The organism is Brevibacillus sp. SYP-B805 (assembly GCF_011059135.1).
GTDB lineage: Bacteria > Bacillota > Bacilli > Brevibacillales > Brevibacillaceae > Brevibacillus_F.
Genome location: NZ_JAALGD010000022.1, coordinates 1 through 56,327, shown reverse-complemented (window position 1 = coordinate 56,327; position 56,327 = coordinate 1). Strand labels below are relative to the sequence as shown.

Below are 56,327 nucleotides of genomic sequence, written 5' to 3'. Positions count from 1 at the left end.
AAATAAAAAGGTAATTGAGGAATATATCCGTAACCAGTTAGTGGAGGACAAAAATTATGAGCAATTAACGATGAAAGAACTGATCGACCCGTTTACGGGTGAGTCGGTGAAAAAGGGCAGGTAAAGTAGCCCCTTTTCAGGGGCCGGCCCGAGGCAACACGCGGTTGGCAGACTTTCAGCGCGCCTTTGAGGCGCTTGCTTGCAACATGCCCTTATAGGGCTAATGGAAGCCACCGGCTAAGCCGGTGGTTATGACTACGTTTGGCGGGGATCATCCGCCCGTTCTTGCAAGCGCAGCGAAAGTCGGGCATGCTATGGAGAGGTGTGATGGACGAGGAGGCTGAAGGGATGTTTCACCCAACCGTCTTCGATAATGTGAAAGTGGTCCTGGAAGGGGCCGTGTATGACTGCGATTTCGAAGGGGCGATTCTGGTAACCGATCGTTCCGACATCATGGATATGGCGACGTTTCACCGGTTGTTTGACATCGAATTTTGCCTGGCACATGCCGCCGCCCGGGACAAGCCGGTGACCGCCCGGATTCAGCTGCGCACGACGCTTGCCGACATCGCCGCCGAACAATTGGAGCAGCCTTTGACGGAGCGGATCGGGTGCATGATCTGCATTCACTTCCGGATGTTCATTCGGGATGTTGCGCAGGAGGCGGCAGCCATCTCGCGGGCGTTGAACGATATCTGGGGCAACCGTCCGCATATCACCCAATTCGTGGGTGCCCGCCTTGACGAGCATTGGCTGCGGTGGCCGCCGGAGCTGTACGAGACCAGGGTGACGCTCGATTTCCAGCGCAAGATCGATGAAGGCAACATCGAGGACATGCGCCGCCTTGTGGACCACTGCGTAGCCTCCCTGGACGCGCTGGAACAGCTGCAGCGCCTGTAATGCATAGAATGTGCCCGTCCCCTGTAAACAGGCAGGGCAAACATGGTATACTAAACACCAGTTGAATAGTGAACCTTCAGGGCAGGGTGAAATTCCCGACCGGCGGTGATGACCCATGTGTCTGAGCCCGCGACTCGCTGGTACGTACAGCGACTGACTTGGTGAACATTCCAAGGCCGACGGTATAGTCCGGATGGGAGAAGGTGAACGAGCTTTGCGGCTGCTATGGGGGCAGTCCGATCGATGGAAAGGAAGACGTGGATCGGGCAGGTTTTCAAAAAACAGCGGCTGCAAGGCTTATTTCCCTGTGTCCTGAACGCTGTTTCAGGACTTTTCCTTTTTTTGAGGTCCATTATTCACGGTTTTCATCCCAACAGGGAAAGGAGGACGTGTCATGCTGGATGCCCACTATATGTCGCTCGCGATTCAACTGGCCAAAGGGGCGATCGGCCAGACCAGCCCCAATCCGCTGGTCGGTGCAGTGGTGGTCAAGGATGGAGAGATCGTCGGCATGGGAGCCCATCTGAAGGCCGGAGAAGCCCACGCGGAGGTGCATGCGCTGCGGATGGCCGGAGAAAAGGCGCGGCAGGCCACGCTCTACGTCACGCTGGAACCATGCAGCCATCACGGTCGGACGCCGCCCTGCTGCGATGCGATTCTGCAGGCGGGCATCTCGCGCGTGGTCATTGCGACAGTCGATCCCAATCCGCTGGTGGCCGGCCGCGGCATCGCCCGGCTTCGTGAGGCGGGTCTGGAGGTGAGCGTGGGTCTGCTGGAGCAGGAGGCCCGCCGCCTGAATGAAGCGTTTTTTCATTTTATCTCCACGGGAACGCCCTTTGTAACCGTGAAGACCGCCAGCACGCTGGACGGTAAAGTGGCGACGGAGACGGGACACAGCCGCTGGGTGTCGGGGGAAAAGGCCCGGGAAGAGGTGCATCTCATGCGCCACCGCCACGATGCCATCCTGGTGGGGGTAAATACGGTGATAGCCGACGATCCTGCGCTGACGGCCCGTCTGGACGGCACCGCCAGACAGCCGGTGCGGGTGATTCTGGACACCACCCTGCGCATTCCGCTCTCCGCCCAGGTGGTGACGGACGGCAAGGCCCCCACCTGGATCTTTACGACCCGGCGAGCCGCCAGGGAGAAGCGGGAAGCCCTGCAGCAGCATGGGGTGCGTATCATCAGCGACGAAGAGCGGGATCATGTGGATATCCATTGGGTGCTGCGCTGCCTGGGTGAACAGGGGATCACGACGCTGCTTGTGGAAGGCGGGTCGGCGGTAAACGGTGCCTTCCTGAACGCGCGGGCGATTCAGAAGGTGATCAGCTATCTGTCCCTCAAGCTGGTGGGGGGAGCCTCGGCGCCGACCCCGTTTGGCGCAGCCGGCATACCAACCATGGATGAGGCCATCCCGCTGAAAGAGGTGGAAGTGGAGCGGATCAGCGAGCATGATCTGCGCATCAGCGGCTATCCTGACTGGAAAGGGGGCATCTAGCCGATGTTTACGGGATTGGTGGAGGAGGTCGGCATTCTCGCGGGCATCGCGGGTGGCTCCCGGGCATGCACGCTGACGATTCAGGCCGCGAAGGTGCTGAAAGGGGTGCAGCTCGGGGACAGCATCGCGGTGAACGGGGTTTGCCTGACCGTCACCTCGTTTACTGCCCGTCATTTTACCGTTGACGTCATGCCGGAGACGCTGAAAAAGACCAATCTCGGCAAACTGGCGCCGGGACAGGCCGTCAATCTGGAGCGGGCGATGGCGCTGGGCGACCGCTTCGGAGGGCATATCGTCTCCGGACACGTGGATGGAACCGGGGTTGTTCTTTCTCGTAAAAACGATGCCAACGCGGTGCTTTTCCGGATCGAATGCGGGGCATCGCTGCTCCGGTACATGGTGCCGCGCGGGTCGGTCACGGTGGACGGCATCAGCCTGACCATCGTCGATGTGTGGGAGAGCGGGTTTTCCGTATCGATCATTCCGCACACCCTGGCCCATACCAGCTTGCGGGAACGGCAGCCCGGCGACCGGGTGAATCTGGAGTGCGACATCATTGCCAAATACGTGGAGCGCCTGCTTGACGGCTATCCCCGGCCGGAGCGGGAGCAGGGGCGCGCGGATCGCATCGGCATCGATTTTTTGCGGCAGCACGGTTTTGCATGAGTGGAGGGCCCCCACTGACACAGCATGCTCAGGGGTCCCCAAAAAGTACTCGGATTAAGCTTCGAAGGTCAACGTCACTTTTTGGGGTTAAGCACAGCTTAAGTCGGCGGGGTTTCCGACACAGGGAGGTGGACCATGTTTCATACGATAGAAGAAGCCCTGGAAGATCTGCGCCAGGGGAAAGCCATCATCGTGGTGGACGACGAGGATCGGGAAAACGAAGGGGATCTGCTCTGCTTGGCGGAAGCGGCGACACCGGAGATGATCAACTTCATGGTGACGCACGGCCGCGGCCTGGTATGCGTCCCCATCACGGAGGAGAGAGCCGCGGAGCTTCATCTGCAGCCGATGGTGGAGAACAATACGGATAAACAGGGTACGGCGTTTACCGTCTCCATTGACGAGATCGGGACGCATACCGGCATCTCCGCCTTTGAGCGCTCCCGCACCATTCAGGCGATGGTCAATCCGGCGACGAGGGCGGAGCATTTCCGGCGGCCCGGACACATTTTCCCCTTAATCGCCAAAAAGGGGGGAGTCTTGCGGCGGGCCGGACACACGGAAGCTGCGGTCGATCTGGCCCGGCTGGCGGGAGCCTATCCGGCCGGCGTCATTTGCGAAATCCTGAACGAAGACGGCACGATGGCGCGTCTGCCCCAGCTGCAGGAGATCGCCCGGCGCTTCGGGCTGAAGCTGATCTCGATCGAGGCGCTGATCCGGTATCGGACGCGGAATGAATGCTTGATCAAACGGGAAGTGGAAGTCTCCCTTCCGAGCGCATACGGGGAGTTCCGCCTGGTGGCGTACACCAACGAAGTGGACGGGAAGGAGCATGTCGCTCTGGTCAAGGGGGAGATTCGCCCCGACGAACCCACATTGGTGCGCGTTCACTCCGAGTGTCTGACCGGCGATGTGTTCGGGTCGTTTCGCTGCGACTGCGGGCCGCAGCTGCATGCGGCGCTTGGGCAGATCGAGCGGGCGGGCAAAGGCGTGCTGCTCTACATGCGGCAGGAAGGGCGCGGCATCGGCCTGATCAACAAGCTGCGGGCGTACAAGCTGCAGGAGGAAGGGTTTGACACGGTGGAGGCCAACGAGAAGCTGGGCTTTCCCCCCGACTTGCGGGAATACGGCATCGGCGCCCAAATCCTGCGCGATCTGGGCGTGGGAAAAATCAGGCTGCTGACCAACAATCCCCGCAAAATCCGCGGCTTGAACGGGTATGGGCTGGAAGTGGTGGACCGCGTGCCGATCGAGGTGCCGGCCCATCCGCACAATCGGCATTATTTGCAGACCAAACACGACAAACTGGGACATCTGCTCAACTTGGTGAAGGAGTGAATCGGGCATGCGCATTTATGAAGGGCATTTGGTAGGGACAGGCTTGAGAATCGGGATCGTGGCCGGCCGCTTCAACGAGTTTATCGTCAGCAAGCTGGTGGCAGGCGCAGCGGATGCGCTGAAACGGCACGGCGTGCATGAAGAGGATGTAGAGCTGGCATGGGTGCCGGGGGCTTTCGAAATCCCCCTGATCGCCCGCAAAATGGCGGAGTCGGGCAAATATGACGCCGTCATTACCCTGGGGGCGGTCATTCGCGGGTCTACTCCCCATTTTGACTATGTGTGCAGCGAGTGTGCCAAAGGCGTAGCCAGCGCCTCGCTGTCAACCGGCATTCCCGTCATCTTTGGCGTGCTGACCACCGAAAGCATCGAGCAGGCGATTGAGCGCGCAGGCACCAAAGCCGGGAACAAGGGCTGGGAAGCGGCGGTCGCGGCGATCGAAATGGCCAATTTGAGCCGACAATGGTAGGAAGGAAAACCGGAACCCGGCTGCAGAAACGCATGCCGGGTTCCGGCCGTTGTACGCCGGCTTGAACCGGTTTTTTCTTTACAATGCTGATGTCATGTTTTATAACATAGATATCGCATTGCTGTATGGGAGGCGTTCTTTGCATGCTGCTGTTCTTTTCCGGATTTCTTTTATCCCTCTCGCTCTGCCTGGATCTGGGCATCGTCAATGTGGCCTTGCTCCGCTCCGGGTTGCAGCGCGGATTCCTGCCGGCGCTCCTGATCGGGGTGGGTTCCAGCTTTGGCGACCTGTTTTATGCGGTTCTCTCCATGGTGGGCATCTCCTATCTGCTGGAGCATCGGATCGTGCGATGGATCCTGTGGCTCGGCGGGTCGGCCGTCCTTCTCTGGATGAGCTGGCAGATGGTGCGCGAGATGAGAAAGCCGAAGGAAATCGATTGGCAGGGTGACGTCCCCGCACGCTCCTTGTGGAAAGATTTTGTCTGGGGAGCGGGATTGGCCCTGGCTTCGCCATCAGCCATCCTCTGGTTTGCGACCATCGGCGGCAGTGTCATCGCCGCCTCGCAGGGAGAAACGCAGACGTCGCTGGTTCTCTTCTTTGCCGGCTTTTTCTGCGCCGGTCTCGTCTGGTCCGCTGTGATCTCTTATCTGGCCGCGAAAGGGGGAAAGTTGATGGGGCCGGGAATCATTCGCGGTTTCTCGCTGGCTTCCGCCGTCCTGTTCTTTTATTTTGCCTGCAAGGTGTTTTATAACGGCTATCATACGCTCTTGTAAACGAAAATGCTGGTATCGGGAGGAGGCTTCACAGGCGCGCGTCCCGTTTATCGTTGCGATCTCCTCCTGAGACCAGGTGCCAAATTACGTCAAAAAAAGTCAGGATAAGCGATCCTGACTTCATGTTTGTTGCCAAGCGTTATTTTGTCTTTGTTTCCTGAACGGAGGCAGCCTGTACGGCAGCCTTTTTCGCCGGAGCCGGAGCCCCTGTGGCGATTGTCTTTTGCGCCGGCAGCGCCACACGTATGGCACCCACGTAACGTTTGCTCCAGTAATACGGGTCTGTCAGTTTCGTCTTCACGACGCCTCTGCCCGATTCGGAGTGTACGAAGGTGTTGTTGCCGATGTAGATGCCCACATGGGAGATGCTGCGGCCGTTGGTGTTGAAGAACAGAAGGTCGCCAGGCTGCAGGTCTTTGCGGGCGACTTTTTGTCCCACCGTATACTGGCTCGCAGAGTTGTGCGGCAGATCTACACCCAGTTGGTTGAAGACGTAGCGTGTGAATCCGGAGCAGTCAAAACCATTCGGGCTGGTTCCTCCCGATTTGTAAGGTACGCCATACAGCTTCTTCACCGTGGACATCAGGAGGCTTTCCTCGGCGAAGGCGGAATGGCTCCCAACCAGCAGGAGTCCAGCGACAAGCAAAAACTGAACACACTTACGCAACTTCTGCTGCCCCTTTCTTGAGCCTACGAGGTTAGCTGATGGGTTCGGTCGAAAGGTGCCCTAGGCCGTCGAGACAGCCATTCACCCCTGAGGTTGCCCGCACAGGTTGTCGAACAATCCTCCAAAACGTGGTTCCCCCGCTTCCGTTTTACGGAACTCGGCTTCATTCGATATTTTTTTACACGCCAAACTACCAATTCGAGATCGTCCAGCTATTTCCTTTTTGTTGCTGAAATGTTCACAAATTTGTCACAAATACCCTGCATAAACATGAAACGTCTGGCAAAACCACCTCCCTTCGGCAGCCGGCGATGATCTATCCGGTTGCAGGAGTATGCTGCCTCCGCCCGCAGACCGAGAGAAAAACCAACCGCTCGCCCGTTATCCGCTTTTGCAGGGCCGTCTACAATGAGGGTGTACGACGCAGTAGATGAAATGGAGGGATGGTGCATGAGCGAGCGGTCTGGGAAGGTGCTTCTCGGGCTGATCCTGCTGATTGTGGGTGCGATGCTGATCCTGGATATCCTGGGGATCGATACCGGCGACCTGCTTGGGCTGTTGATCCCCGGAGCGATCATGCTGTATGGGGCGAAACGGCTCCTGCAGACGGGATCGGCCGGCAAGAAAGGGTGGGGCGCGTTTGTCTTCGTCTTCGGCCTCCTCATGCTGATCGGCAAGCTGGAGCTGCTGTTCAGCTGTCTGTTGGCCATCATCATCATGGTGGTCGGCTACCGGCTGTTGAGACGCCGGCCGGCCCCTGCTGTCAGGATGCCGGATATCGGCGAGCGGCATTGGGCCCACAGCATGCTGAAGGAGGACGCCTTGGATCGTTGGGAAAAAGAGCTGCAGGCTCGTCGACAACAATTTTAAGTAGTGTAAGGAAACCGATCTGAATGGTATGATTAAAGGAGGAAAAAAAGATGGGTATTTTCAAACGTCTGCGTGATTTGACCGTGGCTTCGGTGAATGATCTGATCGATTCGATGGAAGATCCGATTGTGATGCTGACACAATATATGAGAGATATGGAAGTGGAAATCGGACAAGCGGAAGTGGCGGTTGCCCGTCAGGTTGCCCTGGAGAAACGGTTCCGTCAGCAGTGGGAAGAGGCTGCGGCGATGGCCGCCAAGCGCGATCGCCAGGTGAAACTGGCCCTGAGCGAGGGAGAAGACGAAGTGGCGCGCCGCGCATTGATTGACCAGAAACGCTATGAAGCAAGGGCGCAGGAATACGAGGCCCTGTACAAGCAGGCTGCGGATGCGGCGGCGCAGATGCGCGAGAAGCTGGCAGAGCTGAAAGACGAGTTTTACAAGATGCGGGCCAAAAAATACGCCCTGATGTCCCGCGCGCAGCTGGCCCAGGCGAAAAAGCAGGTGAACCAGGCCATCGTTGGCTTCTGCAGCGAATCGGCCTCCCGGGGTTTCGCCCGCATGGAGGAAAAAGTGATCCGCATGGAAGCGGAAGCGGAGATGAGCGGGGAGTGGCGCCTGGTTCCTCCCGCCCCAAGCGCGGTGAATCACGATGACATCGACGCCGAGCTCGCCCGCATCAAAGCCTCCCTGGTTGGGCAGGGCGCGGAGCATCACAAGAAAGAACAAGGAATGAATGGGGACGCGTTGAATAACTAATGATAGACAGCAGCCTGTGTCATGCGGGCTGCTTTTCCCCTAGGAGGTCACCCTTGATTACGGACATGATCGTCTTTTTGAAACGCTTTCTTTCTGAACCTGGCAGAGTCGGCAGCGTGGCACCGAGCTCGCGCTTCCTATGCAAAGAAATGATGAAACGGGTTCCCTGGCATGCCGCCCGTACGATCGTCGAGCTGGGGCCGGGGACGGGGGCTTTTACAGGCGCGATTCTGCGGAAAAAGCGTCCTGACGCCATCTTTTTTGTGATCGAGCGTGACCTGCAATTTCGCAAGCTGCTGGAATCCCGTTTTCCCGGCTTGATCGTCAAGCGCGAGGCGATGCAACTGAACAGCTATCTGGCCGAGATGAAGCTGGAGCAAGTGGATGCCATCATTTCAGGCCTGCCGTTCGCGATCTTTTCGCCGGAATTGCGGACGGCCATCCTGGATGAGGTCGTCAAGGCGCTGGCGCCGGGAGGAGTGTTTGTGACGTTTCAATACTCCCTGCAGCTTCATGATGAACTGCAGCAGCGGTTCTCGACGGTTGAAATCGGATTTACAGCGCTGAACATCCCCCCCGCTTTTATCTATATGTGCCGCAAATAAGGCTGGCATGCTTGACTCGAAGAGAGGAGACAGACGTGAAATTATCTCGCTTGCACACAATGCTTGGCGGAATTGCCATCATGATAGCCGGAATCGGCATGTTCCTGGATGCGCTCGGGATCATTTCCTTCAATATCTTTTCCCTGTGGCCGCTCATCCTGGTTTATTTCGGATTGAAAAACTGGTCGAACGGTAAACGCCTCTCCGGGGGAATCTTGACGGGGCTCGGAACGCTATTCCTTTTACAAATATGGTTCGACATGGATTTTGAGAACGTGTTCGGGATGCTCATTTCCCTCGTGCTGATCTATGTGGGGTTCCGGCTGCTTCGTTCGCGCGGGCCGCGTTTCCCGTTTCCGCCGCCGAACCAGGACCCGGAGCGGCCGGTGACAGGGGAAGCCGTCGATCCCGCCTTTGCCCGCCATTACGCAAAATGGGCGCACATCGATCCGTTCGAACGGTGGAAGCTGGGGATGAACGCACCGTGGCACCACGGTCACCGGTTCTCCTGCAAAAACAGCCGCAGTGCGCTCATCGGCGATTTTCACCTGACTTCCGGGCGGTTTGAACTCACCCGCATGTTTATCTGGCACGGGATCGGCAATGTCGTCATCGATCTGTCGCGCGCGGTGATCCAGGAAGAGGAGGCGGCGATTATCATCAAGGGATGGGTCGGCGACATCACCGTTTATGTGCCGGTCGATCTCCCCGTCGCCGTGGAAGCGGAGGTAAATGTCGGCGATTTGGCCGTCTTTGGTCATCACCAGGGAGGGCTGAACCGGCACGTCTCGCTGCGCTCCGACTCTTTCGACGAAGCCGCGAAAAAAGTAACGCTCAACATCAGCCTGCTTCTGGGCGATATTGACGTGAAGTACATCTAGGGGGGTGTACTCGCGATGGGACGGCAGAGCAGGCTGACCAGCATCCAGTGGCGGTTTGTCAAGCAGGGCTTGATGCTGACGGCGGGTGTCAATGTCTTTCTTTTCCTCCTGTGGCTGGCGTTCGTCCTGCTGGTGCAGGACAAACCCGCCGTGATCATGTTTTTTTCCACGTATCTCGGGGTCGATCTCCTGGAGATCATGAACTGGAAGATTCTGCTGTTTATTCTGATCGTTTCGGTGTCGGCTTCGTCGTTGATCGGGATGGTGACAGGCTATATCGCCGGCAACCTGTTGAAGAAACGGCTGCATGTGCTGTGGGAAGCCGCCATGAACCTGGAGCGCGGGGTGCTTTCCTACCGCGTGCCCGATCTCGGAGTGGACGAGCTGGGAGAGATCGGCTGGCAGTTTAACCGGTTGGCGGCCAAATGGGAGGAGCAGGTGGCTTCCCTGCAGCGGCTTTCCAATCACAATGCCGAACTGGGCGAACAGCTGCGCCAGTCGGCGGTGACCGAAGAGCGGCAGCGTCTGGCCCGGGAGCTGCACGATGCGGTGAGTCAGCAGCTGTTTGCCATCGCCATGACGACCGCCGCGATCAAGCGGATGATCGGGATCAATCCGCAGCGGGCCGCCCAGCAGATCGAACTGGTGGAAGAGATGGCGGCCGCCGCTCAGGCGGAGATGAGGGCGCTGCTTTTGCATCTTCGGCCGGCAACCCTGCAGGATCGGTCGCTGCGCGAGGCGATGATCGAGCTTCTTGAGGAACTGAGCCAGAAGCAGTCGCTCGGCATATCCTGGGAAATTGAAGAGATTCCCGACCTCCCGACCGGCATCGAGGATCATCTGTTCCGCATCCTGCAGGAAGCCCTTTCCAATACGCTGCGCCATGCGCGGGCCAAGCAAATTGTCGTCAAGCTTTTCACCATGCAGGGACAGGTGCGCCTGCGCGTCGCGGACGATGGCATCGGCTTTGATCCTGAAGATGAAAAAATGATCTCTTACGGACTGAGAACCATGCGGGAGAGGGTTAATGAGCTGGGCGGCGCGATGGAGATTTACTCCTCCATCGGCCAGGGCACCCAAATCGAAGTGCGCATTCCCCTGATGCTGCAGACGGAAACGAAGGAGGGCGTGAATCCATGATCCGAGTCTTGTTGGTCGATGACCATGAAATGGTACGGATGGGGCTGGCTGCCTACTTGTCCACCGAAGAAGATATCGAAGTGGTGGCGGAAGCATCCAGCGGCGAAGAAGGCGTGAAGCTCGCCGGACAGCTTCAGCCCGATGTCATTTTGATGGATCTGGTGATGGAGGGAATCGGCGGGATCGAAGCGACCCGGCGGATCAGGGAGATTTGTCCCAACGCCAAGGTGATCGTCCTGACAAGCTTCATCGATGACGAGAAGGTGTATCCCGTCATCGAGGCGGGGGCGTTCAGCTATCTCCTGAAAACCTCGCGCGCTGCGGAGATTGTCCGGGCCATCCGCTCGGCCATGGCAGGCGAACCGATCCTGGAATCGCGGGTAGCCGGCAAGATCATGGCCCGCTTCCGTCACGGCCAGCAGCCGAGCCCGCACGAACAGCTGACCCCGCGCGAACTGGAAGTGTTGAAGCTGATCGGCCAGGGCAAATCGAATCAGGAAATCGCCGATGAACTGATCATCGGGATCAAGACGGTGAAAACGCACGTCAGCAATATCCTGGCCAAGCTGAATGTGGAAGACCGCACCCAGGCGGCCATCTACGTGCACACGCACAATCTGCAATAGCGGTGGATCGCCCGTCCGCTCCTCATGGACGGGTTTTCATTTTCCGCAGGATCAAAGCCCCGGGTGGCGATTTATGGATAGCGGCGCGAAAGAAGGAGAAAATGACAACACACAGGACATTGCGGGAATGAGGGATATCATGGGCAACAGGTTGCGCTCCAACATCATGGCGGCGGACAAAGGCGTGGATATTATCGGCGATGTGCATGCCTGCCATGAGGAATTTCTGGAAATCCTGACGCTGTTGGGGTACGTATGCGGCGCGGACGGGCTCTACCGCCATCCCGAAGGGCGCCTGCTGCTGTCATTGGGCGACATCACCAGCCGCGGTCCGCAGTCCATCAAGATGCTGGACTTCTTTCTCCGTCATATCGCGGCCGGCCTGGCAGAGATGGTGGACAGCAATCACGGATGGAAAATTGCCCGCTGGCTGGATGGCCGAAAGGTGACGCTGGCGCATGGCGATGAGAAGGTGGAAGAGGAGTTCCGGCGGTATGAGGCGGAGGTTGGCCGAAAAGAGGCGCATGAGCTGCGGGAGAAATGCCGGGAGATGTTGTTCGCCTCTCCGTCGCACATGCTGCTGAAGCTGGAGGGACGCACGGAAGCGGTCGCCGTCCATGCGGGGATTCGGGACGAGTACATCGGCAAGGAAAGCCCCGCCATCCGCAACTTCTGCCGGTATGGCGATGTAGCGGGCATAGGGGCCGATGGCCGGCCGATTCGGAAAGACTGGACGGAGGAAAGAAAGCGTTCACACCCGCTCATTGTGTGGGGGCATGATCCAAGACCGGAGCCGGAGCGCAAAAACGGGGCGATCAATATCGATCAAGGGTGCGTTTTCGGCGGCTGCTTGACGGCATACCGCTTCCCGGAAGACAAGCTGGTCAGCGTACCGGCCAGGAAGAACTACGCCGGCCAGGAGGCTTGACCCCGTTACCGGCGGAAACAGGGTGCCCCGCCATCCGGAAGCCGCCTCACTTCCACTATATGCGGCAAGGCGTCAAAAGGGACGGGCGATGGGGCAAAATCATGCGAAACACCCATGCGAGTGTGGTAAAATGGAGCGGAAGAAAAAGTCATGACAGAAGGATGATGCGAGAATGTGGCAATGGATCATACCAATCTTGACCCTGCTTGCGGGATTGATCGGCGGATTTTTCCTGGGGGCGTACTACCTGCGCAGGCAGCTCAGCAACATGCAGATGGATGACAAGCAATTGCAGGCGATGGCCCGTTCCATGGGCGTGAACCTGAACCAAAAGCAGTTGAAGCAAATGAGCCGCACGATGAAAAACATGAAACTGCCCAACAAGCCGGGACGAAAAGCGTAAGGAGGGATTCTCTTGGGTGCGACCCGCTTGCGCTATACGATGCTGGGCTTCATCATCGGCGTGCTGATCGTCTGGATGAAAGAGCTGCCGATTTCCTCCGGGGTACGCTTCGCCGCTCCGTTTTACGGGGCGGGCATCGGCCTGTTGATCGACAACATGATCCTGCGCATCAGGCAGCGCAGACAGAAGGATGAGTAGAGGCTGTCCTGCAGGCTCACGGAAGGACGGACTGCGCCTTTGCCGACCATCGGGTAAGGAAACATCCCCTTTTCGCGCCTCACCAGGCGGGAAAAGGGGATGTTGTGCGCAAGGAGCCTTTGTCAGGAGGAAAAGATCAGTTCATACACCATTTTGCTGATGAGGGAGATCGACACGATCAGGAAAAGCGGGCGGACATAGCGGACCCCCGTTTTGACAGCCACCCGGGCCCCGAGCGAAGCGCCTGCCAGCATCGCAATCCCCATTGTCAGGCCGGTCAGGAAGATTAGCTTGCCCTCCAGAATAAACACAAGCAGGGCGGCCAGATTGCTGGCAAAATTGAGAATGCGTCCGTTGCCGGCACCGATGACGAAATCGAACCCGAACAGGAGCACCATCAGAAAGACGAAGAACGAACCGGTGCCCGGGCCGAAAAAACCGTCGTAGAAGCCGATCAGGAACGTCAAGGGGATGCCCCATCCCAGCGTAATGGGGGTGATACCCTTGAACCTGGCTTCCCGTCCGAATTTTTTGTTCACCAGCGTATAGACGAAGATGAGCGCCATCATGACGATGACGAGAATTCGCAGCACTTCGGGAGGAATAAAAAGCACCGTCTTGGCGCCAATCAGCGCACCGGCGAAGGAAACCGGAAACAGGATGGTCATGAGCTTCCGGTCGTATTTTCCCAGACTGATGAACGTCATGGAGCTGGTCGCGGAGGACATGGTGCCCGCCATTTTGTTGGTGCCCAGCGCATAATAGGGATCGATCCCCAAGCCGAGCAGCGCGGGCAGGGAGATCAGTCCGCCGCCGCCGACACAGCTGTCGATGAAGGCGGAAATGAAACCAATCACCGTCAGAATGGCGATCGTGGATAGGTCCAGTTCAAACAAACGTGTCACCCGATTTCGTTCTCTTTGATACCACAAGTCTATCACGGAAGAGGCGCAATGCAAGATATGCTTACTCGAAATATATCGAACGATCATAAAACAAGCAATATTAACGATACTTTAGCAACTCATTTGTTGTGATAGTCGTGCGTATCGTTTATAATGAAGGTGGTAAGGGAACCCATACATATAGCGAGGAGGAGATTACACATGGCACATCAACTGCCTGCACTGCCTTATGCGCATAACGCACTGGAACCGCACATCGACGCGCAAACCATGGAAATCCACCATGGCCGTCACCATGCCACCTATGTGAACAACCTGAATGCGGCGCTGGAAGGCCATCCGGAACTGCAGCAAAAAAGCATCGAAGAGCTGATCGGCAACCTGGATGCGGTGCCGGAATCCATCCGTACGGCCGTGCGCAACAACGGCGGCGGTCACGCCAACCACAGCCTGTTCTGGGAAATCCTGAGCCCGAACGGCGGCGGCGCTCCGACCGGCGCACTGGCAGACGCGATCAACGAGGCATTCGGCAGCTTTGACAACTTCAAGGCGGAATTCACGAAAGCAGCCACCGGTCGTTTTGGTTCCGGTTGGGCATGGCTGATCGTAGACGGCGGCAAGCTGGCGATCACCTCCACGCCGAACCAGGACAGCCCGCTGATGGAAGGCAAAACGCCGATCCTCGGCCTCGACGTGTGGGAGCACGCATACTACCTGAAGTATCAAAACAAACGCCCGGACTACATCGCCGCGTTCTGGAACGTAGTGAACTGGGATGAAGTAAGCAAGCGCTTTGAAGCAGCGAAATAAGCGCAGCAAATCGAATGGAAAACGGCATGCCTGAAGCACGCAGGCATGCCGTTTTTAGATGATTGGAAAGTTCTTTATAGCGCTTGAGTCACTAAGAAAAGCTAGGGCCCCCGCCGACACCAGCAAGGGACCCCACACCGCAAAACATTAGCGATCTCCCAGTGGGGGGAGCGTTCGCTCAAGTCGGCGGGGCTATTTTAGCTCAATTGTATCTCCTTTTCGGGGTCCAGCTTTTTCGCCAGCTGTTCCTCGCCGCGGTGAATCCAGCCGGTGAACGAGTCGCGGATCTGCAGCGATTTATCCAGATAGACGACGGCCACGAACATGTAATGGCTTTTGCCCTGGAACCGCGCCCGATAGCGCAGGTCAAACCATCGGACCTCAAAGCCGAAATCGTGCGCTTTCACCTCGACGTGGGCGTAGCTGGTGAAGGAGAGGAAAGCTTTCACTTTCGGATCTTGTTTGGCGATGGCGATCATCTCCGTCTCTGGCTTGATCGCGAAGGTGTCCAGGACGATCGCCTCACCGCCGTGCAGTTCCCCCACGTGCCAGTGCTGCTCCGTTTTCACCAGAAACGTCCACTGGTTCCAGGAGTGGGTGGGAAACACCGTGTAGGTTCCAGGCAGGCGCAGGGACTGCTTCACGCTCTCGATGGCCCGGTTGCGCGCCTTGAAGCGGAGGACGTAATACGCGGCGATGCACAGATAGATCGACAGGAAGAGGGTGCCTGGTTCCGCTCCACCGAGCCACAGCATGAATCCCAGCAGATGCATGACGAAGATGAGCGGGTCAAAGATGAAGATCATATTCCAGGCAATCCACTTGCGCTTGAACGGGGAGAGGCATTGGGTGCCGTAGGAATTGAACAGATCGACGAACACATGGAGAACAACGGCGAGGAAAATCCAGGCAAGGAGATGCCCCCAGGCCGCCTGCGGCATGATCGCCTGAATGAGGCCAAACGCTGCCAGCGTCCATACGATCAGGGCGGGGATGGAGTGAGAGAGACCGCGGTGGTGGCGAATATAGGCGGCACTGCCGAAGATGCGGGTAAACCCGTCCAGATCGGGGGCCTGTGAGCCGATGACTGTGCCCAGCATGACGGCTTCGGCCAGACCGGGCGTTTGGGCGACAACGGGATCAAGATGGGCAAGGCCAGCCAGACCGAACCCCATGGCGAAGTGAGTGGCGGTATCCATGAAGCGTGCTTTCCTCCTTTGAGCCGAACGCTGCCTTTCTCCTTATTATAACGTGATCAGGAGCCGATTTCCTCCTGCATCACGGAAAAATTCGCATGAATCGGCTTGTCCCCCTCCCCGGGTTTCGCTACGATGAAAGAGGTCAACGAGACAAGGAGGCGGTCCCAGTGATTACGGTATTTATCGAATACAAGCTGCTTGACGGCCGACGCACCCAGTATGCCGCGCAGATCGCCGCCATCAAGCGGGAGACGGAAGCGCGCGGCGGCCGCGGTTACCGGTGGTATGAAGGGGTGGAGCAGCCCAACCTCTTCGTCGAGACATTCGATGTGGATACCCTGGAGCAGTACGAAGCCATCAAGGCGTGGCGTCTGGGTGACGCCGCATTTGCGGAAAACATCGCCGGCGGGACGGCAAAGCTGCATATCTGGGCTTTCCGGCCGCTGGCGGCAGGGATACAGGAGTGAATCATGACGACAAGAAAAAGAACCGATGCGGTTCCGAAAGTGCCGGATGAGTTTCACGTCTTTGGGTTTGCCCGCGATCTGTTGGCCTGGTATGACGAGCAGAAGCGGGATCTGCCCTGGCGCATCAACCGCGATCCCTACCGTGTCTGGGTGTCGGAGATCATGCTGCAGCAGACGCGCGTGGAGACGGTGAAACCGTATTTTGAAAATTTCATGCGGAAGTTTCCGACGGTCGAAGCGCTGGCCGATGCGCCGGAAGAAGAGGTGTTGAAAGCGTGGGAGGGGCTTGGCTACTACTCGCGGGCGCGCAATCTGCAGGCGGCGGCCCGCGAAGTGAAGGAGACCTACGGCGGGGTTGTCCCGGACACGCCGGAGGAGATTTCCAAGCTGAAAGGCATCGGCCCCTACACGGCGGGAGCGATCCTGAGCATCGCTTACGAAAAACCGGAGCCGGCCGTTGACGGCAATGTGATGCGTGTTTTCTCGCGGCTCCTTCTGATGCACGACGATATCGCCAAGCCGGCCACCCGGATCAAAATGGAACAGCTGATCCGGCAGGTGATTCCCCAGGGGCGCGCGGGGGATTTCAACCAGGCGTTGATGGAGCTGGGCGCGCTCGTTTGTCTGCCGCGAAACCCGCAATGCCTGACCTGTCCGGTGTTTGACTATTGTCTCGCCCGGCGGGAAGGGGTCCAGGAGGAGCTGCCCGTGAAAGGAAAGGCCAAGCCGCCTCGTCCGGTCAGCTACCTGGTGGCCGTGATCAAGCGGGAGGATGCGTACCTGATCACCAAGCGGCCGGAGCAGGGGCTTCTCGCCGGCATGTGGGAGTTCCCCATGGTGGAGACCGAGCAGGTGGAGTGGGCGGAGGATATCCTGCCGGATGCGCTGCAGCAGCGCTACGGTCTGGACGTAAGCGTGGAGCAGCCGCTGCTGCAGATCAGGCACACCTTCTCCCACCTGCAGTGGCACCTGCATGTCCACCTGTGCGCCTATCGGGGGGGAAGCGGCCAACTGCCTGCCACCGCCCGGTTTGTCAGCGGGAACCAGCTGGCCGATTATGCGTTTTCGGTAGCGCACGGCAAAATCATCCAATACTTGTCACAGGCCGCTTTCACCCTCTGACCTGCATACCCAATATTTGGTATAATGGAGGCGATGCAGAAAGGGGGGCACTTATGCAGAAACGGGTGATTCTGGCGGGCGGGTCAGGCTTTTTGGGCCAATCCCTGGCCGCGTATTTGACGCAGAGAGGGTATGACGTGGTGATCTTGACCAGAGGCGGCTCCCGTGACGGGCAGCCGATTCGTTACGTGCAGTGGGATGGGGAGCACCTCGGAGAGTGGGCGCGGGAAATAGAGGGGAGCCATGCGGTGGTCAACTTTACCGGCAAAAGCGTCAACTGCATCTATACCAGGAAAAACAGGGAAGAGATCATGCGCTCCCGCCTCCAATCCGTCAAGGTGCTGACCGATGCCATTCTGGCGTGCGAGAACCCGCCTCAAGCCTTCGTTCAGGCTGGCTCGCTTGCCATCTTCGGGGATACCCGGGCGCTCTGCGATGAGGAGTCACCCCATGGTACCGGCTTTTCCGTGGAAGTCTGCCAGCGTTGGGAGGAGGCCTTTTTTGAAAGGGAGCTGCCGCTGACGCGCAAGGTGCTGCTGCGAATCGGCTTTGCGCTGGGGAAGAACGGCGGTGCGCTGGAACCTTTGATGAAACTGGCCAAGTATAACCTGGGAGGAACGGTGGGATCGGGCCGGCAGTATATCAGTTGGCTTCATCTCGACGATCTGAATGAGATGCTGCTGTGGGCCATCGAAAAGGAGAAGATGAGCGGCATTTACAACGCCACAGGGCCCAATCCGGTTACAAACAAAGAATTCATGCGCACGCTGCGGAAGGTGATGAACAAGGGATGGGCTCCACCGGCGCCGTCTCCGGTCGTCTGGCTGGGCGCCTATCTGGTGATGCGGACGGAACCGAGCCTGGCGTTGACAGGGAGGAACTGCGTGCCCAAAAGGCTGCTGGAAAGCGGCTTTACCTTTCGATACCCGGATTTGGAAGAGGCTTTGCGCGATCTGATCCCGCATGCGTCAAGCGCTGAGATGCCGCGATGATGGCCGAAGCGGCAGTCTGTGCACACTGCTGCCACAGCTTCCATGCAAACACCGCCTTGCCGCAAATCGGGCAAGGCGGTGCCGGTTGTCTGGGTCTCTTTACATTCTGATACAGTATACCGGAAACCGGGAAATCAGTTCCCAGCGCTGCTGTTCCAGTTCCCGGAGCGTTTGCTCCTGCCGGTATCGCAGAGCAAGCTCTTCCGGGGTATAGGTTTTCCGTTCAATGGTAATCGTAAACAGGATCATCGGGATTTGCACGCGCCATTCCCTCCTCTCCTTCTGTCATTCGCCAGTCAGGTTCCATCCAGCGCTTTTGCTCCCGTGAATCTCATCAATTGACGACGTTGACGTCTTTTCATCAAACATTCCCCCTTTTGGATCCATGATCAAACCGAATGGTTGGGTTAGATGCGGCTGACAAAGTTGGGATAATGAGCCGCTGCGAAATGGCGGGTCTCTTCAATTTGTTGCAGGATCCGTTCGCGTTCCAGAGCCGCGATACACGCTTCCGCAGAAGAATCGTTGCGTTCGATTTTCACGGTGAAGAAAAGAAAGTTGAATACCATCGTCATCACCTCCTTTCAAGGCTTCGTTTCCGTAGGGATGCAAAAAGGCCGCGGGTACTTTCAATCTCCTGCGGCCTTTGGCTGGAAATGGATAGAAAAAGGCCGCGGGTGGCAGCACCTGCGGCCTGTTCGGGCGATTGTACAAACGGATGCAAGAAAAAGCGTCTGTTTATTGTACGCCGAACAAGGAGGTACTACCGGTTGAAGTTGCAATTCCATTGACAAAAGCAGCAAGCATGCCCATTGTTTTTGCAGTCATATCGGTGTACCTCCTTTCCAGATCAAGTATGTACTCATAGAATATGGGAAAATCTTCCCTTTGTAAAGGGAAAAAGGAAATAAAAGTATTTTCAAAAAAATGCAAGCGCTGCCATCTCGTATCAGGCGGGATTCTGGTCACCGCCAGGAATGGATGAGCGAGCCACCCGCCGCCGTCACCGCCGACCGGACTTTGCCATATCGGCTGCTTGTTCCCTCTCCCCCGTGCATGCGATCCGCTCCCGGGTCGGCGAAGGCCGCTCCCCGTCCCTCCGCAGCGAGTGGTTCTTTTCCTGGAATTGGAAATGCTTTATTTATGGTGCCGGATGTGCAATAGTAGAAAGGAGCATTTTTAGTACCTGATGATAGTAGCTGCTGGATAGGAGGAAATCGCATGAAGCATCATGGCAAAGTAGCGCTCGTCACCGGGGGAACCCGGGGCATCGGGAAGGCGATCGCCCATCAACTGGCGGATCAGGGGTACCATCTGGTCCTGAATTATCTGCGCAACCGCACGGCGGCGAGGGAAACGGCGGCCGAGCTGGAGGCCAAAGGGGTGCGCGTACACCTCATCAAGGCAAACGTGGGAGATGTCGGCAAAATCAAAGAGATGTTTGCCGAAATTGAACAAGAGTTCGGCAGATTGGATATACTGGTGAATAATGCGGCATCCGGTGTTCTGCGCCCGCTGATGGAGCTGGAAGAGAGCCATTGGGACTGGACGATGGAGATCAACAGCAAGGCGCTGCTGTTCTGCGCGCAGGAGGCTGCCAAGCTGATGAAGAAAACGGGAGAAGGCGGCAAGATCGTCAGCATCTCCAGCCTCGGGTCCATCCGCGTGCTGGAAAACTATACGGCAGTGGGTGTCTCCAAAGCGGCCCTGGAAGCGCTCACCCGCTATCTGGCGGTAGAGCTGGCACCGTACAACATCGTGGTTAATGCAGTGTCCGGCGGCGCCGTGGATACGGATGCGCTGCGCCATTTCCCCAACCGGGATGAGCTGCTGAAGGCGGCGGCAGAGCGTACACCGGCAGGCCGTATCGTCGAACCGGATGATCTGGCGAATGCCGTGATGTTCCTGCTCTCCGACAAGGCGTGGATGGTACGCGGCCAGACCCTGATCGTCGATGGCGGCATCTCGCTGCTGACCTAAGGCAGGGTCTTGGGGGGATGATCAGCAGACAAACCTGTTTTTCTGGTGTAAAATAAAAGGAGAAGCTAGCTAAGGAGGCCAAGTATGCTGATTCGTACGTTTCGCCTCGGTGACTATGCAGCCATCATGCGCATCTGGGAGGAAACCGGTTTAGACCGGACGGAAACGGAGTCACTGGACGCTCTGGCCAAACAGCTCTCCTGGGACAGCGAGCTGGTCATGGTTGCCGAGCAGGATGGAGAAGTGGTTGGCGTTGTTGTTGGCACAATCGATGGGACAAGGGCGTATTTTTATCGGTTGGCCGTGCTGCCCGAGCGCCAGGGAACAGGCATCGGACGCAAGCTGGTGGAAGCGCTGGAAAACCGTTTTCGCCAACGGGGGGTTAACCGCGTTCTGATCATGGTGAATCAGGACAATCCGGAAGTCCTTCCCTTTTATCATTCGCTTGGCTACGAGCTTCAAAAATATGTTACACTTTCCAAAAAGCTCTCTTCTTACGCATAGGATTCGGCCTTGAACAATATGCGGACGGCTGTGGAACCCTTCTGTGGGGGATGTCCGCACATTTTTTCATGATCCCCGCCACAGAGAAGAGAAGAAAGGGGAGAGTCATGTCGCCAGCTCCAGGAACGACGATTCGCATCGAAAGTTACAAGCATGACCAGTCTTTGCACCGTATCTGGGATAAGACCACGTTGATCCATACCAGTGACGCCGTTGTGATCGGCGGCAATGACCGCGTGAAAGTGACCGAGTCAGACGGCCGGGAATGGCGGACGCGTGAGCCGGCCATCTGTACGTTCGGGCGCGGGCAGTGGTTCAATACGATTGCCATGATCCGCGATGATGGCATCTACTATTACTGCAATATCGGTTCCCCGTTCAGCCTGAAACAGAATCTGCTGACGTATATTGATTATGATCTGGATGTAAAGGTGTTCCCCGACATGACCTACACCATTCTGGACGAGGAAGAATTCCTCCTGCACAGCCAGCAGATGAAGTATCCGCCGGAAGTGATCGCGCGGGTGCAGGCGGCGCTGAAGGAGGTTCTGGAGTGGGTGCATGCGCGGCGCGGCCCTTTTCAGAACGGTTTTGTCCAGCGCTGGTACGAGCGGTACCAGCTCGTGCGGGTTGATGAAGAGTAGATCCCTTTCCCGTTTGGCGGGAGAGGGATTTCGTTTGTTGGGGATGTGGACGGCGGCTGGCTGGAGCGGGTGGGTTTTCGAACCGCATCGATCGGTGTAAAATGTTCGGAAGGGAGGGGTGACCGTGAGCAGTGTCAGACGGTATTTGGCATTTGTCATGCCCTATTGGAAACAGATCGTGTTGACCATCTTCATCGGAATCATCAAATTTTCCTTGCCGCTGTTGATTCCGCTGATCATCAAATATGTGATCGATGACTTGCTGCCGGGGGCTCTTCCGCCAGGGGAGAAGCTGAACCGGCTTTTTTGGCTGATGGCGGGGGCCTTCCTGATTTTTACCGTGGTGCGGGTGCCGGTGGAGTATTACCGGCAGTATTTCGCCCAGTGGGTCTCGAGCCGGATTCTGTATGATATCCGCAACCAGCTGTTCGTTCACCTGCAGCGTCTGTCGATGCGCTACTACAACAACCACAAGGTGGGGGAAGTGATCTCCCGTGTGATCAATGATGTGGAATCGACGAAAAGCTTCATCGAAACGGGCCTGATGAACCTCTGGCTCGATCTCATCACCATCCTGCTTACCGTCGGGGTCATGCTGTACATGAATGTGCCGCTGACGATGGCCGCTCTGCTTGTCTTTCCCCTGTACGGCTTTTCCGTCAAATACTTTTACAAGCGTTTGCGGGAGCTGACGAAGGAGCGTTCGGCCGCGCTGGCCAGGCTGCAGGGACATCTGCACGAGCGGGTAAACGGCATCTCCGTCGTGCGCAGCTTCGCGCTGGAAGGATATGAAGAGAAGCAGTTTGCCAAGGTGAACGATCATTTCCTGCAAAAAGCGCTGGCCCATACCAGATGGAACGCCTGTACGTTTTCGGCGGTCAACACGGTGACGGATATTGCGCCGCTGCTGGTGATTGGCTATGCCGGGTACGAGGTGATTCAGGGCGGGCTGACCGTGGGAACGATGGTGGCCTTCTATGCGTATCTGGAGCGGCTGTATACACCGCTTCGCCGTTTGGTCAACTCTTCCACGACGCTCACGCAGTCGACCGCGTCGATGGATCGCATGTTTGAATTTCTGGATGAGCAGTACGACATTACCGACCGGCCGGGAGCGGTTGATCTGTCTGTCGATCCGGCGACGGGACGGATTCGGGGGGAGATTCGCTTCGAGGATGTCTGGTTCCGCTACCGGGAGGATGGGCCGTATGTGCTGGAGGGGATCAATCTGACCATTCAGCCGGGCGAGACGGTGGCGATCGTCGGGATGTCCGGCGGCGGCAAATCGTCGCTGATCAGCCTGCTGCCCCGTTTCTGGGATGTCACCTCCGGCCGCATCACGATTGACGGCGTGGATATCCGGGATGTGAAGCAGCAGAACCTGCGCAGCCACATCGGCATGGTGCTGCAGGACAACATTCTGTTCAGCGAATCCGCCCGGACCAACATCATGATGGGCAACCCCGATGCGACGGAAGCGGAGATGGTGGCCGCTGCGCAGGCAGCCAATGCGCACGATTTTATTTGCGAGCTGCCGGAAGGGTATGAGACGGAACTGGGCGAGCGGGGGGTGAAACTCTCCGGCGGCCAAAAGCAGCGCATCGCCATCGCCCGTGTCTTCCTGCGCGATCCGGCCATTCTGATCCTGGATGAAGCGACATCTGCCCTCGATCTGGAGTCGGAGCGCCTGATTCAGGAATCGCTTGCCCGCTTGTCCAAGGGGCGGACGACGATCATCGTGGCCCACCGCCTATCCACCATCACCCATGCGGACAAAATCGTGGTGATGAAGGAAGGGCGCATCGTGGAGATGGGAAGACATGAAGAGCTCCTGGCGCTGGAAGGCGTGTACCACACCTTGTGGCATGTGCAGGACTTCGGCACCCCGGCGGAGGAAGCGGCGGTGAACGGCGCCTGACCGGCCGCGTTCCCGGCGTGGAACACAGCGACGCATGGCTGATGCGGATGATGGCAGCCTGGCGGAATGGGAACACGCCGTACCGTCCCTCCCTGCCCCTGATCTTTCTTTTCATCAGCCTGATCGCGTTTCTGGACGGCTGGGCCGGCCCTGCGCAGGATGGGTTGGTGCCGCGCCTTGTCGGACCCGGGCACTTGTTGAAAGCCAACGGACTTGTCTCCATGGCGGTGCAGAGCGTACAGTTGATCGGCTGGGCAAGCGGCGGGCTTCTGGTCTCCGCGCTGGGCAGCGGCCGTGTGCTTTGGCTGACACTTTTCCTGTACGTGATCGCCACCTGCCTGATGGGAGCCATTCGTCCTGTCGAAGTTCATCCCCCCAAGCAGCAGTCGGCACGCACAGCCCGCAGTACACGCCAGGAGGAGTGGCGGATTCTCCTTCATCATCCGGCGCTGCGGGTGATCGCCGTGATGGACGTACTCGACGGGCTGGCGGGAGCCGTATGGATCGGCGCCATCCTGCTTGTTTACGTCAAGCAGGTGTTGGGCCAAGGGGATGAATGGTGGGGGTTCATCAATGCCAGTTACCTGATCGGAACGATTGCCGGAGGCGTCCTGGTTGTCTCCCTTGGTATATTGGAAAGTTTAATATCTTTAAAGCGCTAAAGCGAAGTAAGAAAGGTTGGGGGCCCCCGCCGACACCAGCGTTAGCTTAAGTCGGCGGGGTTTCTCTTCATTTGGCCCGCTGCATCATTGCAGGCACCGCCTGCACCGGGATCTTAACCTTCGCGTTCGGGGTGGTTGGCGTGCCGGTTGCGGCTCTTCTTCTTTCCTTCGCCATCGGCCCTTTCTACCAACTGCAGCAAGTCGCCAAACAGACAGCGCTGCAGCTCAGCGCGGAGGTGGGAGTGCTGCCGAAAGTCCTCGCAGCGAAAGGTACGGTCGATACGCTGGTTTTTGCCGCCTCGGTGTTTCTCATGAGCTTTTTGGCGGATCAGTTCGGGGTGTCCGCCGTCTATGCGGCTGCGGCCGTGCTGCTTGGCGGGGCCGCTCTGCTGGGAAGAAGGATACGGCTGTAAAGGCAAGGCTGTCGGCAGCATTTTTCCTACACAACCTCCACCACTTTTCCAAAAGTTTTCCACAGTTCTCTAATGTAAATCAAAAAGAGACAATCTACACTGAAGCTGTGCCTAAGGTACACAACTTTTCTTCAGAAAGGATGATGGAACATGTGGAGTAAGGCAAAAGTAGGCATGCTGCTGGGAGCAATGGCGACGGCACTCAGCATCGGAGCGCTCGGAAGCGTCTACGCCGCTGACAGCCAAACGCAACCGACCGCCGAGCAGCAAATCACAAAACAGACATTCCACAAGTTTGCCCCGGGCGGCTGGTTCAAAGGATTCAAGGGCGGCAAGTCCTATGCGGATAACGCAGATCTTTTGGCCCTGCTGAAAATCGACGCAGCCAAGCTGCAGGAAGCATTGAAGGCAGGCAAATCGCTGGCGGACATCGCGAAGGAGCAGGGGGTAGCGGAAGAAGACGTGATCGCCCTCTTGACCAAACAGCAGGAAGAAAAGCTGGCGGAAGAAGTGAAAAACGGCAAGCTGACGCAGGAGCAGGCCGACAAGCTGAAGGCAAACAGCGCCGAACGAATCAAGAACATGGTGGAGAATGTCCACGAAGGAAAAGGCTTGGGCTTCATCGGCTTCAAGGATAACGCGGATCTGCTGGCCCTGTTGAAAATCGACGCAGCCAAGCTGCAGGAAGCATTAAAGGCGGGTAAATCGCTGGCGGACATCGCGAAGGAGCAGGGGGTAGCGGAAGACGACGTAATCGCCCTCTTGACCAAACAGCAGGAAGAAAAGCTGGCGGAAGAAGTGAAAAACGGCAAGCTGACGCAGGAGCAGGCCGACAAGCTGAAGGCAAACAGCGCCGAACGAATCAAGAACATGGTGGAGAATGTCCACGAAGGAAAAGGCTTGGGCTTCATCGGCTTCAAGGATAACGCGGACCTCTTGGCCCTGCTGAAAATCGACGCAGCCAAGCTGCAGGAAGAATTGAAGGCGGGCAAATCGCTGGCAGACATCGCGAAGGAGCAGGGGGTAGCGGAAGACGACGTGATCGCCCTCTTGACCAAACAGCAGGAAGAAAAGCTGGCGGAAGCCGTGAAGGCGGGCAAGCTGACGCAGGAGCAGGCTGACAAGCTGAAGGCAAACAGCGCCGAACGGATCAAAGGGTTTGTCGAGAATACTCATGCAGGAAAAGGCCGGGGCTTCATCGGCTTCAAGGATAACGCGGACCTCCTGGCCCTGCTGAAAATCGACGCAGCCAAGCTGCAGGAAGAATTGAAGGCGGGCAAATCGCTGGCAGACATCGCGAAGGAGCAAGGGATAGCGGAAGACGACGTGATCGCCCTCTTGACCAAACAGCAGGAAGAAAAGCTGGCGGAAGCCGTGAAGGCGGGCAAGTTGACGCAGGAGCAGGCGGATGAAAAGCTGGCCCAATTCAAGGAGAAAGTGAAACAATTCGTAGAGTCCCAACGGACAGCACACAAGGAATCACAGTAAGACACCCGCTGGACGAGGAGGATGGCCTTCCTCCTCGTTTCCAGGCCTTGATCGAGGCTGAGGGCAGGCAGAAGATGCTGGAATCTCTGCCTGCCTATTTTGATCATTAGGAATGTTAAAGCTCCTTCATGCGAGGAAGCCGCAAAGAAAGGTCGGGGGCCCCAGCCGACACCAGCAAGGGACCCCACGCTGCGTAGCGTAGGGCAACGTTGGGTGGGGGAGCGTTCGCTCAAGTCGGCTGGGTGATTTTCAAATCTATTTCAAAAAATCAAATGGTTTAATAGAGGGATAATTATGGAAACAGCTACATACTTGTTTTGTGTTTAAACAAGAAGGAGGAAGCCAGTTTGAGATCGGGCAAAATCAAGAATATCGCGGTTGCCGTTACCATCCTCAGTTTGCTTGCGGGCTGCTCCCCCCAGCAAGGCGGTATGGGAGGCAGAAACGGCCAGATGCAAAGAGCCGTGCCCGTCGAAGTGAAAAAAGCCGTACAGGAGGATTTCGGCATCAAATTGTCGCTGAGCGGGCGCGTCGAGGCAAGCCAGCAGGTCGAGCTGACTTCCAAAACCGCAGGGCGGGTTCAGCAGATCCATGTGAAGGTCGGGGACCAGGTGAAGGCGGGGCAGCCGATCGTCACCCTGGACGGGGAAGAGGCCCGCATTCAGCTGCAGCGGTCCCAGGCGGCGCTGCTGTCTGCACAGGCCAGGTACAAGCAGGCGTTGGAAGGCACGCCGGCCGAGACCCTGGTGCAGAGCCGGAATTCCCTGGCCGACCTGCAAAACAAGTATGATGCGGCCAAGAAAGAGCTGGAGCGGAATGAAGCCCTCTTTAAGGAAGGGGCCATCTCCGCGGCGGACCTGGAGAAAGCGAAATCGGCATTTGTCAGCGCCGCAACCAATCTGGAGAACCAGAAGCAGAAGCTGAAGCTGGATGAAAAAGGGCCGACCCAGGCGGACATCGATGCCGCCACGGCGCAGTTGAAGCAGGCGGAAGCGGATTATGAGCTGGCCCGGCTGAATGCCTCCAATCTGGTGGTGAAAGCCCCCATCGACGGCACCGTTGGATCGCTGCCGGTCACCGTCGGGGCGAACGTTTCCAGCAATACCGTCATCGCTTCCATCATCAATCTGGCGACCATGGTTGTAAAAACGGAGGCGACCGAAAGCCAGGTCGGCCTGTTCCAAGCCGGTCAAACCGTTGATGTGAGCGTTCCCTCCGTCCAATTCGCCACCAAAGGGAAAATCGTTTCCGTAAGCCCGCTGGCGGACACCAGCAAAACGTATCCGATTGACATCGAAATCGCCAATCCCGGCTTTCGGATCAAGGCCGGCATGATCGCGTCCATCGAGATGACCGGAGCGGCGCACAAGGCATTGGTGGTTCCGCGCGAGGCGGTTATCGCCCGGGACAAGGAGTTTTACGTCTATGTGGTTGAGGAAAAGAAGGCGAAGCAGGTTCCGGTCAAAGTGGGGGAATCGGACGGGCAGCGCATCGAAATTCTGGACGGCTTGAAAGGCGGAGAAGACGTGGTCGTGAAGGGCCAAAACACGCTCGTTGCCGGATCGCCCGTGGTCGTGATCGATCCGAATCAGCCGGTGAACGGGCAGGAGAACGCGCCGGAAAACAACCAGGGCAACAAGCAGCGCAGAGCGAGTTCAAAAGGATAGGTGATCCCCATGCATATATCTGATCATGCCATTCGCCGCCCTGTCACGGTGATGATGGGTGTCCTCATCGTCATTATCTTGGGAATCATCTCATTGACCCGCATCCCGATCGATCTGTATCCCCCGATCGAAATTCCGACCGTGGCGGTATCGACCAGCTATTCCGGGGTCGGCCCCGAGGAGATGGAGAATCTCGTCACCAAACCGATTGAACAGGCTGTGGCCCAGGTCGCCGGGATCAAATCTGTGCGCTCCGTCTCACGGGAAGGCTCCTCGCAGGTAACGGTTGAGTTTGACTATGGGGCCGACATGGACGAAGCGTTTACGGAGATTCAGCAAAAGGTGGAGCGGGCCAGACGCTCGCTGCCGGACGATGCCGACGCGCCGACCGTCATGCGGTTCGATCCGAACAGCACGCCGGTGCTCACCCTGGCGATCTCGGCCGATATGGGGCCGGATCAGCTGCGCTCCTTTGTCGACGAACAGATCGTTCCCTATCTGGAGAGGGTGAATGGCGTAGCCTCCGTGACGGTGTCCGGCGGAATGGAGCGAGAGATCAAGGTCCTGATCGATCAAAGCAGGCTGGAGCAGTACGGCCTGACGATATCGGATATCAACCAGCAGCTGAGGAACCAGAACATCGATTCACCGGGGGGGAAGGTAACCGAAGGCGGCACCTCCTACACGGTCCGTTCCATCGGCAAATTCACCTCGGTGGACGATATCCGCAAGGTGGCCATCCCCTTGAAAAACGACGGCCATGTTCTTCTGGGGGACATTGCCGTCGTGCAGGAAGGCTACAAGGAAGTTTCCATTGACAACCGTTTGAACGGCCAGCCGACGGTTTCCCTGTCCATCATGAAGCAGTCGGGAACCAATACGGTGCAGGTCGTTGACGGGATCCATGAAGAACTGAACAAGCTGAAAACAACCCTGCCTGCCAATATGACGTTTTTCACCCTTTCCGACCAGTCCCAGTTTATCCGTGCCTCCATCGATACGCTGGTGCACGATACCCTGGTCGGCGGGGTGCTGGCGATCCTGATCATCTGGCTCTTCCTGAAGAGCATCAGCAATACCCTCATCATCAGCACGGCGATTCCGATCTCGGTGATCGCCACGTTCGCCCTGATGTTTTTTGCCGACATGTCGATCAACACCATGAGCCTGGGAGGATTGACGCTCGGGATCGGGATGATCGTGGATGACGCCATCGTCGTGCTGGAAAACATCCACCGCCATCGGGAGAACGGTCTGCCCATCAGCAAGGCAGCCGTGACGGGAACGAAGGAAGTTGCGATGCCGGTGATTGCGGCCACCCTGACCACGGTTGCCGTCTTTTTCCCCATCGTTTTCGTGGAGGGCGTGACGGCACAGCTCTTCCGGGATCTCGGCGTGACGGTCTCCTTTGCCCTGTTGGCCTCGCTGGTCGTGTCGCTGACGGTCACCCCGATGCTCACCGTGAAATGGACGGCCGCACATCTGCAAAAAGCGGCGGGCCGCGGGGAGGAACGGAAGGCCGCCAGCAAACATTCCGTGTATGGACGGCTGCTCGCCTGGTCGCTCAGCCACCGCAAAACGGTCGTGGCCGTCGGGATTGCCTCCCTGCTCGCCGGGGTTGCCCTCGTGCCGTTCATCGGCATGGAATTAATGCCCACCACCGACCAGGGACAGGTAAGCATCTCCATTTCGCTGCCGAACGGAACGGAATTGGAGAAAACCCAGGAGACCCTGACCGTGGCGCAAACCATCGTCTCGAAGATTCCCGAGGTGGAGACGATCTTTACCAGCCTTGGCAGCGCCAGTGCCATGCGGGGCAACAACGCGTCAAGCTCGTCAGCTTCCCTTCTGCTGATTCTCTCCGACCTTTCCAAGCGGAAGCGCACGACCGCGGAGATCGTGGAAGAGATCCGGCAAAAGCTGAACCGCTTCCCGGGAGCGAGAGTCAGAGTGAGCGCGGCGGGAGGAATGGGAATGCCCGGTTTGGGCGGGCAGGGCTTCGGCGGAGGCTCCGCCCCGATCGCCTACGCCGTCAGAGGAAACGATGAGGAAACGCTGACAGACCTGGCCCAGCGGCTGACGGCGGCGATCGCCGAGGTGGACGGCGTGCGGGAAGCCGACAACACCCTGGAGGAATCCAGTCCCGAAATCCAGGTGACGCTCGACCGCGTGAGAGCGGCCGAGCTGGGGGTCACGCAGGCGTCCCTGTCAAGCGCGATCCAGGCGGCCCTGCGCGATCAGGTGGCGACCCGATTTGAAACGGGCGGCACCGAGATCGATGTGACCGTCACGACCAACCGGGAGCGTGCAGCCAGCATGCAGGATATTGAAAACCTGCTGATCAACACATCCAATGGGGAAAAAGTGCAGGTGAAGGATGTGGCGACGGTTTCTCTCGAAAGCGGCCCTCCCTCCATCCAGCGCTACAATCAGGCACGGGTGGTGACGGTGACCGCCATGCTTGCCCCCGGCCGCGATCTGGGAAGCGTCTCCGAGGAAATCAACAAGATCGTGGCAGCGTTTCCGACCCCGCCCGGCTACGTGATCGAGCAGCAGGGGGAAAACCAGCAGCTGGACGATACCACGCGCAGCATGATCCTGGCCTTTATCCTTGCCGTGGTGCTGGTTTACATCATCCTGGCGGCCCAGTTTGAATCGCTGGTCTATCCGCTGTCGATCATGCTCTCCGTTCCGCTCTCGTTCTTCGGAGCCAGCTTCAGCCTGTGGGTAACGGGACGTCCCCTCAGCATTCCGGCATTTATCGGGATTATCCTGCTGGCCGGGATTGTGGTGCGCAACGCGATCGTGCTGATCGACTTTACCAACATCCTGCGCAGACAGGGCGTCAGCCGGACAGAGGCGATCCTGACGGCGGCCCCGATCCGGCTGCGTCCCATTCTGATGACCACCTTGTGTACCGTGTTGGGACTGCTGCCGCTGGCGCTGGGATTTGGCGAAGGGGGCGAATCCCAGGCACCGATGGCGACCGTGGTGATTGGCGGACTGCTGTTTTCCACGCTGCTGACGCTGGTGGTAATCCCGGTCGTCTATACCATTCTGGATGACATGGCAGCGCGGTTGAAAAAAGTTGTCCATATTTTCCTGCCTTTTCGGAGGATGAATCCTGCTAGTATAGAAAAATAGAAGAGGAACGACAAGTGGCATTCATCGGATGCCACTTTTCCACGAAAGAAGGGATTTGCAGTGCGTATTTTGGCCGTAGAAGACGAGCGCTTGCTGCTCCAGGCCATCTCCGGCGTCCTGCGGGAGGAAGGATATCAGGTCGACTGCGCCGACCGGGGCGACGAAGGGCTGCTGCTCGCCGAGCGCGGCATTTATGACCTGCTGATCCTGGACATCATGATGCCCGGCCTGGACGGTTTGTCGATCGTCAAACGACTGCGGGCGAAAGGGAACCTGACGCCGGTGCTGTTTCTCACCGCCAAGGACAGCGTCGAGGCCCGCGTGGAGGGATTGGATGCGGGGGCCGACGATTATCTCGTCAAGCCTTTTGCCGTGGAAGAGCTGCTGGCCCGCACGCGGGCGCTCCTGCGGCGCAACGGCAAGATCGGCATGGAAGGCGAGCTGTCGTACGGACCCATCTCGCTGAAAACCAATGAACACGATGGCTATGTGGATCAGCATCCGTTGAAGCTGACCAGCAAGGAATATGATTTGCTGCAGTATTTCCTGCACAACCGGGAACAGATATTGACCCGCGACCAAATCTTCGACCGGGTATGGGGCATCGACTCGGAGGCAAACAGCGGGATTGTGGACCTGTACGTCCACTACCTGCGCAAAAAGTTGGCGGACCACGGCTGCGACCACTACATCCGCACGATCCGCAACGTCGGTTACATCCTGAAGGGACCCAAGGAGCATGTTTAGAAAAACCCAGATTCGCCTGGTGACCCTCAATGTGATCGTCTTCGTCCTGCTGTTGAACGGCCTGGGAACCGCCTTGTACGCCTCCATTCACTACCGCCTGTTTTCGCAGGTGGACCAGGAACTGCTGCAGATCGGCAAGCGAGTCAGCCAGGCACCGCTGCCGGTGCCGATGCTGCGTTTTGAGAGAAGAAAGGGGCCGAATATGGATCGCAGGATTGTGGTCCTGCTGTGGGATGAGCGCGGGCAGATCTATCGCAAGGATGCCGGCGAAGCCATCGAGCAGGAAGACCTGCTCAACTTCCGCCCCGAAGCGGACGAGGAACGCATTGAGACACGGACGGTTAACGGCCAGCCGTACCGGGTGTATACCATCCCCGTCAACCCGGCAGAAGTGGAGGACGGGCCGTGGAGAACGGTCCGGTACATTCAGCTCATCTGCAACCTCGAGCCGGAGGAAAAGATGCTGGAAACCCTGCTCTATGTACTGGGAGCCGGCGGGATCGTCAGCATCATCATCGCCGTTGTCGCCGGACTCTTTCTGGCCAAACGGGCGCTGGTGCCCATTCAGCGGTCCTGGGAAAAGCAGCAGCAGTTCATCGCAGACGCTTCCCATGAACTGCGGACGCCGCTTTCCGTGATTCTGGTCAATCTGGAACGCTTGTTCCGCTATCCCGATCATACGATTGAACAGGAAAGCGAACATATCTCCGTCAGCATCCAGGAGACCAAACGATTGAACAAGCTGGTCTCCGATCTGCTGACGCTGGCCCGTTCCGATTCCAACGAGCTGCAGATTATGAAGGAACGGGTCAGATTGGACGAGATCGTGCAGAACAGCGTGCAGACCTTTGAGCAGCTTGCCGTCCTGAAAAATATCCGGATTCAGACCAGGATTGAGCCGCCTGTAGAACTGATGGGGGATAAAGAACGCCTGCAGCAGTTGATGGTCATCCTGCTGGATAACGCGCTGAAATACTCGCATGAAGCGGGACGCATTACGGTCACGTGCAGGCGGGAAGGAAATTGGGCCACGCTGGCGGTGGAAGACACCGGCATCGGCATTCCCAAGGAAGACATCGCCTTTATCTTCGACCGGTTTTTCCGGGGGGACAAAATGCGCTCCCGCGAAACGGACGGAACCGGATTGGGGCTGTCGATCGCCAAGTGGATTGTGGAAGCCCATGGCGGCAAGATTCGCGCGGAAAGCGAAGTGGGGGTGGGGAGCACGTTTACGGTGTCGCTCCCGTGCAGAGGGCATCGGTGATGTACCGTATATCACGCAAAAACCAGTCCAACCCCTCAAATGGGGCAGGCTGGTTTTTTCTTTTGTCAGGCGATTGCTGCTTCCAAACCTGCCCTATACCCAAACCAGTATGGTTGTGTATAATGTAAAAATATGGTTGATTTCGAATGGGAGTGAATCTATGAAACGAATCCTGACCATTCTTGCCGCTCTCCTCCTCTGCTCTTTCGGAGGGAATGATACGCTCGCCAATTCCAACCAGGGGTCACCTGCTGCGGAGAGAACGATCATTTACAAGGTGTTTACCGACCCCAAGAAACCCGCCCAGATCGTGGGACGATTGACCCCGATGCATTGGGCGTCACTCTCTCCCGGTGAACGTTTTCTCTATACCGAAAGGATTGATCCAGCGACCAATCAGCTTTCCTATTACGTGTTTGATTTCGCCTTGCAGCAATTCACACCTCTGGCTGGGCCAGGGACATGGTACCCCAAACACGATTTGCTTGTCATCGTTGAGGGTAACCATTTCGTCCTGTATAACCCCGAAACCCGGGAAAGACGTGAACTGGCAGTGTTGGAAGACGCCTCTGCCATCGTGGATATGGTTGTGTCCCCGGATGAAAAACATCTAGCCATTTTGACAAGAAAAGATCTTTCCCAGGAACACCAGAAACAAGCGGCCCTCTATATCCTGGACCTGGAGACGTCAGCGGTGACGCTTCGGGACTCGTTTACGGTTGATGTGTATTGGAAGGAATATCACGAGAACAAGTTGTATTGGCACCCCGACTCCCAACATGTGTATTACTACGGACAATGGGAGCAAGCACCATCGGCCAAAAAATCATTGATCAAACGACTGGATATCACCTCGGGAGAAACACAACTCTCAGGTGGTCGTGATTTCCCGTCTTTTTCGCCTGACCTGAGCGTTTCCGTTGGCTATGCGGGGAATGCCATCCTGCTGAAGGATCTGGCAGGAAACGTTGTGAATCTGGGAGAAGGGTCAAAAGTAACCGATATTCATTGGTCTCCGATGAGTCATGCGTATGTGGGCGTCCAGCCCCTCGGTCCTATTGGTGCAGGAGCTGACGCCAGAGAAACCATCCGGTATCAGGATAAGTCCCGTTTCTTTTATTTTCCTGCAATACCGTTTGCGAAATATTGGGATAACCTCCGATTTGTCGGCTGGGCAAGGGATGGAAAGTCTTTTTATGTCGCTGATCTTGCACCGATCCCGTATGAATGGCACAGTTGAAACAGGGGAGCCGGACAGGCTCCCCTGTTGTTATGAGCGGATATCTCCCGCGAGATAGCGCAGGATGGCCATCACATCCTGATCGCCCAGCCCTTCGTCCAGAGCCGCCCGGTAGCTGGCGTACACGGATTCGGCCAAGGGAGAGGACGCGCCGGTTTCATGGACGAGGCGCAGATCTTTGGCCATATGCTTCAGCGGAAAGGCGGACGGGAATCGGTTCTCCAGAATCAAGGGTGCCTTGCCGCGGGCAATCGGCGTGCCGACCGCGCTCTCGGTGATGATGGTCAGCATATCCCGCGGATCAATCCCCTGCTTCTTCGCGTACAGCATGGTCTCCGCAAGGCCTTGCACGGTAATGCCAAGCAGCAGGTTGATGGCCAACTTGGCTTTGCTGCCGCTGCCGTTGTCGCCGAGATACAGGGACATTTTGCCCAGCACATCGAAGAGCGGTTTCACCTGCTCATATGTTTTCCGTTCGCCGCCGACCATGATGATCAGCGTGCCTTCACGGGCCGGCTGGACGCTGCCGGACACCGGCGCATCCAGAAACGAGACGCCGCGTTCACGGCAGCGTTCCGCCAGGTAGCGGGAGGTTGCCGGCGAGATCGTGCTCATATCGATGGCGATTTTGCCGGCCGCTTGTCCGTGCAGCAGGCCGTGCTGGCCGAGATACACCTCTTTGACCGCCTCGTCGTCGCTCACCATGGAGATCACGACGTCGCACGATTCCATCAGCTCTGCCGGCCGGTCGGCCATGCGGGCTCCCTGTTGGAGAAGCGGTTCCGCCTTCTCTCTGCTCCTGTTCCAGACCGTCACTTCATGGCCTGCTTTCAGCAGATTGGCAGCCATGGGATTGCCCATATGGCCCAGGCCGATCCATCCAATCTTCATGTTGTTGTCTCCTTTCCCACGTCAGTCACAGGAATAGTATACAAAAAACCAACCGGTCTGCAATGCGACCGGTTGGCAGCGTGGTTGCCTAGAGCCGTTTCAGCGAAATGGCTTCTCTGATTTTTTGAATGTTCAGCACCGTCTCGTCCTGATGACGCAGCGATACGGCCACGTACAGCAGATCAAGCAGACTCAGCTGCGCGAGCCGGGAAGAGAGGGCTTCCGTGCGGAAAACCGTTTCCCGCGAAGCCGTGAACAGGCAGAGATCAACCAGCTTGTTGAGCGGTGACTTCCCGTAGCTGGTGATGCCGATGGTGGTTGCTCCGGCCTGTTTCGCCACTTTTACCGCTTCCAGGATATCCTTGTTGGAACCCGAATGGGAGATGCCGACAACAACGGCCCCCGGCTTGAGAAGGGCGGCGGACATCACCTGATAGTGGGGGTCGGCGTGCCAGACGCAGGGAATGCCGATCCGCATGAACTTGTGATAGGCATCCTGGGCGATGACGGCAGAACCGCCGCAGCCGTAAAATTCGATCCGAGTCGCCCCGGACAGCCATTCGATCGCAAGGGCCAGCGTTTCCCGGTTCAGGATCTGCAGCGAATCCCGCAGGGTCTCCATGTTGGCGGTGAAAATCTTCTCCGCCAGCACCTGCAGATCGTCGTCCGGCTGGATCTCCTGATGGATGCTTTGCAGCGGAGCGACCACCTCGCTGGCCAGCGCAATTTTAAACGCCTGGTAGCCGCGATACCCGAGCCGGCGGCACAGCCGGAAGATGGTGGCTTCGGCGCATTCGCACAGGTCGGCCAATTCCGTAATCGACAAATGGATGATTTGATCCGGATGCTCGAGGATATACTCGGCGATCTGCTGTTCTTTGGCGCTTAATTGGGGAGACGCGGCCCTGATCCGCGCAAACGCGCTCTGCGAACCGAGGGAGGATGAAGGGTTCATTCGGCTGGTGCTCCTTTGCGTGAACTCGCACTCTCTATGCTTCTCCATTATATGAAAGGAACGAGCAGGTGTCGAGGTGCTGCGATGGCCCCGCAGAGAAAAGCACGGCCCCGTCAAGAGGCCGTGCTGCGGCGATCCATGTGCTTTTAGTCTTCATCCGACGAACTGTTGAAAATCATCACGTATTTGACCAGCTCCAGGAGCGAGATCAGGGCGGCAGCCACATAGGTCAGGGCCGCTGCGCCGAGCACCTTGCTGACGCCTTCCTCTTCGATGTTGCGGATGAAGCCCATCTGCACCATCAGCTTCTTCGCCCGGCTGCTCGCGTTAAACTCCACCGGAAGCGTAATCAGCTGGAATGCGACGGCCGCGCTGAACAGAATGATGCCCAAGAGGATCAGGTTGCCCCAGTGGAGCACAAAGCCTGCGATCAGCAGCAGCGGCGCGATGCCGGAACTGAAGTTGACGACCGGGAAGATATAATGGCGCGCCACCAGCATCGGATAGGACACCTTGTGCTGGATCGCATGCCCTACCTCATGGCAGGCCACCGCCAGCGCGGAGATCGAATGGCCGAAATAGACCGGATCAGACAGCCGCACCGTACGGCTGATCGGATCGTAATGGTCGGTCAGCGTGCCGGGCACATGCTCCACCGGAATATGCGACAGGCCGTTGGCATCCAGCATGCGGCGTGCGGCTTCGGCACCCGACATGCCCGAAGAGGCGGGCACATCGGCATAACGGTTGAACGTTCCTTTTACGCGGAATTGTGCCCATAACGACAGGAAGAAGGCAATAAAGATCAGAAAGTCCATGGGGTGGAAAAGCATCGGGGTTCACTCCTCCTTGAAGTATAGTGCTATTTTATTCCATCCCTACTAGGGTGTCCTACAACCATGCATACGATCAGGAAAGGATCAGGTTTCACCAAAATTGTACGGTGGCGTATGTTTTTTTGCAACGCCGGGAGGATGCTTTTCCACGGTTCATAGTTGTTGATGGGGAAGACGGACAGCGCCTGCGGGTGTACCGCAGGCGCTCGCTTGTGGCTTTGGTTGGTTGTCCGTTACCGGTCGTGCTTCTGCGTCCGGTGGTGCTCCGTCAACCGGGGATGCTGAAAGCCGACCACTTCCATCATTTTGGAGCTCATTTTCGGGTCCATGGTTTTCTCCGGCTGCTGCGGAAAAGTTTTTTCGCCTTTGGACATAGGGAATTCCCTCCTGGACAAGGATGGTTCCTCCATAGTATGTCCGGCACCGGAGCGGGTATGGGTGTTACAGTTTGGCAAACGAACGGTCGACGGCCGCGATGGTTTCCCGGATGTCGTCCTCCGTATGGGCGGTGGTGATAAACCATGCCTCATACTTGGAGGGAGCGAGGCAGATGCCTTCATCCAGCATCAGGCGGAAGAAGGCGGCGAAGCGTTCGCCGTCCGATTTTTGGGCGGTGGCGTAATCGATGACGGGTTCGTCGGTGAAATAAACGGCCAGCGCCCCTTTCACCCGGTTCAGCTGGATCGCCACACCGTGTCTCGCCGCCGCATCCCGGATGCCGGTCTCCAGCAGGCTGCCCAACCGCTCGAACTCCTCGTAGACGCCCGGCTGCTGCAGCACCTCCAGGCAGGCGATGCCGGCCCGGATGGAAGCGGGATTACCCGCCATCGTTCCAGCCTGATAGGCGGGGCCAAGCGGCGCTACCTGTTCCATGATGGCGCGCCGTCCGCCATAGGCGCCGATCGGCAGGCCGCCGCCGATGATTTTTCCCAGGGCCGTCAAGTCAGGCTCCACGCCGAGCAGGTTCTGCGCCCCGCCATAGCAGAAACGGAAGGCGGTGATCACTTCGTCGTAAATCACCAGCGCCCCGGCTGCATGGGCAAGACGGTTCACCTCTTCCAGGAAGCCGGGCTTCGGCGGCACGATCCCGAAATTGCCCACGATCGGCTCCACCAGCACGGCTGCCGTCTCGCTTCCCCAATGGCGAAGCGCCTCCGCGAAGGCGTCGATATCATTGTATGGCACGGTGATCACTTCGTTGGCGATGCTTTGCGGAATGCCGGCGCTGTCCGGAATCCCCAGCGTGGACGGCCCGGAACCGGCGGCGACCAGCACCAGGTCGGAATGGCCGTGGTAGCAGCCGGCGAATTTGATGATTTTGGTCCGCCCGGTATAGGCGCGCGCCACCCGAATGCAGGTCATCACGGCTTCCGTGCCGGAATTGTTGAAGCGAATGCGCTCCATCGACGGGATCGCGTCGCGGATCATCCGGGCAAACTGGATTTCCCACGGCGTCGGGGTGCCGTACAAGGTGCCGTTTTCCGCCGCCCGGGCAATGGCCGCCGTGATATGGGGATGGGCATGGCCGGTAATGATGGGGCCGTACGCCGCCAGATAATCGATGTAACGGTTGCCGTCCACATCCCAGAAATAGGCGCCCTGCGCCCTCTCCATCGTGACAGGGGCCCCGCCCCCAACCGCCTTGAAAGAGCGGGAGGGACTGTTCACCCCGCCCAATATCACCTCGCATGCTTCTGCATGCAGACGTTCCGATCGCTCTCGTTTCATTATCGTTCCCCCTCGCTTGTGCGCCAAAATTCGTATCCATCTTAACACAGACAGGATCGAAACCGGTACACTAGGATCAAACAAAGAAAGAGGGTGGAGCGCATGAGAGTGGAGACGCTGTCGATGCAGGGGAGCTGGCCCCTCAATGAAGACGCCTTGTTGATCAACGCAAAGAACCGCATCTACGGGGTGGCGGACGGGGCGACCTCCCTGGTTCCCTATGTGAACGACCGCAGGGAAACGGGGGGGTATCTGGCGGCCAGCCTGATCCGGGAGTATGTGGAGAATCTGCAGGGGGAAGGAGAACTGCGCCATCACTTGAAGACGGCCAATGGCCTGCTTCGGGAGGCGATGGTGCGGGCCGCTGTGGATGTCAGGCGGAAGGAGGCGCTCTGGAGCGCCGCCGTTGCCCTCGTGCGCATTGACGATACGGGGATCGAGTACGCCCAAACCGGTGACTGCATGATCTTCGCCGTCTACCGGGGGAACCGGATCCGTCCGCTTACCTTTCCGCAGACCGAACATGTGGAAGCCGAGGCTTTTGCGAAGTGGGAGGCGGGTATCGCCCGAGGCATCGCCACCTATGCAGAACTCCGGGATTCCGTGCACGAGATTTTTGTGCGCAACCGGCAGCGCGCCAATGCCCCCGATGGCTACGGCGTGCTGAACGGGATGGAGAATGCCGGGGATTTTGTCGAATCCGGCCGAATCAGCCGCAGCAATCTCCAGGCGCTTGTTCTCCTGACGGACGGCCTGTTCATGCCAAGGAAGCGGGGATGCCCGGACCCGGATTGGGCGGAGACGGTGGGACCGATCCTCGAGAAGGGGCTGGAAGCATACGCGGCCGATCTGCTCCGGCTGGAAAACGGCGATCCGGAGTGTCTCCAGTACGTCCGGTTTAAAAAATCGGACGACAAAACAGGCATCGTCATCCGCTTCTAGCCAGGGAGAGTTGGAACACATTCCGTTTTGCAGAATGGCGCCGCCTCGGCTAAACTATCTAGTGGAAAATGACACAACCCCTGAAAGGGACGGGTAGCACATGATTGAGGTAAAAAGCTTGGTAAAGGAATTCCGCATCCATCAGACCCGGCCGGGGCTTGGGGGTGCCATCCGCGATCTCTTCCGCCGCGAGTACAAGACGGTCAAGGCGGTCGATCACGTCACCTTTTCCGTGGAAGAAGGGGAAATGTTTGCCCTGATCGGCGAGAACGGGGCGGGCAAGTCGACCACCATCAAGATGATGACCGGCATTCTCACCCCCACTGGCGGAGAGATCATCATCAACGGCTATGTGCCTTATCAGGAGCGGGAAAAATACGTCCGCTCCATCGGGGTGGTGTTCGGCCAGCGTTCCCAGCTGTGGTGGGATTTGTCGCCGCTGGAATCATTCCGCCTGCTGAAAAGCATCTACAAGGTGGAAGAAGCGGCAGCCAACGCCTGGCTGGACCGGCTGATCGAAGAGCTGGATATCGGATCGTTTGTCAACCAGCCTGTGCGCAAGCTGAGCCTGGGGCAGCGGATGCGCTGTGAAGTGGCCGCCGCCTTGATCCACAAGCCGAAGCTCTTGTTTCTGGATGAGCCGACGGTCGGCCTCGACGTGTTGGTGAAACAAAAGATTCGGGATTTTTTGCGCAACCTGAACGAGACGGAGAAGACGACGATTCTTTTGACCACCCACGATGTCACCGATATCGAGGCGCTCTGCAAGCGGGTGCTGGTGATGGATAAAGGGAAGCTGATCTTCGACGGGAAACTTGCCGAACTGAAGGAAAAATGGGGCAGCGGTACGGAGATTCTCTTCCAGTTCCGGGCACGCACGACGCCGGATCAGCTGCGGGCGGCACTGGGGGATCTGCCGTGCGAGCTGATCCGGGAGAACGAATACGCCATCCGCGTGAAAATCCAGCGCAGCCAGGAAATGCTGCCCTACGTCCTCTCCACGGTGATGAGCACGTTTGAGGTGAGCGATGTGAAGATGAGCGAGGCCAGCACGGAGGACATCGTCCGCAACATCTACTCGACGGACAGCGAGGTAGCCGCCCATGAGTAAGCTGTACGCCGAACTGATCCGCATCCGTTTTCTCACCATGCTGGCATACCGCGTCAATTACTACAGCGGCATCATCATCTACAACATCAACATCGGGGCCTACTATTTTCTCTGGGGCGCCATCTATGGCGGCCAGCCGCAGCTGGGCGGGCTTTCCCCGGAGCAGATGACCGCCTATGTGGCGATTTCCTGGATGTCACGGGCTTTTTATTTTAACAATATCGATCAGGAGATTGCCCAGGATGTCCGCGAAGGGAAGGTCGCCATCGAGATGATTCGCCCGTACAACTATCTGTCCGTGAAAGCGGCGCAGGCCCTGGGAGAAGGCATGTTCCGCCTGTTCTTTTTTGCCATACCGGGCATCTTGCTGGTCAGCCTCTTCATCCCTTTCCATTTCCCGACGTCGCTGCAGACATGGGGGCTTTATCTCACCAGCCTGCTGCTCGCTTTTGTGATCAATACTGAGATCAACCTGCTGACGGGCGTGCTGACGTTTTTTCTCTTCCGCAACGAAGGGATCATGTGGGCGAAGAGGGTCATGGTTGACCTGCTGTCCGGGGTGACCCTGCCGATCAGCTTTTTCCCGGGCTGGGCGCAGGCGCTCCTGGCCTTCCTGCCCTTCCAGGCCATCAACTATTATCCGAGCATGATCTTCGCCGGGGCGGCGGGTGCGGACAAGGCCGCACAGGTGCTGCTGCTGCAAGCGCTGTGGATCTTCGTGCTGCTTGTGCCGATTGCGCTGCTCTGGCGGCAGGCGAAGCAAAAACTGGTCGTGCAGGGAGGGTGATGGAGGATGGTGCAGATTGTTCGCCTGTTCGGCGAGTATCTGGGGCAGTATTTCAAAACGAAGCTGTCCTATCGGGCCAATTTCCTGAGCGAGCTGATCGGCAATCTGGTCTTTGAGTTTATCAACATGATCTTCATTCTGGTCGTGTTCCGGCATGTGGCCACCATGAAAGACTGGACACGGGACGAAATCATCTTCATTTACGGCTTTTTCCAGGTGCCGTATGCGCTGTTTGCGATGTTTTTCAACTTCTGGGACTTTAACGAACGATACATCATCCGGGGCGAGATGGACCGCATCCTGACGAGGCCGGTCAACAACCTGGCGCAGGTGTGTCTGGAGTCGGTCGCACCTGACCGCATCTTCAGTCTGCTCACCGGCCTGCTTATCATGGGGTATGCCGCGTTCCAGCTGAAGCTGTCGTTCGCCTGGTACGATCTGCCGGTCTTCCTCATCCTCGTGATCAGCAGCGCCCTGATCTATGCCGGCGTCTATACGGCGATCGCCGCCATCAGCTTCTTTTCCGATTCGCGCACAGGCATCGCGCCGATGATCTGGAACATCCAGAATTATGGCCGCTATCCAGTCAACGTATACAACAAGGCGATTCAGATCCTGCTGACATGGATTCTGCCGTTTGCCTTCGTCGGCGTATATCCGGCCGCCTATTTCCTGCGCAGGGAAACCTGGTATTTCTACACCATGCTGACGCCGGTGATGGGGATCGTCTTCTTCTGCATCGGTCTGACCGTCTGGAAGATGGGGGTGCGCAAGTACAGCGGTGCAGGTTCATAACCGGTTGGCTATTGTCAAAATAAAGAGCATGCCAGTATAATAGGCGTAAAACTTCACATTCCTTCGGGGCAGGGTGAAATTCCCGACCGGCGGTGATCGCCTTGAGCGTAAGCCCGCGAGCCCCTCGTCCGCGCAGGCGGCAGGGTGCAGGATCTGGTGCGAATCCAGAGCCGACAGTACAGTCTGGATGGGAGAAGGATGACGACAGTACGTTCGCATGCGCGCTTCTGTGCTTGCGCCAATGTCATCGTTTGGATGGGGTGTTTGCGGGAACGACCCCTTCTTGCGCATGGCAGCTGGCGGCAGGCTGTCCATGGCGTGTTGGGCCCCGGAGATCGTTGTGTCTCCGGGGCTTTCTGCGTACAGGCAGCCGCACGGGAAACAAGGCCGTATCGTGAATGCTGTTGCCATTCCCTCAAGAAGGAAAAACAATCATGAGGAGATGGTACAGATGAATCCAACCGATTTGCAGGCACTGCCCGCCACCCGCACGAAAAAGCTGGTCACCATTCCGCTTCTTTCGGCCGTGGCCTTTCTGCTGATGTATCTGGAGTTCCCGCTTCCGCTGATTCCCAACTTTCTGAAGCTTGATTTCAGCACGCTTCCCGGGCTGCTGGGCGGGCTGATGTTTGGACCCGCAGCGGGGATCACAATCGAACTGATCAAGAATATCCTTCATCTGCTCCTGAAAAATACGGACGGCCTGCTGGTCGGAGAAATTGCCAATTTCGTAGCAGGTTCCTCCTTTATCTGGTGCGTGGTAGCGATGCACCGCCTGAACAGGGATAAAGGCGGGGTCGTGGTCGGTCTCCTGCTGGGGACGGTGCTGATGACCGTATTGATGTCGGCGGCCAACGTCTATGTGCTGATCCCGGCATATGCCGCGCTGTATCAGATGTCGGTGGCGAATCTGCTCGCCACCCTGCAGCTGGACAGCATGTGGTCGCTGGTGATGCACGCGATCGCGCCGTTCAATGTAATCAAGGGGCTGGCCCTTTCGCTGATCACGTATCCCGTGTACGTGAAAATGGCACCGCGCCTCGGCCGCGGGTAATCGCATAAAGAATCGCAAAAGCTGCCGATGGGGATCGGCAGCTTTTTATGCTTGATCAAAACGTGAAAATTCTTGAAAACGCTTGGGCGGCGAAGAAAAGGTTGGGGGGCTTGCCAAGCTTTTTCCGGGATTCCCGAAACGTATCGGCAAAAGCATCGAAGAACTATTCTTCCTGGTCATCCGCATCCACGAAGGAATCGTCATTCTCCACCGGATCGGGCGGCGAGAGCGGGAAGAGGATGTTAAAGTATTTGAATTTGCGGCGGCCATCGGTGTTTTTTAAATCCTTGTACTTGCGAATGATGGCGTTCAGTTCATCGACCAGCTGGTTGCGCTCCTCTTTGGTCAGATAAAACTCGCTCACATTCAATGCGAAGGTATCCTGATAATCTTTCCGCACATCCGCATCGCTGGAGACAAATCGGTTCAGCGTCCTGACCAGATCCTGCTCCGTGGTGCGCAGCGGGGTAAACAGAATGTCGCTGATCTGGTGCGCGTTCTCTTCGATCATCAACTGCAGGTTCACTTGAATAACCTTGGCGACCGGCTGGTAATACTTTTCCACAATCGAACCTTTCACGCGGGTATCCACCTGTTCCAGAAGGCCGACGCGCACCAGTTCTTTCACATGATAATGCAAACGGGCCGCATTTTCCCCCAATTCGGTGGCGATTTGCTTGGCCGTACGCGGCTCCAGATCTTCGAAAAGCTCGATGATTTTTACCCTCTCCGGAATGGCCAATGATTTCAAAGCTTCCGGATCCGTCACATGAAATATTTCTTTCATACGTATCGATTCACCGTCCAGCTCGCAGCGTTGTATAAGATGAAAATGTCTCCGAATACTATCCCATCAATTCTATATCTTTCTGGGACAATCCGCAACATCCTGCTTAAGGCAGGGCGGGTGTTTGTGGTAAGATAGGATCCATAAGGAAGGTGGTACAATCATGACAGCATTGGCAGCGGGCCAGGCCGCGCCGGATTTCACCCTGCCGGCAAGCCATGGCCGGACGATTTCGCTCAAGGATTTTCGCGGCAAAAACGTGGTTCTCTATTTTTATCCGAAAGACATGACACCCGGATGCACCACGGAAGCATGCGATTTCCGCGATTTCCATCCGGAGTTTGCCAAATGGAATACGGTCGTGCTGGGGATCAGTCCGGATGACGTGAAGTCGCACGACAAATTTATCGCCAAGCACGAACTCCCGTTTCCGCTGCTGGCCGATGTGGATCATCGGGTGGCGGAAGCCTACGGCGTCTGGGTGCTGAAAAAGATGTACGGCCGGGAGTACATGGGGATTGAACGCAGCACCTTCCTGATCGACGCAAACGGGATGATCGTTCACGTCTGGCCGAAGGTGAAGGTGGCCGGCCATGTGCAGGACGTGCTGCAGGTAATCAAGGAAAAACTGGTCTAAAGCCTGAACGGAGAAAGGATTGGGAGAGAGATGAACATGCCGGTCGATTATATGGTGGAAACATTTGTCACACTCGCCAATACCCCCAGTCCCACAGGGAATACCGCAAAAGTGACGGCTTGGGTAAAAGCCGAGCTGGAGCGGTTGGGCATCAGCTGCACCATGACCAACAAGGGGGCGGTGCTGGCGACGATCAAGGGTAAAAACGACAGTCGGCACCGGCTGCTGACCGCCCATGTCGACACGCTGGGCGCCATGGTCAAGGAGATCAAGAGCAATGGACGCCTGAAACTGGCGATGATCGGCGGATTCAACTGGAACGCGGTGGAAGGGGAATACTGCCAGATTGAAACATCCGACGGACGGATCTACACGGGGACGATTCTGACGACCAAGGCATCGGTGCATGTATACAGCCGGGAGTCCGGCAAAATGGAGCGCACCGAAGAGGTGATGGAAGTCAGGATCGATGAGAAGGTACGAAATCGGGAAGAGGTGCTGGCGCTGGGCATCCGCGTGGGGGACTTCGTGTCGTTTGATCCGCGCGTGACCGTGACGGAGAGCGGCTTTATCAAGTCGCGCCATCTGGACGACAAGGCGAGCGTCGCCATCCTGCTGGGCGTGGTGAAGCAGCTGCAGGAGACGGGAGAACAGCTTCCCTTCACCACGCACCTGCTGATCAGCAACAACGAAGAGATCGGCTATGGCGGCAACTCCAACATCCCGGAAAACACTGTGGAGTATCTGGCGGTGGATATGGGCGCGATCGGCGAGGGATTGAACACCGACGAATTCTGCGTCTCCATCTGCGCCAAGGATTCTTCCGGACCGTACCACTATGGCATGCGCAAGCATCTGGTGAAGCTGGCGGAAGAAAACGGGCTGAACTATCAGGTGGACATCTATCCGTTCTACAACTCCGACGCCAGCACGGCATTGCGGGCCGGCTACGATATTATCCACGGCTTGATCGGACCGGGCGTGGATGCGTCGCACTCGCACGAACGCACGCATAAGGAAGCCTTTGAGAACACCGCCCGCCTGATCATGGCGTATCTCCGTTCCGGACAGGTGGAGTAGGGGGGAGCGCGTTGAGCAGCATGTACCAGTGGACGGAGTATTACGATCTCACACAGCGGGGCGTTGCGGGGGATGTCGAGTTTTATCGGGAGATGGCGCTGCAGGCGGACGGCGAGATTCTGGATCTGGCATGCGGCACGGGGCGAATCACCATTCCCCTGGCGGAGGCGGGCCTCACCGTTACCGGCCTTGACCTGTCGACCGACATGCTGCGACGCGCCGAACAGAAGGCGGCAGCGGCAGGCGTGGCGGAACGCATCACCTTCGTGCAGGGAGACATGCGGCGGTTTGATCTGGGCAGGTCGTTTTCCCTGATCATGATCCCCTTCCGATCCTTCCTGCACCTGCTGCATATCCAGGAGCAGATGAAGGCGCTGGGCTGCATCCGGCGGCATTTGGCACCCGGCGGGAAGCTGGTGATGAATGTCTTTGTACCCAAAATCAACCACCTCTATGAAGAAAGCGAAAAAATGTCCCTGCGCGGCATGTTTCCCCTGGAATCGGGGGAGCAAATCGCCATGTGGGACTACACACGCTACGATCATTTTCAGCAATGGGCGGAAGTGACGCGCACCTATGAACGCATCAGCCCGGAAGGCCTGGTGACGGAAAAGGTGGTCGGCCGCTTCACGCTGCGCTACATCTTTCCGGCGGAGCTGCACCATCTGCTGCGCCTGAACGGCTTCAGGGTGGTACAGCGTTACGGCACATTTGGCAAGGCGCCTTTCGACCAGACCAGCACGGAGCTGATCATCGTGGCAGAGGGAATGTAGCGGTCGGCCGTGTCGATTTCCAGGGAAATATATCAGGAGTGGGAGGGATCGGAGTGAGAATTTACACGAAATCCGGCGATAAAGGGGAAACCTCGCTGATTTCCGGCGCACGGGTTCCCAAGGATTCACCGCGGGTGGAAGCATACGGGACATGTGACGAAGCCAACTCCACCATCGGGTTGGCGCTGTCGCTTCTGCCTGAAGCGGACGAATGGCAGGAACTGCGCCGCGTTTTCCATGTTGTGCAGACCAAGCTGTTTCACATCGGCGCGGAATTGGCCACACCGGCAGGCAAACAGGTGGGTTGGCCGATCCGGGAGGAGGATGTCACCTTCCTGGAGCAGCAGATTGACAAGCTGGACGACAGTCTGCCGCAGCTGACCAACTTCGTGCTGCCCGGCGGCCACCCGTCGGCTGCGGCACTGCATGTGGCGCGGACGGTGGTGCGCCGCGCGGAAAGGGAAACGGTGCGGATTGCCGGGAGCGAACCGGTCAACGGGACCGTGCTGAAGTATTTGAACCGCCTGTCCGATTTTCTGTTTGTGGCGGCCCGATATGTAAACCTCAAAACTGGAAAAAAGGAGCCAAATCTGCATGAATAAGGAGACGGAAATGGATCTGTTGACAGCCGCCCACGAGGCGGATTTGGCGTACAAGCGCTCTTTCGCCTGCTGCGAAGAGAGAGCGTGGGGACACCTGTTTTGGAACACGGACAATCCGACCTACTACGATGCGAATCACGCGGATATCCTGAACCTTCCGCCGGCTCACACCATGTCGGCCATCATCGCCGAGGTGATCCGCTTCTATCGGGAGAAAGGGATCATCCCCCGTTTTTATCTGTATCAGACGGAGAAGCTTCAACCGTTTATCGACCAGCTTGCAGCAGCCGGCTTTGCCTACGAACCGTTTGACATGCCCGTACAGCAGTGGTCCGGCACGTTGGCGTCGGTTGCGCAGCATCCTGATATCGCGATCGAGCGGGTGACGGACGGGAACTATCAGGATGCCCTGCTGGTGGAATGCAGCATCCAGGAGTTCGGCGGAAAAGAAGTGCGGGAAAAGGCGTTCGAGACAGAGTTTGCCCAGTCGGCTTTTTGCCATTATCTGCTCAGATGGCGGGGCGAGCCTGTCAGCGTAGCCGCCATCTTTACTCACGGCGGCCACATGCGGGTGGAAAGCGTGGCAACGCTGGAGGCTTATCGGGGGCAGGGATTGATCGGCCACTTGCTGCGCCATATTCAGCAGGAGTTTGTCCGGCAGGGCGGGAAGGCGCTGTGGGTCTATCCCGTTAATCAGACCGTGGAAAAGGTGTATCAAAAATACGGCTTTCACACGGTGGGGAGCCTGACAGTCGGCCATGCGTATCTGGAAGGGAAAGGGATCAAAGAGATACGGGGAGAATGAGAATGGCAGCGCTGCCGGGTAAATGGCTGCGGGTAAAAGATTTGGAATATTCGACCGTTTTCCTGGCAGCGGAGGGTGTCGTTGATGGGAGATGCGCTGCATCAGATCGCACAAATCCGGCAGCGCGCGGGGGCTTTAACGTAGACAGCCGCCTTTCACGTTCGGGCCGACGGATGGAGATATCGCTCGATCCCCTGCCGAAACGGGATCGGGGGCGTCGGGAACGTCTCATACAATTTCGCCGGATCGGCACAGACATTCTCTTCCAGCAGCATGGTCAGCTGCGTGTTGGTGATGGGGAAGAAGGAGAAGCCCTCCAGCAGATTGATTACCGGTTTCATCAGCCCGAGCGGCAGATGAAGCTTGCGGACGCTCGTTTTGCCCAGCGCCGCTCCGATCTGGTCAAGCAGCGCGTTGTAGCTTAATGGTTCGGGCCCGCCCGCCTCGTAGATTTCGCCGAGGCATCGATCGTGGGTAAGGGCCTGGGTGAAGACATCCGCGACGGTTTGCCGGGCGACGGGCTGCAGCCGGTATGCGCCATCCCCGATGACAGGGGTAACCGGCAGGCGGACGAGACCGGCGAGCATGTTGACGAACTCGTCATCCGGCCCGAAAATCACAGACGGCCGGAAAATCGTATACGGGATGCCGCTGTGGATGACCAGCTGCTCCGCCTCGTATTTGGTCCGGTGGTAGGGGCTGGCTGCCCCCATGCGGGCTCCGAGGGCGCTCATATGGATGAACCGCTTGACGCCCGCCTGCTTCGCCGCATCCAACAGCCTTCGGGTCCCCTCCACATGGATGCGCGAAAAGGTGACGCCTTTGCGCGGGTTCTCCCGAATAATGCCGACCAGGTGGATCACCGCCTCGCACCCTGCAAGCGCCTGGGCCAGTGCGGCAGGCTCGAACAGATCGCCGGCTGCCAGGCGGATGCTGCCCGGCTGAACGGCCCCCAGTTTCGCTTCCGATCCGGGGCGAACGAGACAAACCGTTTCATGGCCGGCCTCCGCCAGCCTCGGCAGGATGCCTCTGCCGACAAAGCCGGTGCTGCCCGTTACGAGCACTTTCATCGTCGTTTCCCTCCCGATGAGCCGTTTTTTCCATTGTATCCCAATTCCGCCGATGCCCGCCACTTCTCCTTCTCCCCGGTTGCGGGTATAATGGATGTCAACAGAACGCGTAAGGAGTACCCTATGGCAAAACTGTCCACCAAACGATTTCTTTCCACCCTGGCTGAAATGTTTCCCGATGCGCACTGCGAACTGCGCCACAGCAATGCGTTTGAGCTGACGATCGCGGTGCTGCTGTCGGCCCAGTGCACGGACAAAAAGGTAAACGAAGTGACGGAACGGCTGTTTCAGAAATACCGGACGCCGGAGGATTATCTGCGCGTGCCGCTGGAAGAGTTGCAGGAAGATATCAAACAGATCGGCTTGTACAAAAACAAGGCCAAGCACATCCAGGAACTGTGCCGCATACTGCTGGAGAAATACAACGGCCAGATTCCGGACAAGCACGAGGAGCTTGTCACCCTGCCCGGCGTCGGCAGAAAAACGGCCAACGTCATCATGGCGACCTGGTTCGGCGTTCCCGCGCTTGCCGTCGACACCCATGTGGAGCGGGTAGCCAAACGGCTCGGCTTCTGTGCAGAGAGCGACACGCCGCTGCAGGTGGAAAAAACTCTGATGAAAAAAATCCCCAAAAAAGATTGGGCGAAAGCGCACCATCGGCTGATCTTTTTCGGCCGCTACCACTGCAAGGCCCAGAGCCCGCAGTGCGAAGCATGCCCGCTTGCGGATGTTTGCCCGTCCAGAAGAAACCCCGGCCAAAGGAAAAAGAAGGCTTCCACGGCATAAACGAGCCTCCTTTTCCCCACAAAGCCGGGGATATCTTTTTTCGAACAGCCATTTCATGGAAACGCGTCCCGTTATCCTTCGTCTTATTAGTGAAAGCCGACGCATTCATAAGTGAGGGAGAGATGTATGCACAAACGTTCCATTGCCCTGCTGCTGGCTGGAATCGCGGTCACAGCCGCCCCCTTTGCCGCAGCGGGAACAAACGGGTTGCCAACCGTTCAGGCGGAAACGCAGGTGAGCGGCAGTCTGCCTCAACTGCTGACCGGCGCTTACCAAACCTTGAAAACGGAGGGTTCCCTGCCGGAGGAGTCCCTCGCGCCATTGCGGCAGCAGCTGGCCGCCTTGCTTCCCCTGCTGAAAGAAGGGATTGCCCTTTCCCCCCAGCGGCTGAAGCTGGAACCGGGGGAACAGGGGAATCGGTATCTGGAATGGCGGTTCTGGCTGGAGATCGCCCGCCAGCTCCATGATCCGCGCACAGCGCCGTATCTCTTGGCATGGCTGTCCGATCCGCGGTCGATCGAAGACGAATTTCTGCTGACAGAGGCATTGCTGGCGGTGCTGCCTCCCGGCCAGGAGGAGGCTGTTGCGGACAGGATGGACACGGCGTCCGCACAGGGCGCCAGCGTCATCCTGCAGTTCCTGCAGCAGCGCAGCAGGCTGGGGGAGGAGCGGATGGCCGCATGGCTGAAGCAATATGCCGGAAAGCCGCAGATGAATGCGCTGATCGCCGCGTTGGGCGGGCAACCGAACGGCAAGGCGATGCTGCACCAACTGTACGAAGAGAAGAAGATTTCCGTGGAGCAGCAGCGGCAGATCGTCCAACAGCTGCTGAATGCCAATGATCTGGCCTGGCTGCAAACGATCGCCGCGACGACGACCGACACCGCCATCGAACAGATGATCGACATCTCTCTCGTGCTGCAGCACGGGGATCGGGCAGCAGCGAAACGCTTGTATGCCAGCGGAATGGAGCGGGGCTTTACCGTGCCGCTCAGCGGGATCACGGAAAAATTTCTGGCCGACCTGTATCCCGACGGCAAGCTGAAGCAGGGCATTGAAGCGTATCAGAAAATTCGGGGGGTTCCCTATTTTTATCAGTTTGACGGGGTGAACTGGTATTCCTACGAATCGCGGGGCAGCGATTTCAGCCATCCGCGTGAAGCGATCGGGCAATGGCTGTCCTTCATCCGGCAGTATCCGCACCATCCCGCTCTCGATGACGCCGCCTACCGCCTCGCCCGCTGCTACCAGCAGATCGGGGAATACGAACGGGCGCTGTACTGGTTCGATCAGGCCAAGGTGCTGGGCGACCGGGACCTGCAGTACGACGCGGACGGCCAGTTCCTGTATGTGCTGGATGTGGAGATGACCGCCAAGGATCTCGAAAGGCTCGATACCGCCAATCTTCCGGCATGGACGAAGGAATGGGCGGCTTATTCGCTGGCCGTCGAATATCTGCGCCAGCGCGAATACGGCAAGGCGGCGGAAGCGCTCGAGCGTTTCGTCGCAGCCTATCAGGGGGATGTTCGGGAGCCGTTCCGCCATCAGCAGGATCTCTTTGTCCGCCGGGACGACTATCCATTCTGGGACAAGGTAAACGAGCAGCTGGCGCTGGCCAGGCAGCTGGCTGCCAAACAGGGGGAGATCGAGCGGGCGGCAGGCGCCGAAAAAGCCAAACGGCAGTATGAGCTGGCGGCGCTCATCTACCATCAGCCGCTCCTTTACTACAACCACCTGTGGCGCGGGGAGCGTCAAAGCTTTTTCTGGTTCGGCCAGATCAAGTACATGGATTACCAGGAAAAGCTGGACCGTTACATCGAACGCTTCAACCATCTCGTGCAGGCGGCCGATGCGTTTTCCCGCATTGACCTGAATGAAGCCGATCCGCAAACGGGAGCGAACACCCTCTTCTCCCTCATGCTTGCCCATGCCAAGCTGATCGAATATGGGGAAGAGGTGAAGTATTATGCAAGCCGCACCATGCTGGGCCAGCGCCTGCTCGAGAACGGCCAGCGCCTGCTGAAGCGCTATCCTGCCTCCGACCTCGCCGATGATGCCCTCCTGCTGATGTATCAGTTTACCGGCGATACCGCCTATCTGCAGCAGCTGCTCGCCAGCTATCCGCATGGCGATCAGGCGGACAAGGCGAAGCAGGCGCTCGGGCAAGCCGGCGCGCCAAAGGAACCGGCTGATCGGAAAGATCCGCTGCGGGCAGCGCTGCCGTATCAAACATTGGCCATCGATGATTGGAAAGTTCCGGAGAACGTGAAGGCCTGGGCGCGGCAACATCTCGGGAAAACCGGCCAATTTTCCCTGCGGGACGGAGAGTGGCTGTACGCCCTTCTCGTTCCCCGTGCGGGAGAGCGGGCCTATGTGACGATTGAAACAGACCGGAACGGCACATACTTCGAGTACACGGGTGAGAAGTGGGAGCAGGCCATGCCTTCCTGGGGCGGGGATCGATTTCCGCTGCTCTTGAGGCTGCCCTACCGCTTTGTCCAGCATGGGAGCATCCAGTGGCATCCGATCGGTGGATGAAACCGGCATTTCACGCAATGGTATTGACATCTTCGGGTAAATAGACGTACACTTTGTTTATAACAATTCTAATCAAAAGATTGTTTCTGTTTGGCTGTGATGAGCCTGTTTCTGAACGACTGTGAGGTGCAAACATAAGATGGCGCAACGCGTTGAAAAGGCCGTGGAAATCCTCAAACATACGGGTGTGCGGATGACACCGCAGCGCCATGCCATATTAGCGTATCTGCTCGAAACCATGTCCCATCCGACCGCCGACGAGATTTACAAGGCGCTGGAAGGGAAGTTTCCCAATATGAGCGTGGCTACCGTGTACAACAACCTGCGCGTCTTCAAAGAGGCCGGCCTGGTGCGTGAGCTTACTTATGGCGACGCTTCCAGCCGCTTTGACGCCAATATCTCCGAAGATCACTACCATGCGATCTGCTCCGAGTGCGGGGCCGTTCACGATTTTCATTTTCCCGCATTGACAGAGGCGGAAAAGGAAGCGGAAAAAGCCGTCGGGTTCAAGGTGACCGGTCATCGCATGGAAGTATACGGCATTTGCGAAGCATGTCAAAAGAAAGCGCACTGATAGCGGAACGCAGGCAAACACTTTTCTCCCTGTCAAAGACGGGAGAGAAGTGTTTTTTTGTGTGGAAGCCTGCAACATTTTTTCATCTCGATCGTCATGGTTAGTGCGGCATCGACACGGCTTGTCATCAAACGCGATTCGGTAAAATATTCATAAGGTTGTGGAAAGGCTGTCCGTGTTTTATCATCTAGGAGGGATGGCCGAGAAAATGGACGGAGGTGTCGGATTTTGCAGATCGAGTGGGGCATGCCCCCGCGGCCCAAACGGAGAAGAAGGCAGGCGGGTTTGCTGCTCGCCGTTTTTTTGCTGGGGATCGGCGGGATATCCGCCGGGGCGTGGTACCTGCTTCAGCGCCCTTCGTCGGAACATGTCGCTCCGTATGACGGGCGCAAAAATGTGATCGTCTTTCAGGGAGCGGTGGAGGAACAGTCGTTTTTGCTGGAAAATGGGGAGATTTCGCTCCCTTTCGACTTTATCAAAAACCGTCTCGATCCGTCCATTTACTGGGATGAGCCGACCAAGTCCGTCATCGTGACGACCAAGGATAAGGTTCTGCAAATGGAAAGCGATCAGCTGGTCGCCTATTTGAACAAAACGCCCGTCAATCTGCGGGTGCCGGTGAAGGAAGTAGACGACGTGCGCTATGTGCCGCTGGAACCGCTGAAGAAACTGTATCCGTTTGCGATGAAGCTGCTCGCCGACAGCGGCGTGCTGCTGGTGGAGAAGGCGGGGTATGCCGTCCAGCAGGGGAAGGTGCTTGCGGCGGATGACGACCAGCCGCAGGCGCAGCCGATCCGCAGCGGCCCTTCGCCTCACCAGCCCATCGTGGCGGAGCTTCCTCCTGAGGCGTTGGTGGATGTGCTGGGAGAAGAGGCCGGCTGGTACCGGGTCTTGTCCGCAGACGGCGTCCTGGGCTATATGCCCAAGGAAGCGGTGGCATTGGCACAGGTGAGGCAGACGGCGCTGAAAGAGGCAGCCGAGAAACCGGAGCCCGCCGCCTGGAAGCCGCTGGGCGGGAAGATCAATCTGGCCTGGGAGCATGTGGTCAACCGCAACCCCAACGTTGCGGAGATTCCGCAGATGCCAGGACTCAATGTGGTGTCGCCGACGTGGTTCGAACTGATCGACAACCAGGGCAATCTGGGCAGCAAGGCGGATGCGGCCTATGTGAAGTGGGCGCACAATCGCGGCTACAAGGTGTGGGGACTCGTCTCGAACGGTTTTAATCCGGACTTTACCCAGGCGATGCTGAAGGATTACCGCCTGCGTTCCAAAATGATCGCCCAGATTCTGCATTACGCCCATCTGTATGATCTGGACGGCATTAACCTCGACTTTGAAAACGTCTATCTGGAGGACAAGGAGCGGCTGGTTCAGTTTGTCCGGGAGCTGACCCCCTATCTGCACGAGCAGGGGCTGACCGTCTCCATGGACGTGACCGTCAAGTCGAACAGCGAACGCTGGTCTCTGTTCTACGACCGGGCCGCCCTGGCCAGGACGGTTGACTATATCGCCGTGATGACGTATGACGAGTACTGGGCGTCCAGCCCGGTCGCCGGCTCCGTTGCGTCCCTGCCCTGGACGGAAAAGGGGCTGCAAGGGGTACTGGAAGAAGTGCCGGCGAAAAAACTGCTGCTCGGCGTACCTTTCTACACCCGTTTGTGGAAGGAAGTGAAGCAGCCCGATGGTACGGTCAAGGTAACTTCCAAGGCTTATTCCATGAAAGGGGCCGAAGATTGGATCAGGGAGCGCAACCTTACGCCGCAGCTTGATGCGAAAACCGGGCAGATGTTTGTCAGCTATGTCGATCCGTCAGACGGCGCCACCTACAAGATGTGGCTGGAGGATCAGCATTCCATGGCGAAACGGATGGAGCTGGTGAAGAAATACAATCTGGCCGGAGTGGCCGCCTGGAGACGCGGGTTTGAAAAGGAAGAGATCTGGACGACGATCGGGGAGAGTTTGTCCAGGAAGGAATAGCGTTAGGTGCGGAAGGCCGGGGAGGTTGTCCCCGGTTTTTTGCATGGAAGCCCTTGGCTTTCCGGAAGCGGTTATTTTTCCTCCGAGAGCGCCAGCGGCTGTCCGCAGAACATGCAGGCATCTTCCTTGCCAAACATTTTGGTCACCTTGCCGCAGGAGGGACATTCCACCTGAGGGGCTGTCATCGAAATCATGCCGGAGATCATGAACAATACCGTTGCAACCATGGTCATGAAGAACCCGATGATCAGCAGGATGGTCATGAACAGATAGTTCTTTTCCAGAAACGATCCCAAATAGCCGGCAAAAAAGGCGTAGCCGATATACATAAGCAGGATGCCCAGTCCGATGTTCCAGTTGGCCCATGTGCGCAGGCGCTTGATTTTGCTGATGCGGTCCACGTTTTTCATCTGTATTCCTCCAGTTGGATACGCGCTTTCGAGTGCACTAAAGTTCAGTATAGCACACAACCGTTTCTCTGTTTACAAGCAGGAAACAGGGACTTTTGGTAGAATCCTTTTTCTTAACGCCTAGGAAGGGGGAGGGCAATGGACCGAACGTTGCATCTGTTCACGCAAAACCTGCTGCGGCAAGATCATGTTTTGTCCGTTCTGCTGGTGGGGAAACCGCACAACCCCAGCCCGTTCCTTGATGGCGGCAGTCTGTTATACCTGGTCATCGTCAACCGGTCGGAACCGCAGTGGGAGACCAGGCACCATATAGTGGAAGAAGAACGGATCGTGGAGCATCAAATCAGCCAATGGCAGGTCGAAAGCTGGGCGGTCCACGGGGTAAGCGAACGCGTTGCCTACTGGCTGAGCCAGGCGGAAATTCTCGTCGATCAGCACGACTATATGAAAACCGTAATGGAGCGCCTTCTGCGCGTGCCGGCCCACTTGCAGAAACAGCGTGTGTACGAGGAGTATTCCGGCTTGCTGCGCCATTACCTGGAAGCCAAGGAACTGCAGCAGCAGGGATATGTCCTGGATGCCTACCAAGCGGTTCTGCATGCCTTGCATGGCTGGGCCCGGCTCGTGGTATGGGAAGCGGGACAGCAGCCGGAACCGGCCATTTGGGCGCAGGTAAAACAGATTGATTCGGCTGTCTACAAGCTTTATGAGGAATTGACGGCCAGTCATGAACCGCTGGAGAAGCGGATTGAGCTTCTGCTTCTGCCGCTTGAATTTCATGTCATGTCAAAAATGAAAGACTGTACGCTGCTGCTGACCGATGTGATGCAGTCGCGCAATCGTCCGTGGTCGGTGAAGGAGCTGCAGCAGCTGCCCGTGTTGGCAAGCAGTCAAATCAACCTGCACCTGCTGCTGGAGAAGATGGCCAAAAAAGCGATCGTTCATGAAGTGCCGCTGCACAAAGACGGCGGGACCGTGCACGAAAAAGGGTATCAACTCTCCGGATAATTTTTTTGCAGAAAAGGTATTGACTCTTATTTAATTCGCATGCTATATTAACAAACGTCACTTCGGCAAACGCTGAAGCGGCGGGTCAGGTTGAAAGAAATTACTGCTTGATTTCATCCGGACTCCTGTGATATATTAAAAAAGTCGCCTCTGAGCGACGAGCTTAAATGCTCTTTGAAAACTGAACAGCGAACGCGTGAAGCGAGCCAAGTCATTCTTTATGAGAATGAAGCTTTGATCAATATCTTTCGATTTATTGGAGAGTTTGATCCTGGCTCAGGACGAACGCTGG

At 57.5% G+C, this 56,327-nt stretch carries 59 protein-coding genes, 1 pseudogene and 3 riboswitches; of the genes and pseudogenes, 47 read left to right on the top strand and 13 right to left on the bottom strand.

The genetic code is table 11. The features are described from left to right. From G3578_RS21050 to G3578_RS19900, 7 genes and pseudogenes are all read left to right on the top strand, one after another. Positions 1-124, top strand: a pseudogene (locus G3578_RS21050) (IS200/IS605 family transposase); the annotation flags it as partial. Positions 125-348: 224 nt separating this feature from the next. After that, on the top strand, positions 349-900 hold the full coding sequence (locus G3578_RS19925; protein ID WP_165215414.1) for a hypothetical protein: 552 nt from the start codon (positions 349-351) through the stop codon (positions 898-900). Between the two features lie 68 nt (positions 901-968). Continuing rightward, positions 969-1,109: riboswitch (FMN riboswitch) on the top strand. A gap of 185 nt (positions 1,110-1,294) precedes the next feature. Further along, positions 1,295-2,398: a bifunctional diaminohydroxyphosphoribosylaminopyrimidine deaminase/5-amino-6-(5-phosphoribosylamino)uracil reductase RibD gene (gene ribD / locus G3578_RS19920; RefSeq protein WP_165215412.1), complete on the top strand. Its 1,104-nt coding sequence runs from the start codon at positions 1,295-1,297 to the stop codon at positions 2,396-2,398. Between the two features lie 3 nt (positions 2,399-2,401). After that, complete coding sequence (locus tag G3578_RS19915; protein ID WP_165215410.1) at positions 2,402-3,064, top strand: riboflavin synthase; 663 nt, start codon at positions 2,402-2,404, stop codon at positions 3,062-3,064. Between the two features lie 135 nt (positions 3,065-3,199). After that, on the top strand, positions 3,200-4,402 hold the full coding sequence (locus G3578_RS19910; protein WP_165215408.1) for a bifunctional 3,4-dihydroxy-2-butanone-4-phosphate synthase/GTP cyclohydrolase II: 1,203 nt from the start codon (positions 3,200-3,202) through the stop codon (positions 4,400-4,402). Between the two features lie 7 nt (positions 4,403-4,409). Beyond that, the gene (gene ribH / locus G3578_RS19905; RefSeq protein WP_165215406.1) at positions 4,410-4,871 is read left to right on the top strand and encodes a 6,7-dimethyl-8-ribityllumazine synthase; all 462 of its coding nucleotides are present in this window, start codon (positions 4,410-4,412) and stop codon (positions 4,869-4,871) included. Between the two features lie 143 nt (positions 4,872-5,014). Then, a complete protein-coding gene (locus tag G3578_RS19900) occupies positions 5,015-5,644 on the top strand; it encodes a LysE family translocator (protein WP_165215403.1) in 630 nt (209 codons plus the stop codon). Between the two features lie 139 nt (positions 5,645-5,783). Here the strand turns inward: G3578_RS19900 and G3578_RS19895 are convergent, their stop codons facing one another. Continuing rightward, positions 5,784-6,311 (bottom strand): C40 family peptidase, encoded by a 528-nt coding sequence (locus G3578_RS19895; protein ID WP_165215401.1) that lies wholly within the window; start codon positions 6,309-6,311, stop codon positions 5,784-5,786. 5 nt (positions 6,312-6,316) lie between these two features. Beyond that, positions 6,317-6,484: riboswitch (cyclic di-AMP (ydaO/yuaA leader) on the bottom strand. 277 nt (positions 6,485-6,761) lie between these two features. Here G3578_RS19895 and G3578_RS19890 point away from each other — a divergent pair. The 9 genes from G3578_RS19890 (at position 6,762) to G3578_RS19850 (ending at position 12,720) form a co-directional block, all read left to right on the top strand. Further along, complete coding sequence (locus tag G3578_RS19890; protein WP_165215398.1) at positions 6,762-7,181, top strand: LiaF transmembrane domain-containing protein; 420 nt, start codon at positions 6,762-6,764, stop codon at positions 7,179-7,181. A 50-nt stretch (positions 7,182-7,231) separates the two neighbouring features. Then, complete coding sequence (locus G3578_RS19885; RefSeq protein WP_165215396.1) at positions 7,232-7,939, top strand: PspA/IM30 family protein; 708 nt, start codon at positions 7,232-7,234, stop codon at positions 7,937-7,939. A 56-nt stretch (positions 7,940-7,995) separates the two neighbouring features. Further along, positions 7,996-8,544: a methyltransferase gene (locus G3578_RS19880; RefSeq protein WP_165215426.1), complete on the top strand. Its 549-nt coding sequence runs from the start codon at positions 7,996-7,998 to the stop codon at positions 8,542-8,544. A gap of 35 nt (positions 8,545-8,579) precedes the next feature. Then, positions 8,580-9,425: a cell wall-active antibiotics response protein LiaF gene (gene liaF / locus G3578_RS19875; protein ID WP_165215393.1), complete on the top strand. Its 846-nt coding sequence runs from the start codon at positions 8,580-8,582 to the stop codon at positions 9,423-9,425. A 15-nt stretch (positions 9,426-9,440) separates the two neighbouring features. Continuing rightward, complete coding sequence (locus tag G3578_RS19870; protein ID WP_165215391.1) at positions 9,441-10,565, top strand: sensor histidine kinase; 1,125 nt, start codon at positions 9,441-9,443, stop codon at positions 10,563-10,565. After that, positions 10,562-11,191, top strand: a complete 630-nt coding sequence (locus G3578_RS19865; protein ID WP_165215388.1) for a response regulator — start codon at positions 10,562-10,564, stop codon at positions 11,189-11,191. Before G3578_RS19870 ends, G3578_RS19865 begins: the two co-directional genes overlap by 4 nt. A gap of 139 nt (positions 11,192-11,330) precedes the next feature. Beyond that, entirely contained in the window at positions 11,331-12,119 is a 789-nt protein-coding gene (prpE, locus tag G3578_RS19860; protein WP_241254730.1) for a bis(5'-nucleosyl)-tetraphosphatase PrpE, read from the top strand. A 172-nt stretch (positions 12,120-12,291) separates the two neighbouring features. Beyond that, the gene (locus G3578_RS19855) at positions 12,292-12,522 is read left to right on the top strand and encodes a YneF family protein (protein ID WP_165215386.1); all 231 of its coding nucleotides are present in this window, start codon (positions 12,292-12,294) and stop codon (positions 12,520-12,522) included. A gap of 12 nt (positions 12,523-12,534) precedes the next feature. After that, entirely contained in the window at positions 12,535-12,720 is a 186-nt protein-coding gene (locus G3578_RS19850) for a hypothetical protein (protein ID WP_165215383.1), read from the top strand. 122 nt (positions 12,721-12,842) lie between these two features. Here G3578_RS19850 and G3578_RS19845 read toward each other — a convergent pair whose 3' ends face one another. After that, the gene (locus G3578_RS19845) at positions 12,843-13,616 is read right to left on the bottom strand and encodes a TSUP family transporter (RefSeq protein ID WP_241254731.1); all 774 of its coding nucleotides are present in this window, start codon (positions 13,614-13,616) and stop codon (positions 12,843-12,845) included. 210 nt (positions 13,617-13,826) lie between these two features. Here G3578_RS19845 and G3578_RS19840 point away from each other — a divergent pair, with 210 nt between their 5' ends. Beyond that, entirely contained in the window at positions 13,827-14,435 is a 609-nt protein-coding gene (locus tag G3578_RS19840) for a superoxide dismutase (protein WP_165215378.1), read from the top strand. A 197-nt stretch (positions 14,436-14,632) separates the two neighbouring features. Here the strand turns inward: G3578_RS19840 and G3578_RS19835 are convergent, their stop codons facing one another. Further along, a complete protein-coding gene (locus tag G3578_RS19835; protein WP_165215376.1) occupies positions 14,633-15,634 on the bottom strand; it encodes a metal-dependent hydrolase in 1,002 nt (333 codons plus the stop codon). 167 nt (positions 15,635-15,801) lie between these two features. Between G3578_RS19835 and G3578_RS19830 the strand changes: the two genes are divergently transcribed. Genes G3578_RS19830 through G3578_RS19820 form a run of 3 tightly spaced genes read left to right on the top strand, consistent with a single transcriptional unit; the run spans position 15,802 to position 18,215 of the window. After that, positions 15,802-16,101: an MFS transporter gene (locus tag G3578_RS19830; RefSeq protein ID WP_165215373.1), complete on the top strand. Its 300-nt coding sequence runs from the start codon at positions 15,802-15,804 to the stop codon at positions 16,099-16,101. Between the two features lie 3 nt (positions 16,102-16,104). Next, positions 16,105-17,223 (top strand): A/G-specific adenine glycosylase, encoded by a 1,119-nt coding sequence (mutY, locus tag G3578_RS19825; RefSeq protein WP_165215371.1) that lies wholly within the window; start codon positions 16,105-16,107, stop codon positions 17,221-17,223. Between the two features lie 53 nt (positions 17,224-17,276). Next, a complete protein-coding gene (locus tag G3578_RS19820; protein WP_165215369.1) occupies positions 17,277-18,215 on the top strand; it encodes a TIGR01777 family oxidoreductase in 939 nt (312 codons plus the stop codon). A gap of 99 nt (positions 18,216-18,314) precedes the next feature. Here the strand turns inward: G3578_RS19820 and G3578_RS19815 are convergent, their stop codons facing one another. Together G3578_RS19815 and G3578_RS19810 are read right to left on the bottom strand one after the other, a co-directional pair. Then, complete coding sequence (locus G3578_RS19815; RefSeq protein ID WP_165215367.1) at positions 18,315-18,476, bottom strand: YrzI family small protein; 162 nt, start codon at positions 18,474-18,476, stop codon at positions 18,315-18,317. A 146-nt stretch (positions 18,477-18,622) separates the two neighbouring features. After that, positions 18,623-18,784, bottom strand: a complete 162-nt coding sequence (locus G3578_RS19810) for a YrzI family small protein (RefSeq protein WP_165215365.1) — start codon at positions 18,782-18,784, stop codon at positions 18,623-18,625. Positions 18,785-19,436: 652 nt separating this feature from the next. Here G3578_RS19810 and fabL point away from each other — a divergent pair. The 12 genes from fabL to G3578_RS19750 all read left to right on the top strand — a co-directional run bounded on the left by fabL (position 19,437) and on the right by G3578_RS19750 (position 33,886). Continuing rightward, positions 19,437-20,195 carry an enoyl-[acyl-carrier-protein] reductase FabL gene (fabL, locus tag G3578_RS19805; protein WP_165215363.1) on the top strand — a complete coding sequence of 253 codons (759 nt, stop codon included), beginning with the start codon at positions 19,437-19,439 and terminating at the stop codon, positions 20,193-20,195. 84 nt (positions 20,196-20,279) lie between these two features. Next, positions 20,280-20,699: a GNAT family N-acetyltransferase gene (locus G3578_RS19800; RefSeq protein WP_165215361.1), complete on the top strand. Its 420-nt coding sequence runs from the start codon at positions 20,280-20,282 to the stop codon at positions 20,697-20,699. A gap of 107 nt (positions 20,700-20,806) precedes the next feature. Further along, entirely contained in the window at positions 20,807-21,343 is a 537-nt protein-coding gene (locus G3578_RS19795) for a DUF402 domain-containing protein (RefSeq protein ID WP_165215359.1), read from the top strand. A 157-nt stretch (positions 21,344-21,500) separates the two neighbouring features. Beyond that, a complete protein-coding gene (locus tag G3578_RS19790; protein WP_165215420.1) occupies positions 21,501-23,261 on the top strand; it encodes an ABC transporter ATP-binding protein in 1,761 nt (586 codons plus the stop codon). Next, a complete protein-coding gene (locus G3578_RS19785) occupies positions 23,204-23,923 on the top strand; it encodes an MFS transporter (protein ID WP_165215357.1) in 720 nt (239 codons plus the stop codon). The genes G3578_RS19790 and G3578_RS19785 overlap by 58 nt, the downstream gene beginning before the upstream one ends. A gap of 71 nt (positions 23,924-23,994) precedes the next feature. Next, positions 23,995-24,336, top strand: coding sequence for an MFS transporter (locus G3578_RS19780; protein WP_165215354.1), 342 nt, complete (start codon positions 23,995-23,997; stop codon positions 24,334-24,336). Between the two features lie 150 nt (positions 24,337-24,486). Next, the gene (locus G3578_RS19775; protein WP_206529894.1) at positions 24,487-25,824 is read left to right on the top strand and encodes a hypothetical protein; all 1,338 of its coding nucleotides are present in this window, start codon (positions 24,487-24,489) and stop codon (positions 25,822-25,824) included. 347 nt (positions 25,825-26,171) lie between these two features. After that, entirely contained in the window at positions 26,172-27,491 is a 1,320-nt protein-coding gene (locus G3578_RS19770) for an efflux RND transporter periplasmic adaptor subunit (RefSeq protein ID WP_165215352.1), read from the top strand. Between the two features lie 9 nt (positions 27,492-27,500). After that, positions 27,501-30,635 carry an efflux RND transporter permease subunit gene (locus tag G3578_RS19765; RefSeq protein WP_165215349.1) on the top strand — a complete coding sequence of 1,045 codons (3,135 nt, stop codon included), beginning with the start codon at positions 27,501-27,503 and terminating at the stop codon, positions 30,633-30,635. A 60-nt stretch (positions 30,636-30,695) separates the two neighbouring features. After that, on the top strand, positions 30,696-31,382 hold the full coding sequence (locus G3578_RS19760; protein ID WP_165215346.1) for a response regulator: 687 nt from the start codon (positions 30,696-30,698) through the stop codon (positions 31,380-31,382). Continuing rightward, the gene (locus tag G3578_RS19755) at positions 31,375-32,646 is read left to right on the top strand and encodes a sensor histidine kinase (RefSeq protein ID WP_165215343.1); all 1,272 of its coding nucleotides are present in this window, start codon (positions 31,375-31,377) and stop codon (positions 32,644-32,646) included. Before G3578_RS19760 ends, G3578_RS19755 begins: the two co-directional genes overlap by 8 nt. Positions 32,647-32,806: 160 nt before the next feature. Continuing rightward, complete coding sequence (locus G3578_RS19750) at positions 32,807-33,886, top strand: TolB family protein (protein ID WP_165215341.1); 1,080 nt, start codon at positions 32,807-32,809, stop codon at positions 33,884-33,886. 30 nt (positions 33,887-33,916) lie between these two features. Here the strand turns inward: G3578_RS19750 and G3578_RS19745 are convergent, their stop codons facing one another. The 5 genes from G3578_RS19745 to G3578_RS19725 form a co-directional block, all read right to left on the bottom strand. Continuing rightward, entirely contained in the window at positions 33,917-34,777 is an 861-nt protein-coding gene (locus G3578_RS19745; protein ID WP_165215338.1) for an NAD(P)-dependent oxidoreductase, read from the bottom strand. A gap of 88 nt (positions 34,778-34,865) precedes the next feature. Continuing rightward, positions 34,866-35,732, bottom strand: coding sequence for a MurR/RpiR family transcriptional regulator (locus tag G3578_RS19740; protein WP_165215336.1), 867 nt, complete (start codon positions 35,730-35,732; stop codon positions 34,866-34,868). A gap of 146 nt (positions 35,733-35,878) precedes the next feature. Beyond that, positions 35,879-36,565: a zinc metallopeptidase gene (locus G3578_RS19735; RefSeq protein ID WP_165215333.1), complete on the bottom strand. Its 687-nt coding sequence runs from the start codon at positions 36,563-36,565 to the stop codon at positions 35,879-35,881. A gap of 236 nt (positions 36,566-36,801) precedes the next feature. Then, positions 36,802-36,942, bottom strand: coding sequence for a hypothetical protein (locus G3578_RS19730; RefSeq protein ID WP_165215331.1), 141 nt, complete (start codon positions 36,940-36,942; stop codon positions 36,802-36,804). Between the two features lie 67 nt (positions 36,943-37,009). Further along, a complete protein-coding gene (locus tag G3578_RS19725) occupies positions 37,010-38,296 on the bottom strand; it encodes a glutamate-1-semialdehyde 2,1-aminomutase (RefSeq protein WP_165215328.1) in 1,287 nt (428 codons plus the stop codon). 102 nt (positions 38,297-38,398) lie between these two features. On the opposite strand from G3578_RS19725, the gene G3578_RS19720 reads away from it, so the two are divergent. The 5 genes from G3578_RS19720 (at position 38,399) to G3578_RS19700 (ending at position 42,985) form a co-directional block, all read left to right on the top strand. Continuing rightward, positions 38,399-39,238 carry a protein phosphatase 2C domain-containing protein gene (locus tag G3578_RS19720; protein WP_165215326.1) on the top strand — a complete coding sequence of 280 codons (840 nt, stop codon included), beginning with the start codon at positions 38,399-38,401 and terminating at the stop codon, positions 39,236-39,238. 100 nt (positions 39,239-39,338) lie between these two features. After that, positions 39,339-40,349 (top strand): ABC transporter ATP-binding protein, encoded by a 1,011-nt coding sequence (locus G3578_RS19715; protein WP_165215322.1) that lies wholly within the window; start codon positions 39,339-39,341, stop codon positions 40,347-40,349. Further along, positions 40,342-41,136 carry an ABC transporter permease gene (locus tag G3578_RS19710; RefSeq protein WP_165215319.1) on the top strand — a complete coding sequence of 265 codons (795 nt, stop codon included), beginning with the start codon at positions 40,342-40,344 and terminating at the stop codon, positions 41,134-41,136. The genes G3578_RS19715 and G3578_RS19710 overlap by 8 nt, the downstream gene beginning before the upstream one ends. Before the next feature lie 6 nt (positions 41,137-41,142). Further along, a complete protein-coding gene (locus G3578_RS19705; RefSeq protein WP_165215317.1) occupies positions 41,143-41,931 on the top strand; it encodes an ABC transporter permease in 789 nt (262 codons plus the stop codon). A gap of 55 nt (positions 41,932-41,986) precedes the next feature. After that, positions 41,987-42,134: riboswitch (FMN riboswitch) on the top strand. A 248-nt stretch (positions 42,135-42,382) separates the two neighbouring features. Then, positions 42,383-42,985, top strand: coding sequence for an ECF transporter S component (locus G3578_RS19700; RefSeq protein ID WP_165215314.1), 603 nt, complete (start codon positions 42,383-42,385; stop codon positions 42,983-42,985). 163 nt (positions 42,986-43,148) lie between these two features. On the opposite strand, the gene G3578_RS19695 is transcribed toward G3578_RS19700, so the two are convergent. Beyond that, entirely contained in the window at positions 43,149-43,772 is a 624-nt protein-coding gene (locus G3578_RS19695; RefSeq protein WP_165215311.1) for a winged helix-turn-helix domain-containing protein, read from the bottom strand. Between the two features lie 163 nt (positions 43,773-43,935). Between G3578_RS19695 and bcp the strand changes: the two genes are divergently transcribed. From bcp to G3578_RS19670, 5 genes are read left to right on the top strand one after another with little or no spacing between them, the layout of a single operon-like run. After that, on the top strand, positions 43,936-44,409 hold the full coding sequence (gene bcp, locus G3578_RS19690; protein WP_165215309.1) for a thioredoxin-dependent thiol peroxidase: 474 nt from the start codon (positions 43,936-43,938) through the stop codon (positions 44,407-44,409). Positions 44,410-44,439: 30 nt separating this feature from the next. Further along, positions 44,440-45,489, top strand: coding sequence for a M42 family metallopeptidase (locus G3578_RS19685; RefSeq protein WP_165215306.1), 1,050 nt, complete (start codon positions 44,440-44,442; stop codon positions 45,487-45,489). A gap of 11 nt (positions 45,490-45,500) precedes the next feature. Further along, the gene (locus tag G3578_RS19680; protein ID WP_165215304.1) at positions 45,501-46,262 is read left to right on the top strand and encodes a class I SAM-dependent methyltransferase; all 762 of its coding nucleotides are present in this window, start codon (positions 45,501-45,503) and stop codon (positions 46,260-46,262) included. A 53-nt stretch (positions 46,263-46,315) separates the two neighbouring features. Then, positions 46,316-46,864 carry a cob(I)yrinic acid a,c-diamide adenosyltransferase gene (locus tag G3578_RS19675; RefSeq protein WP_165215301.1) on the top strand — a complete coding sequence of 183 codons (549 nt, stop codon included), beginning with the start codon at positions 46,316-46,318 and terminating at the stop codon, positions 46,862-46,864. Beyond that, positions 46,857-47,669 carry a GNAT family N-acetyltransferase gene (locus tag G3578_RS19670; protein ID WP_241254729.1) on the top strand — a complete coding sequence of 271 codons (813 nt, stop codon included), beginning with the start codon at positions 46,857-46,859 and terminating at the stop codon, positions 47,667-47,669. Before G3578_RS19675 ends, G3578_RS19670 begins: the two co-directional genes overlap by 8 nt. 155 nt (positions 47,670-47,824) lie before the next feature. On the opposite strand, the gene G3578_RS19665 is transcribed toward G3578_RS19670, so the two are convergent. After that, positions 47,825-48,739, bottom strand: a complete 915-nt coding sequence (locus G3578_RS19665) for an SDR family oxidoreductase (protein ID WP_165215299.1) — start codon at positions 48,737-48,739, stop codon at positions 47,825-47,827. 123 nt (positions 48,740-48,862) lie between these two features. Between G3578_RS19665 and nth the strand changes: the two genes are divergently transcribed. The 4 genes from nth (at position 48,863) to G3578_RS19645 (ending at position 54,617) form a co-directional block, all read left to right on the top strand. Beyond that, positions 48,863-49,525 (top strand): endonuclease III, encoded by a 663-nt coding sequence (gene nth / locus G3578_RS19660; protein ID WP_165215296.1) that lies wholly within the window; start codon positions 48,863-48,865, stop codon positions 49,523-49,525. A 126-nt stretch (positions 49,526-49,651) separates the two neighbouring features. Further along, positions 49,652-52,063, top strand: a complete 2,412-nt coding sequence (locus G3578_RS19655) for a tetratricopeptide repeat protein (RefSeq protein WP_165215293.1) — start codon at positions 49,652-49,654, stop codon at positions 52,061-52,063. Between the two features lie 139 nt (positions 52,064-52,202). Next, the gene (perR, locus tag G3578_RS19650; protein ID WP_165215291.1) at positions 52,203-52,637 is read left to right on the top strand and encodes a peroxide-responsive transcriptional repressor PerR; all 435 of its coding nucleotides are present in this window, start codon (positions 52,203-52,205) and stop codon (positions 52,635-52,637) included. Positions 52,638-52,883: 246 nt separating this feature from the next. Further along, positions 52,884-54,617 (top strand): glycosyl hydrolase family 18 protein, encoded by a 1,734-nt coding sequence (locus G3578_RS19645; protein WP_165215416.1) that lies wholly within the window; start codon positions 52,884-52,886, stop codon positions 54,615-54,617. Between the two features lie 71 nt (positions 54,618-54,688). Here G3578_RS19645 and G3578_RS19640 read toward each other — a convergent pair whose 3' ends face one another. Next, the gene (locus tag G3578_RS19640; RefSeq protein WP_165215279.1) at positions 54,689-55,027 is read right to left on the bottom strand and encodes a DUF2614 family zinc ribbon-containing protein; all 339 of its coding nucleotides are present in this window, start codon (positions 55,025-55,027) and stop codon (positions 54,689-54,691) included. A 138-nt stretch (positions 55,028-55,165) separates the two neighbouring features. Here G3578_RS19640 and G3578_RS19635 point away from each other — a divergent pair, with 138 nt between their 5' ends. Continuing rightward, on the top strand, positions 55,166-56,035 hold the full coding sequence (locus tag G3578_RS19635) for a nucleotidyltransferase-like protein (protein ID WP_165215277.1): 870 nt from the start codon (positions 55,166-55,168) through the stop codon (positions 56,033-56,035). Positions 56,036-56,327: the final 292 nt, after the last annotated feature.

Bases quoted from the DNA above. Each gene is read 5' to 3' on its own strand.
- G3578_RS19765 (WP_165215349.1), top strand. From the start codon at position 27,501: ATGCATATATCTGATCATGCCATTCGCCGCCCTGTCACGGTGATGATG.
- G3578_RS19655 (WP_165215293.1), top strand. From the start codon at position 49,652: ATGCACAAACGTTCCATTGCCCTGCTGCTGGCTGGAATCGCGGTCACA.
- G3578_RS19705 (WP_165215317.1), top strand. From the start codon at position 41,143: ATGGTGCAGATTGTTCGCCTGTTCGGCGAGTATCTGGGGCAGTATTTC.
- G3578_RS19795 (WP_165215359.1), top strand. From the start codon at position 20,807: ATGTCGCCAGCTCCAGGAACGACGATTCGCATCGAAAGTTACAAGCAT.
- G3578_RS19855 (WP_165215386.1), top strand. From the start codon at position 12,292: ATGTGGCAATGGATCATACCAATCTTGACCCTGCTTGCGGGATTGATC.
- G3578_RS19835 (WP_165215376.1), bottom strand. From the start codon at position 15,634: ATGGATACCGCCACTCACTTCGCCATGGGGTTCGGTCTGGCTGGCCTT.
- G3578_RS19790 (WP_165215420.1), top strand. From the start codon at position 21,501: ATGCCCTATTGGAAACAGATCGTGTTGACCATCTTCATCGGAATCATC.
- G3578_RS19900 (WP_165215403.1), top strand. From the start codon at position 5,015: ATGCTGCTGTTCTTTTCCGGATTTCTTTTATCCCTCTCGCTCTGCCTG.
- G3578_RS19685 (WP_165215306.1), top strand. From the start codon at position 44,440: ATGAACATGCCGGTCGATTATATGGTGGAAACATTTGTCACACTCGCC.
- G3578_RS19810 (WP_165215365.1), bottom strand. From the start codon at position 18,784: ATGGTATTCAACTTTCTTTTCTTCACCGTGAAAATCGAACGCAACGAT.
- G3578_RS19670 (WP_241254729.1), top strand. From the start codon at position 46,857: ATGAATAAGGAGACGGAAATGGATCTGTTGACAGCCGCCCACGAGGCG.
- G3578_RS19775 (WP_206529894.1), top strand. From the start codon at position 24,487: ATGTGGAGTAAGGCAAAAGTAGGCATGCTGCTGGGAGCAATGGCGACG.
- G3578_RS19745 (WP_165215338.1), bottom strand. From the start codon at position 34,777: ATGAAGATTGGATGGATCGGCCTGGGCCATATGGGCAATCCCATGGCT.
- G3578_RS19645 (WP_165215416.1), top strand. From the start codon at position 52,884: ATGCCCCCGCGGCCCAAACGGAGAAGAAGGCAGGCGGGTTTGCTGCTC.
- G3578_RS19635 (WP_165215277.1), top strand. From the start codon at position 55,166: ATGGACCGAACGTTGCATCTGTTCACGCAAAACCTGCTGCGGCAAGAT.
- G3578_RS19840 (WP_165215378.1), top strand. From the start codon at position 13,827: ATGGCACATCAACTGCCTGCACTGCCTTATGCGCATAACGCACTGGAA.
- G3578_RS19730 (WP_165215331.1), bottom strand. From the start codon at position 36,942: ATGTCCAAAGGCGAAAAAACTTTTCCGCAGCAGCCGGAGAAAACCATG.
- nth (WP_165215296.1), top strand. From the start codon at position 48,863: ATGGCAAAACTGTCCACCAAACGATTTCTTTCCACCCTGGCTGAAATG.
- G3578_RS19890 (WP_165215398.1), top strand. From the start codon at position 6,762: ATGAGCGAGCGGTCTGGGAAGGTGCTTCTCGGGCTGATCCTGCTGATT.
- mutY (WP_165215371.1), top strand. From the start codon at position 16,105: ATGACGACAAGAAAAAGAACCGATGCGGTTCCGAAAGTGCCGGATGAG.
- G3578_RS19870 (WP_165215391.1), top strand. From the start codon at position 9,441: ATGGGACGGCAGAGCAGGCTGACCAGCATCCAGTGGCGGTTTGTCAAG.
- ribH (WP_165215406.1), top strand. From the start codon at position 4,410: ATGCGCATTTATGAAGGGCATTTGGTAGGGACAGGCTTGAGAATCGGG.
- bcp (WP_165215309.1), top strand. From the start codon at position 43,936: ATGACAGCATTGGCAGCGGGCCAGGCCGCGCCGGATTTCACCCTGCCG.
- G3578_RS19755 (WP_165215343.1), top strand. From the start codon at position 31,375: ATGTTTAGAAAAACCCAGATTCGCCTGGTGACCCTCAATGTGATCGTC.
- G3578_RS19700 (WP_165215314.1), top strand. From the start codon at position 42,383: ATGAATCCAACCGATTTGCAGGCACTGCCCGCCACCCGCACGAAAAAG.
- G3578_RS19710 (WP_165215319.1), top strand. From the start codon at position 40,342: ATGAGTAAGCTGTACGCCGAACTGATCCGCATCCGTTTTCTCACCATG.
- perR (WP_165215291.1), top strand. From the start codon at position 52,203: ATGGCGCAACGCGTTGAAAAGGCCGTGGAAATCCTCAAACATACGGGT.
- G3578_RS19820 (WP_165215369.1), top strand. From the start codon at position 17,277: ATGCAGAAACGGGTGATTCTGGCGGGCGGGTCAGGCTTTTTGGGCCAA.
- prpE (WP_241254730.1), top strand. From the start codon at position 11,331: ATGGGCAACAGGTTGCGCTCCAACATCATGGCGGCGGACAAAGGCGTG.
- G3578_RS19720 (WP_165215326.1), top strand. From the start codon at position 38,399: ATGAGAGTGGAGACGCTGTCGATGCAGGGGAGCTGGCCCCTCAATGAA.
- G3578_RS19725 (WP_165215328.1), bottom strand. From the start codon at position 38,296: ATGAAACGAGAGCGATCGGAACGTCTGCATGCAGAAGCATGCGAGGTG.
- G3578_RS19735 (WP_165215333.1), bottom strand. From the start codon at position 36,565: ATGCTTTTCCACCCCATGGACTTTCTGATCTTTATTGCCTTCTTCCTG.
- G3578_RS19910 (WP_165215408.1), top strand. From the start codon at position 3,200: ATGTTTCATACGATAGAAGAAGCCCTGGAAGATCTGCGCCAGGGGAAA.
- ribD (WP_165215412.1), top strand. From the start codon at position 1,295: ATGCTGGATGCCCACTATATGTCGCTCGCGATTCAACTGGCCAAAGGG.
- G3578_RS19800 (WP_165215361.1), top strand. From the start codon at position 20,280: ATGCTGATTCGTACGTTTCGCCTCGGTGACTATGCAGCCATCATGCGC.
- G3578_RS19865 (WP_165215388.1), top strand. From the start codon at position 10,562: ATGATCCGAGTCTTGTTGGTCGATGACCATGAAATGGTACGGATGGGG.
- G3578_RS19640 (WP_165215279.1), bottom strand. From the start codon at position 55,027: ATGAAAAACGTGGACCGCATCAGCAAAATCAAGCGCCTGCGCACATGG.
- G3578_RS19885 (WP_165215396.1), top strand. From the start codon at position 7,232: ATGGGTATTTTCAAACGTCTGCGTGATTTGACCGTGGCTTCGGTGAAT.
- G3578_RS19740 (WP_165215336.1), bottom strand. From the start codon at position 35,732: ATGAACCCTTCATCCTCCCTCGGTTCGCAGAGCGCGTTTGCGCGGATC.
- G3578_RS19665 (WP_165215299.1), bottom strand. From the start codon at position 48,739: ATGAAAGTGCTCGTAACGGGCAGCACCGGCTTTGTCGGCAGAGGCATC.
- G3578_RS19750 (WP_165215341.1), top strand. From the start codon at position 32,807: ATGAAACGAATCCTGACCATTCTTGCCGCTCTCCTCCTCTGCTCTTTC.
- G3578_RS19695 (WP_165215311.1), bottom strand. From the start codon at position 43,772: ATGAAAGAAATATTTCATGTGACGGATCCGGAAGCTTTGAAATCATTG.
- G3578_RS19915 (WP_165215410.1), top strand. From the start codon at position 2,402: ATGTTTACGGGATTGGTGGAGGAGGTCGGCATTCTCGCGGGCATCGCG.
- G3578_RS19715 (WP_165215322.1), top strand. From the start codon at position 39,339: ATGATTGAGGTAAAAAGCTTGGTAAAGGAATTCCGCATCCATCAGACC.
- fabL (WP_165215363.1), top strand. From the start codon at position 19,437: ATGAAGCATCATGGCAAAGTAGCGCTCGTCACCGGGGGAACCCGGGGC.
- G3578_RS19925 (WP_165215414.1), top strand. From the start codon at position 349: ATGTTTCACCCAACCGTCTTCGATAATGTGAAAGTGGTCCTGGAAGGG.